Source organism: Colwellia maritima (assembly GCF_022669015.1).
In the GTDB taxonomy this organism is placed as follows: domain Bacteria; phylum Pseudomonadota; class Gammaproteobacteria; order Enterobacterales; family Alteromonadaceae; genus Colwellia; species Colwellia maritima.
On sequence record NZ_JAKKSL010000003.1, the window covers coordinates 115344 to 173014 of the forward strand.

General features: G+C 36.6%; 52 protein-coding genes, 3 tRNA genes and 8 pseudogenes (2 of these 63 cut by a window edge). 21 read left to right on the forward strand and 42 right to left on the reverse strand.

Translation table 11 applies throughout. The features are described 5' to 3' along the window. Positions 1-721 carry the 5' portion of a tRNA(Met) cytidine acetyltransferase TmcA domain-containing protein gene (locus L3081_RS27130; RefSeq protein ID WP_274620600.1) on the reverse strand. The gene continues 263 nt to the left of window position 1, outside the view, so only the first 721 of its 984 coding nucleotides appear in the window; its start codon is at positions 719-721; its stop codon lies off the left edge, out of view. Between the two features lie 163 nt (positions 722-884). Here L3081_RS27130 and L3081_RS16380 point away from each other — a divergent pair, with 163 nt between their 5' ends. Together L3081_RS16380 and pdxH are read left to right on the forward strand one after the other, a co-directional pair. Further along, positions 885-1088 (forward strand): PA3496 family putative envelope integrity protein, encoded by a 204-nt coding sequence (locus tag L3081_RS16380; protein ID WP_242287152.1) that lies wholly within the window; start codon positions 885-887, stop codon positions 1086-1088. Between the two features lie 168 nt (positions 1089-1256). Then, on the forward strand, positions 1257-1910 hold the full coding sequence (gene pdxH, locus L3081_RS16385) for a pyridoxamine 5'-phosphate oxidase (RefSeq protein WP_242287153.1): 654 nt from the start codon (positions 1257-1259) through the stop codon (positions 1908-1910). Positions 1911-1973: 63 nt separating this feature from the next. Here the strand turns inward: pdxH and L3081_RS16390 are convergent, their stop codons facing one another. Continuing rightward, positions 1974-2804 (reverse strand): M48 family metallopeptidase, encoded by an 831-nt coding sequence (locus L3081_RS16390; protein WP_242287154.1) that lies wholly within the window; start codon positions 2802-2804, stop codon positions 1974-1976. A 275-nt stretch (positions 2805-3079) separates the two neighbouring features. Between L3081_RS16390 and L3081_RS28445 the strand changes: the two genes are divergently transcribed. Genes L3081_RS28445 through L3081_RS16410 form a run of 5 tightly spaced genes read left to right on the forward strand, consistent with a single transcriptional unit; the run spans position 3080 to position 8032 of the window. Further along, on the forward strand, positions 3080-3343 hold the full coding sequence (locus tag L3081_RS28445) for a hypothetical protein (protein ID WP_338027371.1): 264 nt from the start codon (positions 3080-3082) through the stop codon (positions 3341-3343). Between the two features lie 2 nt (positions 3344-3345). After that, complete coding sequence (locus L3081_RS16395) at positions 3346-5922, forward strand: FAD-binding and (Fe-S)-binding domain-containing protein (protein WP_338027372.1); 2577 nt, start codon at positions 3346-3348, stop codon at positions 5920-5922. Between the two features lie 58 nt (positions 5923-5980). Then, complete coding sequence (locus L3081_RS16400) at positions 5981-7153, forward strand: cache domain-containing protein (RefSeq protein WP_242287155.1); 1173 nt, start codon at positions 5981-5983, stop codon at positions 7151-7153. A gap of 8 nt (positions 7154-7161) precedes the next feature. Next, positions 7162-7419, forward strand: a complete 258-nt coding sequence (locus tag L3081_RS16405; RefSeq protein WP_242287567.1) for an ATP-binding protein — start codon at positions 7162-7164, stop codon at positions 7417-7419. Further along, the gene (locus tag L3081_RS16410) at positions 7412-8032 is read left to right on the forward strand and encodes a response regulator (protein WP_242287156.1); all 621 of its coding nucleotides are present in this window, start codon (positions 7412-7414) and stop codon (positions 8030-8032) included. The genes L3081_RS16405 and L3081_RS16410 overlap by 8 nt, the downstream gene beginning before the upstream one ends. A gap of 81 nt (positions 8033-8113) precedes the next feature. Here L3081_RS16410 and L3081_RS16415 read toward each other — a convergent pair. The 7 genes and pseudogenes from L3081_RS16415 to L3081_RS16435 all read right to left on the reverse strand — a co-directional run bounded on the left by L3081_RS16415 (position 8114) and on the right by L3081_RS16435 (position 14515). Beyond that, positions 8114-9786 (reverse strand): annotated as a pseudogene (locus L3081_RS16415) (methyl-accepting chemotaxis protein). Positions 9787-10089: 303 nt separating this feature from the next. Continuing rightward, positions 10090-10476: a hypothetical protein gene (locus L3081_RS28450; protein ID WP_338027373.1), complete on the reverse strand. Its 387-nt coding sequence runs from the start codon at positions 10474-10476 to the stop codon at positions 10090-10092. Further along, a complete protein-coding gene (locus L3081_RS28455) occupies positions 10446-10934 on the reverse strand; it encodes a DcaP family trimeric outer membrane transporter (RefSeq protein WP_338027374.1) in 489 nt (162 codons plus the stop codon). The genes L3081_RS28450 and L3081_RS28455 overlap by 31 nt, the downstream gene beginning before the upstream one ends. Then, positions 10906-11073: a hypothetical protein gene (locus L3081_RS28460; RefSeq protein ID WP_338027375.1), complete on the reverse strand. Its 168-nt coding sequence runs from the start codon at positions 11071-11073 to the stop codon at positions 10906-10908. The genes L3081_RS28455 and L3081_RS28460 overlap by 29 nt, the downstream gene beginning before the upstream one ends. Before the next feature lie 235 nt (positions 11074-11308). After that, positions 11309-12442: a sodium ion-translocating decarboxylase subunit beta gene (locus tag L3081_RS16425; protein ID WP_242287157.1), complete on the reverse strand. Its 1134-nt coding sequence runs from the start codon at positions 12440-12442 to the stop codon at positions 11309-11311. Between the two features lie 8 nt (positions 12443-12450). After that, positions 12451-14232 (reverse strand): sodium-extruding oxaloacetate decarboxylase subunit alpha, encoded by a 1782-nt coding sequence (gene oadA, locus L3081_RS16430; protein ID WP_242287158.1) that lies wholly within the window; start codon positions 14230-14232, stop codon positions 12451-12453. A gap of 10 nt (positions 14233-14242) precedes the next feature. Beyond that, entirely contained in the window at positions 14243-14515 is a 273-nt protein-coding gene (locus L3081_RS16435; RefSeq protein ID WP_242287159.1) for an OadG family protein, read from the reverse strand. Positions 14516-15012: 497 nt separating this feature from the next. Here L3081_RS16435 and L3081_RS16440 point away from each other — a divergent pair, with 497 nt between their 5' ends. Next, positions 15013-15360, forward strand: coding sequence for a hypothetical protein (locus L3081_RS16440; RefSeq protein WP_242287160.1), 348 nt, complete (start codon positions 15013-15015; stop codon positions 15358-15360). Next, complete coding sequence (locus L3081_RS16445; protein ID WP_242287161.1) at positions 15336-15821, forward strand: hypothetical protein; 486 nt, start codon at positions 15336-15338, stop codon at positions 15819-15821. The genes L3081_RS16440 and L3081_RS16445 overlap by 25 nt, the downstream gene beginning before the upstream one ends. Before the next feature lie 82 nt (positions 15822-15903). Here the strand turns inward: L3081_RS16445 and L3081_RS16450 are convergent, their stop codons facing one another. The 15 genes and pseudogenes from L3081_RS16450 to L3081_RS16520 all read right to left on the reverse strand — a co-directional run bounded on the left by L3081_RS16450 (position 15904) and on the right by L3081_RS16520 (position 30435). Next, positions 15904-16614 carry an ABC transporter ATP-binding protein gene (locus L3081_RS16450; protein WP_242287162.1) on the reverse strand — a complete coding sequence of 237 codons (711 nt, stop codon included), beginning with the start codon at positions 16612-16614 and terminating at the stop codon, positions 15904-15906. A 4-nt stretch (positions 16615-16618) separates the two neighbouring features. Next, positions 16619-16897, reverse strand: coding sequence for an FtsX-like permease family protein (locus L3081_RS16455; RefSeq protein WP_338027405.1), 279 nt, complete (start codon positions 16895-16897; stop codon positions 16619-16621). Positions 16898-17688: 791 nt separating this feature from the next. Beyond that, a tRNA-Arg gene (locus L3081_RS16460) sits at positions 17689-17765 on the reverse strand. Positions 17766-17832: 67 nt separating this feature from the next. Continuing rightward, positions 17833-17909 (reverse strand) — tRNA-Arg (locus L3081_RS16465). A gap of 391 nt (positions 17910-18300) precedes the next feature. Continuing rightward, a tRNA-Ser gene (locus L3081_RS16470) sits at positions 18301-18391 on the reverse strand. A gap of 209 nt (positions 18392-18600) precedes the next feature. Continuing rightward, on the reverse strand, positions 18601-18795 hold the full coding sequence (gene csrA, locus L3081_RS16475; RefSeq protein ID WP_242287164.1) for a carbon storage regulator CsrA: 195 nt from the start codon (positions 18793-18795) through the stop codon (positions 18601-18603). Between the two features lie 422 nt (positions 18796-19217). Next, positions 19218-21844, reverse strand: a pseudogene (gene alaS, locus L3081_RS16480) (alanine--tRNA ligase). Between the two features lie 24 nt (positions 21845-21868). Further along, a complete protein-coding gene (locus tag L3081_RS16485) occupies positions 21869-22360 on the reverse strand; it encodes a regulatory protein RecX (protein WP_242287165.1) in 492 nt (163 codons plus the stop codon). A 45-nt stretch (positions 22361-22405) separates the two neighbouring features. Continuing rightward, positions 22406-23464, reverse strand: coding sequence for a DNA polymerase IV (gene dinB, locus L3081_RS16490; protein ID WP_242287166.1), 1059 nt, complete (start codon positions 23462-23464; stop codon positions 22406-22408). A gap of 126 nt (positions 23465-23590) precedes the next feature. Next, positions 23591-24878 (reverse strand): annotated as a pseudogene (locus L3081_RS16495) (dipeptidase). 18 nt (positions 24879-24896) lie between these two features. Next, positions 24897-26000, reverse strand: coding sequence for a ferrochelatase (gene hemH / locus L3081_RS16500; protein WP_242287167.1), 1104 nt, complete (start codon positions 25998-26000; stop codon positions 24897-24899). A 57-nt stretch (positions 26001-26057) separates the two neighbouring features. Further along, positions 26058-27335 carry a c-type cytochrome biogenesis protein CcmI gene (gene ccmI, locus L3081_RS16505; protein ID WP_242287168.1) on the reverse strand — a complete coding sequence of 426 codons (1278 nt, stop codon included), beginning with the start codon at positions 27333-27335 and terminating at the stop codon, positions 26058-26060. 76 nt (positions 27336-27411) lie between these two features. After that, positions 27412-27861, reverse strand: coding sequence for a cytochrome c-type biogenesis protein (locus L3081_RS16510; protein ID WP_242287169.1), 450 nt, complete (start codon positions 27859-27861; stop codon positions 27412-27414). Positions 27862-27863: 2 nt separating this feature from the next. Then, a complete protein-coding gene (locus tag L3081_RS16515) occupies positions 27864-28412 on the reverse strand; it encodes a DsbE family thiol:disulfide interchange protein (protein WP_242287170.1) in 549 nt (182 codons plus the stop codon). Then, positions 28413-30435, reverse strand: a pseudogene (locus L3081_RS16520) (heme lyase CcmF/NrfE family subunit). Between the two features lie 338 nt (positions 30436-30773). On the opposite strand from L3081_RS16520, the pseudogene ccmA reads away from it, so the two are divergent. The 5 genes and pseudogenes from ccmA to ccmE form a co-directional block, all read left to right on the forward strand. Next, positions 30774-31403 (forward strand): annotated as a pseudogene (gene ccmA, locus L3081_RS16525) (cytochrome c biogenesis heme-transporting ATPase CcmA); the annotation flags it as partial. 110 nt (positions 31404-31513) lie between these two features. Continuing rightward, a complete protein-coding gene (gene ccmB, locus L3081_RS16530) occupies positions 31514-32203 on the forward strand; it encodes a heme exporter protein CcmB (RefSeq protein WP_242287172.1) in 690 nt (229 codons plus the stop codon). A gap of 63 nt (positions 32204-32266) precedes the next feature. After that, on the forward strand, positions 32267-33034 hold the full coding sequence (locus L3081_RS16535) for a heme ABC transporter permease (RefSeq protein WP_242287173.1): 768 nt from the start codon (positions 32267-32269) through the stop codon (positions 33032-33034). Then, positions 33034-33279: a heme exporter protein CcmD gene (gene ccmD / locus L3081_RS16540; RefSeq protein ID WP_242287174.1), complete on the forward strand. Its 246-nt coding sequence runs from the start codon at positions 33034-33036 to the stop codon at positions 33277-33279. The genes L3081_RS16535 and ccmD overlap by 1 nt, the downstream gene beginning before the upstream one ends. Next, positions 33276-33798 (forward strand): annotated as a pseudogene (ccmE, locus tag L3081_RS16545) (cytochrome c maturation protein CcmE). Before ccmD ends, ccmE begins: the two are co-directional and overlap by 4 nt. A 341-nt stretch (positions 33799-34139) precedes the next feature. On the opposite strand, the gene L3081_RS16550 reads toward ccmE, so the two are convergent. The 16 genes and pseudogenes from L3081_RS16550 to L3081_RS16625 all read right to left on the reverse strand — a co-directional run bounded on the left by L3081_RS16550 (position 34140) and on the right by L3081_RS16625 (position 50975). Beyond that, entirely contained in the window at positions 34140-34394 is a 255-nt protein-coding gene (locus tag L3081_RS16550) for a TIGR02922 family protein (protein ID WP_242287175.1), read from the reverse strand. A 300-nt stretch (positions 34395-34694) separates the two neighbouring features. Next, positions 34695-35591 carry an N-acetylglucosamine kinase gene (nagK, locus tag L3081_RS16555; protein WP_242287176.1) on the reverse strand — a complete coding sequence of 299 codons (897 nt, stop codon included), beginning with the start codon at positions 35589-35591 and terminating at the stop codon, positions 34695-34697. 534 nt (positions 35592-36125) lie between these two features. Beyond that, a complete protein-coding gene (locus tag L3081_RS16560) occupies positions 36126-37421 on the reverse strand; it encodes an amidohydrolase family protein (RefSeq protein ID WP_338027376.1) in 1296 nt (431 codons plus the stop codon). Positions 37422-37431: 10 nt separating this feature from the next. After that, positions 37432-38831, reverse strand: a pseudogene (locus L3081_RS16565) (amidohydrolase). A 229-nt stretch (positions 38832-39060) separates the two neighbouring features. Further along, positions 39061-41280, reverse strand: a complete 2220-nt coding sequence (locus tag L3081_RS16570) for a bacteriohemerythrin (RefSeq protein WP_242287177.1) — start codon at positions 41278-41280, stop codon at positions 39061-39063. Positions 41281-41435: 155 nt separating this feature from the next. Beyond that, positions 41436-42044 carry a protein-methionine-sulfoxide reductase heme-binding subunit MsrQ gene (msrQ, locus tag L3081_RS16575; RefSeq protein WP_242287178.1) on the reverse strand — a complete coding sequence of 203 codons (609 nt, stop codon included), beginning with the start codon at positions 42042-42044 and terminating at the stop codon, positions 41436-41438. Between the two features lie 38 nt (positions 42045-42082). Next, positions 42083-43092, reverse strand: a pseudogene (gene msrP / locus L3081_RS16580) (protein-methionine-sulfoxide reductase catalytic subunit MsrP). Positions 43093-43179: 87 nt separating this feature from the next. Continuing rightward, positions 43180-43527 carry a glutaredoxin family protein gene (locus L3081_RS16585; protein WP_242287571.1) on the reverse strand — a complete coding sequence of 116 codons (348 nt, stop codon included), beginning with the start codon at positions 43525-43527 and terminating at the stop codon, positions 43180-43182. Positions 43528-43701: 174 nt separating this feature from the next. Continuing rightward, positions 43702-44472 carry a glucosaminidase domain-containing protein gene (locus L3081_RS16590; RefSeq protein ID WP_242287179.1) on the reverse strand — a complete coding sequence of 257 codons (771 nt, stop codon included), beginning with the start codon at positions 44470-44472 and terminating at the stop codon, positions 43702-43704. Positions 44473-44544: 72 nt separating this feature from the next. Then, positions 44545-45786 (reverse strand): DEAD/DEAH box helicase, encoded by a 1242-nt coding sequence (locus L3081_RS16595; RefSeq protein WP_242287180.1) that lies wholly within the window; start codon positions 45784-45786, stop codon positions 44545-44547. Between the two features lie 88 nt (positions 45787-45874). Continuing rightward, entirely contained in the window at positions 45875-46333 is a 459-nt protein-coding gene (locus tag L3081_RS16600; RefSeq protein ID WP_242287181.1) for a YehS family protein, read from the reverse strand. A 140-nt stretch (positions 46334-46473) separates the two neighbouring features. Next, positions 46474-47745, reverse strand: a complete 1272-nt coding sequence (locus L3081_RS16605; RefSeq protein ID WP_242287182.1) for an O-acetylhomoserine aminocarboxypropyltransferase/cysteine synthase family protein — start codon at positions 47743-47745, stop codon at positions 46474-46476. Positions 47746-47888: 143 nt separating this feature from the next. Then, on the reverse strand, positions 47889-48581 hold the full coding sequence (locus L3081_RS16610) for a glutathione S-transferase (RefSeq protein ID WP_242287183.1): 693 nt from the start codon (positions 48579-48581) through the stop codon (positions 47889-47891). Positions 48582-48729: 148 nt separating this feature from the next. Further along, the gene (locus L3081_RS16615) at positions 48730-49116 is read right to left on the reverse strand and encodes a PEP-CTERM sorting domain-containing protein (RefSeq protein ID WP_242287184.1); all 387 of its coding nucleotides are present in this window, start codon (positions 49114-49116) and stop codon (positions 48730-48732) included. Then, positions 49089-49328, reverse strand: coding sequence for a hypothetical protein (locus L3081_RS16620; protein ID WP_242287185.1), 240 nt, complete (start codon positions 49326-49328; stop codon positions 49089-49091). The genes L3081_RS16615 and L3081_RS16620 overlap by 28 nt, the downstream gene beginning before the upstream one ends. A 180-nt stretch (positions 49329-49508) precedes the next feature. Beyond that, positions 49509-50975 (reverse strand): sulfatase-like hydrolase/transferase, encoded by a 1467-nt coding sequence (locus L3081_RS16625; protein ID WP_242287186.1) that lies wholly within the window; start codon positions 50973-50975, stop codon positions 49509-49511. Positions 50976-51342: 367 nt separating this feature from the next. On the opposite strand from L3081_RS16625, the gene L3081_RS16630 reads away from it, so the two are divergent. Then, positions 51343-51885 (forward strand): TrmH family RNA methyltransferase, encoded by a 543-nt coding sequence (locus L3081_RS16630; protein ID WP_242287187.1) that lies wholly within the window; start codon positions 51343-51345, stop codon positions 51883-51885. 2 nt (positions 51886-51887) lie between these two features. On the opposite strand, the gene L3081_RS16635 is transcribed toward L3081_RS16630, so the two are convergent. Continuing rightward, positions 51888-52499 carry a 3'-5' exonuclease gene (locus tag L3081_RS16635; protein ID WP_242287188.1) on the reverse strand — a complete coding sequence of 204 codons (612 nt, stop codon included), beginning with the start codon at positions 52497-52499 and terminating at the stop codon, positions 51888-51890. 385 nt (positions 52500-52884) lie between these two features. On the opposite strand from L3081_RS16635, the gene L3081_RS16640 reads away from it, so the two are divergent. Next, positions 52885-53649 carry a hypothetical protein gene (locus L3081_RS16640; RefSeq protein WP_242287189.1) on the forward strand — a complete coding sequence of 255 codons (765 nt, stop codon included), beginning with the start codon at positions 52885-52887 and terminating at the stop codon, positions 53647-53649. Between the two features lie 3 nt (positions 53650-53652). Next, entirely contained in the window at positions 53653-54084 is a 432-nt protein-coding gene (locus tag L3081_RS16645; RefSeq protein WP_242287190.1) for a GNAT family N-acetyltransferase, read from the forward strand. 204 nt (positions 54085-54288) lie between these two features. Here L3081_RS16645 and L3081_RS16650 read toward each other — a convergent pair whose 3' ends face one another. Then, on the reverse strand, positions 54289-54813 hold the full coding sequence (locus tag L3081_RS16650; RefSeq protein ID WP_242287191.1) for a Crp/Fnr family transcriptional regulator: 525 nt from the start codon (positions 54811-54813) through the stop codon (positions 54289-54291). Between the two features lie 86 nt (positions 54814-54899). Here L3081_RS16650 and L3081_RS16655 point away from each other — a divergent pair, with 86 nt between their 5' ends. The 4 genes from L3081_RS16655 to L3081_RS16670 form a co-directional block, all read left to right on the forward strand. Continuing rightward, positions 54900-55646 carry an SDR family NAD(P)-dependent oxidoreductase gene (locus L3081_RS16655; protein WP_242287192.1) on the forward strand — a complete coding sequence of 249 codons (747 nt, stop codon included), beginning with the start codon at positions 54900-54902 and terminating at the stop codon, positions 55644-55646. A gap of 76 nt (positions 55647-55722) precedes the next feature. Beyond that, positions 55723-56115: a DUF2141 domain-containing protein gene (locus tag L3081_RS16660; protein WP_242287193.1), complete on the forward strand. Its 393-nt coding sequence runs from the start codon at positions 55723-55725 to the stop codon at positions 56113-56115. Positions 56116-56126: 11 nt separating this feature from the next. Continuing rightward, positions 56127-56804, forward strand: coding sequence for a TVP38/TMEM64 family protein (locus tag L3081_RS16665; RefSeq protein WP_242287194.1), 678 nt, complete (start codon positions 56127-56129; stop codon positions 56802-56804). A 253-nt stretch (positions 56805-57057) separates the two neighbouring features. Then, positions 57058-57671: the 5' portion of a 2OG-Fe(II) oxygenase family protein gene (locus L3081_RS16670; protein WP_242287195.1), read on the forward strand. The gene runs 226 nt beyond the window's last position; the window shows 614 of its 840 coding nt (coding positions 1-614); the start codon lies at positions 57058-57060; its stop codon lies off the right edge, out of view.

Here is a 57671-nt window from a genome sequence, read left to right on the forward strand (position 1 = left end):
CTAACGAGGAGCGATCTACCGCAGTAACCGCTATCCTTAACTTATTATCCTTTGTTGCTGTATTTAATAATTGCCCACAGGCTATTGCTAATGCAGATGATTTCCCTCTCCCTCTATCTGCAGTCAACACCAATGGCTGATTTCTTTTACCCTTAACCACTTTTATAACTGCATCCACGGCGGTCACTTGCTCTTGGGTCAAACAGTTGTACGGTAATTGGGTTCGAGTTTTTTTCTGTGCTATTTTAGCGTTAGTAACAGGTATGCTAGGTAAATTGGGCTGATTTTGTTCAATAACAATATGCTGCTTAAAAGTTTTCAACTGTTTGATAAATCGTTGATAAAATAGGCTTTCTGTCATTTGATCTATATTATCGACTAAAAGAAAGAATATTCCTCCTGCCACTAACGTACCTGATAAAACAGCCAAAGCATCGATAGATAAACTTCTATCTTGAAAAACAACAAAATGGCTTTCACTGCCTAATTTATCACGAAAACGTTGCTTTGAAACCGTTGATGCAATCGTATGATTATCACCATAAACTAACCAATTTTTTGGTTTTTGTTGCTCACCTTTGCAGCCATTCAAATCAATGGATTCAATTAAATTACTTGCCCAGACATTGTCACCTACAAGCACAATTAAACGTCGCTCGTTTAATATTTGCGCTTGTTGCTGATATTCAGTAAACCAAAAATAAAACTCTTTATTTTGCATCTTAAGGTGATTCTGGGAATTAATTCTTTATAGAGCAATAGTTTATCAAGCTATCACCTTTACACCAATAAAATAAAATAAAAACAATGTTGAAAATTGTTTGAAAATGTATTATTTCTTGCATATCTTGATATCGATTAGATAAATTTTTAAGAGTAAGCCGATGGTAAATGATGATGACTTTTTAGATGACATTGATGCAGAAGATGATACGGAAGATCAAGAGGACGATTTAGAGTCGCTAGAAGTAGCAGGAAAAAATAGTAAGGAGCAAGCACAAAAAAATATACTTGCTCGTAAACGAATAGATGAACTGATGGAGATGAGAAGACTAAAAGAGCTTTTTGACGATGAAGATGATTGGTAACACTCACTAAATTATCTCTATTAGAACGCTCAGTTGCCTGAGCGTTCAAAAACAAACAAAATAAAGTGATAGCTGATAACGTTAATATCATATATCCAATAACTATCACTTTTCTTTAATTAAGATACTGCTAAAATACCCTATCCTTTTTGTCCTAGTATTAATCTTATGACTTTATTTGAAAAACTACGATGCCTACTAACTTTTGGTCAAGGTGTTGCCTTACCCCTACCAGAAATTCCTAGCCACTCAAGCCCATTCCCTTTATTTAAACAATGGTTTGAAGAGGCAAACAAGTCAGGTATATTACTTCCAGAAGCAATGTCAGTAAGCAGTTGTAGTTCGCAAGGGCACCCCAGTTCTCGCATGGTATTATTAAAAAAATTCGATGAGCAAGGCTTTGTTTTTTTCACCAATTATGGCAGTCGTAAAAGCCATGAGTTATCAGAGAACAATAATGTGGCTTTACTGTTTCATTGGAATGTACTGCAAAGACAAATACGAATAGAAGGTACAGTTGAAAAGGTTAGCCAACAAGAGTCTGCTGATTACTTTCATAGTCGCGACCGAGGCAGCCAGGTGGGTGCTTGGGCCTCAAAACAAAGTCAAAAGCTCTCACACGATAGTGAATTAAAGGATCGCATGGCTAAATTGAGTCAGCAATATGCAGAAGGCGAAGTACCTCACCCTGACTTTTGGGGCGGTTGGCGAGTAAAACCAACCTACATCGAATTTTGGCAAGGTAGAGCAAGTCGATTACACGATAGAGTGTGTTTTGAAAAACAAGCAGATGATTGGACTCATTTCAAATTACACCCCTAAACAACAAGGCACGCTATGTTGATTTAGGCGTGCCTCAACTCTTTAGTTGTTAGCTTATTGCTGTTACTTCTTAACTTTGGGTGTTGGAATCACCTTGGGTTTTACACAGTTTGGCAGATGATTCTGCTTCTTTTCTGCTAAATAATATGGCTGAGATACCGCTAAGTGACCGTTTAATTGTTCAATACGTGTTTCATTTGAAGGATGCGTAGACATAAACTCTGGCGGTGCTGTTTTACTTAACTTAGACATATTCTGCCAAAGTTGAACACTGGCTTGCGGTTCAAATCCAGATCGAGCCATTAAGTCTTGTCCTACAATATCAGCTTCGCTTTCGTGGGAGCGACTATAAGGCATAATAAGTCCATATTGTACACCAATGCCTAAACCGGCAACCCAAAGGCCTTTATTTTCTACTTCACTGGCACCAATGGCAATTGCCGCAACAGCCAAACCCACATTGGATAACTTATCGGCGGATAATCGCTCATTAGAATGATGCTCAAGAACATGCCCGACTTCGTGCCCAATAATGGCAGCCAATTGGTCTTGATTCTCTGTAACATTCAAAATACCGGTGTAAACACCTATTTTTCCGCCCGGTAAAGCAAAAGCATTCACTTGCTCCGAATCAAAAACAACCACCTCCCAGTCACCTTGATTAGCTGACTTCGGTACATTAGCCGTAATAGCATCTGCCACACAAAGCACAAAATCATTGGTTGCTTTATCGGTACTGATGGGAATTTCTTTTTTCATTTGCTCGAATGAAGTAATTCCCATTTGATTTAACTCGTCTTCTGGGTAAAGTGACACTTGCTTACGTCCCGTAGAAGAAGTAGAACAAGCCGTTAAAAACAACAGCACAAAACAGATAGCAGAAATATTTTTCATAATAAGGTGAAGCAATCAAAAGGTAATGAACTTTCTATTATACTTAAGCCATAACAAGACGCAAAAAAATAAGGCAAGACTAAAAACACAAAACAAAAACTAAGGGTAAACACGTAGACTAAATACGTATATTCACCGATGTTAAATAGATAGATAATGTAATAATGTAGAACTTTTACTAAACTGAAACGTTTTGTTTAGTGATTTATTAAAAGACGACAGGCTTACAAAGAGCCGATCATAAAATTTTAAAATAGTTAATAAGAGAATTTGTAATGTTATTACCGCAGTATCAGGATTTAGCTACTAAGTTAGCCCATACTTTGCCTAAAGAACGTATTATTACAAGCTATGCAAAACGATTAGCCTTTGGCGTTGATGCTAGTTTTTACCGATTAGTACCGCAACTTGTCTTAATTTTAGATACAGAAGAAGAGGTAATAACTGTTTTAAAAGCGTCTGCTCTAGCAAACCTTGCTGTCACGTTTAGAGCGGTGGCACCAGTTTATCAGGGCAAGCACAATCAGAATCTATTTTAATTATGTTAACTACCCGTTGGCGTGAACATGAAATCATAGACTTAGGACTTAAAATCAAGTTAGGACCAGGGGTAATTGGCGCCGATGCCAATAACTATTTACTGCCCTACGGACGTAAAATAGGACCCGATCCGGCCTCAATAAACACATGTAAAGTGGCAGGTATTGCAGCCAATAATGCCGGCGGTATGTGTTGTGGTGTTGCACAAAATAGTTACCATACGTTAGACACGATTAAAGTTATTTTACATGATGGTTCTGTCTTAGATACCGCAGATCAAATCAGTATTAATAATTTTAGACAAACACACGCAAGCCTGCTAAATGAATTAAATTCGTTGGCGATAAAAACTCGAGTTAATGAAACGTTACACCAATTAATTAATCACAAATATCGACTTAAAAACACCACTGGTTACGCCATCAATTCATTAATAGATTTTGAAGATCCTATTGATATTCTAGCCCACTTGATGATTGGTTCCGAAGGTACTCTAGGTTTTATAGCATCAATCACTTATAACACCGTTATAGAACATAAACACCGCGCTTCTACACTGGTATTCTTCCCAGATATACAAACCACCTGCCTCGCAGTATCGGCACTGGCTAATGCAAATGTTTCTGCTGTGGAACTCATGGATAGACGCGCTTTGGCTTCAGTTAGTGATATGGATGGTTTACCTGATTTTATCAAAACACTAGATGAAAACGTCGGCGCTTTATTAATTGAAACACGTGCAGCTAATGCAGTTCAACTAACACAGCAAGTAACGGAACTTGAGTCATTACTTGCAACCTTTACACAAACTAATGCTATACAATTTACCGATAATGCTAGTGAGTATTCTCAATTATGGGCGATAAGAAAAGGCACTTTTCCGGCGGTTGGAGCAGTTCGTGAAACCGGCACAACAGTTATCATTGAAGATGTTGCTTTTCCTGTCGAAAGACTTGCCGATGGTGTTGCCGATCTACAGACATTATTTACCAAATATGCCTACCATGAAGCCATTATTTTTGGTCATGCCTTAGAAGGCAATCTGCATTTTGTTTTCACTCAAGATTTTTCCACGCCCGCAGAAGTTAACCGCTATCAAGCCTTTATGGACGATGTTTGCCAACTTGTCGCAGTTGACTATCAAGGTTCATTAAAAGCTGAACATGGTACAGGGCGTAATATGGCACCTTTTGTTGAGTTAGAATGGGGCAAGCAAGGAATGGAATTAATGCGACAAATCAAGCATTTATTCGATCCCAAGCAATTACTAAACCCTGGCGTTATCATTAATGATGATGCCCATGCACACATTAAACATCTAAAGGCACTGCCTGCCGCAGATGAAATTGTTGATAAATGTATTGAATGTGGTTTCTGTGAACCAGTTTGCCCTTCCCATGGTTTAAGCTTTACCCCGCGACAACGTATTACCAGTTTCAGAGAAATTAGCCGTCTTAAAGCGAGCAATGAACACCCTAAATTATTAGCAGAGCTTGAAAAGGAATTTACTTATTCAGGCATAGATACCTGTGCAGCAACTGGATTATGTGCAGAGCGCTGCCCTGTTGGCATAAATACAGGCGATCTTATTCGATCGTTACGTCATCGTAATAATACAAGTTATCAGGGCATGGCGAACGTGTTAACAAACAACTTTGCAACCATTGAAAAAATAACACGCACTTCTCTTGCTATTGCAGGCTTTAGCCATCGTTTACTAGGCAGCACAGTAATGGGCGGGCTAACAGGAACCATCAGAAAACTATCGTTTAATAACATTCCTTTGTGGAGTAAATATTTACCACAAAAAGCTAAATACCAACCTAAGCCTTCGACGAATAACAACCCACCTTCTACACGTCCTAAAGTGGTTTATATGCCGAGCTGTGCAAGCCGAAGTATGGGACAGTCTATTACAGCGACAGATCAACGTTCATTAACAGAAGTCACTTTCTCATTACTTGAAAAAGCAGGTTTTGATGTTATCAGTCCTGATTTTACCGGTGAATGTTGCGGTATGCCATTTAATAGTAAAGGGATGTTTACCCAAGCGAACCAAAAAAGTAACGCCTTGTTAAGCAAACTACAGCGTTTAAGTAATGATGGTGAGTACCCTATTCTGATAGATACTAGCCCTTGTAAAGCAATGCTTTTAGAAAACAAAAATAAAGTACAAGGATTAGCATTATTCGAACCCGTTGGTTTTGTAGAAGAGATACTTAAAAATCATTTAAATTTTAGCCCGTTAGATGACACCGTTATGTTACATGTTACCTGCACAAGTCAAAAAATGGGCTTAGCTGATAAAATGCTACAACTTGCTGAGCGATGTAGTACAAGGGTAATAAAACCTGAGCATATACAATGTTGTGGTTTTGTTGGCGATAAAGGCTTTACCACCCCTGAATTAAATAAGAACGCCCTTGCTCCCTTAAAAAAGCAAGTGCCTAAAAATTGTAAAACTGGCTATAGTAATAGTAGAACATGCGAAATAGGTTTATCTCATCACGCGGGTATTGATTATCAATCTATTCTTTATTTAGTTGATAAAGCAACAACCAAAAAAGTACCCATCTAAGAGGTATTATCGTTAAACAATAATATGAGTTAGCATTGATATAAAACAAGGGGCATAAGTGAACATAAACTTAAAATTACAACTAGTTACTATAATCCCATTATTATTGGCACTCTCAGCAGTATTATTTGTTACACAATTACAATATCAATCGCTTTCTCGACAAACTGTAGATGAATACCGTCACAGCGTTATCAAACACCGTAAAGAGGAATTACGTAATTATGTCTCACTTGCTGAAGGGGCAACTGAATATATTTATCAAAATAAAAACTTAAACGAACAACAAGCACAAACATTAGTTAAAGAAATCTTATCAAATATGCGCTTTGGTAAGGATGGCTATTTTTATGCCTATGACTTTGACGGTACCGCCTTAGTTTTACCTGAACAACAATCGCGCATTGGCAAAAATTGGCTCGATCTGGAAGACAGAAACGGTGTAAAACTCATTCGAGATTTAATTACTGCAGCAAAAGTCGGTGGCGGATATCTTAACTATGTTTTCTACCAACCTTCTAAAGGGGATGGGGTTGGTAAAAAAATCGGTTTTTCACGGGCATTAGATGATTGGCAATGGATGATAGGCACGGGTGTCTATATAGATGATATTGATCATGAAATAGCACAGCTAAATGCTTCAATTAGAAAGCATATTCGTAATACTTCAATACTGACACTTTTTATAGGATTAGTTGCAGTTACTGCGATTTTCTTTTCGGGACAATTTATTCGTTTTAGTGAGAAAAAAATGGCAAACCGAAAATTACGCGAATTAAATGAGCGTATTTTTCAAACCCAAGAAGAAGAATGTAAACGCGTATCAAGAGAATTACACGATGGTATAAGCCAAACTATTGCCGCCACAAAGTTTGCATTAGAAACGGCACAATTAAAACAACAAAACAATATTGATGCTAGCCAAGATATGAACCGAAGTATGGAACTTATTTGTAAAATAATGGGGGATATCCGCGCTATTTCACATCAACTTCATCCAGGATTACTTGAAGATTATGGTTTAGGTGCGGCAATTGAAGAACTCGGCAGGGATTTTTCGCTACGTACCAACATTGAGGTAAATGTAGAACGATTATCTATTCGCAATGTATTATCAACAGAAGTCAAGGCAGCATTATATCGCATTGCCCAAGAATCATTAACTAATATTGAACGTCATGCCAATGCATCAAAAGTAACGATCAAATTAAAATTAATACCTGGTGGTTAGAATTAGAAATTACAGATAATGGTAAAGGTTTTAATTATCAAGATTACGACCTAATACCTAATAAAACGAATGATAAGCAAACCAAAGCCCATCAAGGCATTGGTTTACGTAATATGAAAGAAAGACTAAATTTTTATCAAGGTGATCTAATTGTTCATTCTGAAGAAAACGGCACTACAGTAATCGCTAGAATACCGCAAACACAGCTACGTTATATTGCTAATAATGCCAGTGAAAATCCAATAAAAGGTGAAGAACATGATTAAGGTATTACTCGTTGACGATCATCCTCTTTTTCGTGAAGGGCTAAAGCATAGATTAAGTCTTGATAAAGACATTACCGTTACTGGCGAAGCAGAAAATGGCAAAAAAGCGCTAGAGATCATTAAAAACAACACCTTTGATATTATTTTAATGGACATCAACATGCCTGAAATGGATGGTATGTATGTGCTTGAACTAATTAAAGAACAAGATCTTGATTGTAAAGTACTTATGTTAAGTATGCATGACAACAAAGAGTATATATTGGGCGCTATGCGCTATGGTGCAGATGGTTATATTTTAAAGGATGTACCGGGTAATGAATTAATAGATGCGATTAAAATAGTTATTTCAGGAAAGCATTACTTTAGTACCGAGGTCACAGAAATTTTAACAAAAGAACTTGCGGGTGAACAACGTGGTATTGTCACTAGACGAGAACAATTGGTGTTACGACTTATTTCTCGTGGTCTTAATAATAAACGTATTGCTCAAGAGCTCAATGTTAGCGTACGTACTGTCGAAACGCATAAACGTAATATAAAGCAAAAACTAGGGATAGATTCAACTTTAGGTTTAATGCGCTATGCTATTGACTATGGGTTAGATAGATAACAAAAATGGGAGAGACGTCACATCTCTCCCTGCAAATCTCCATTGTAAGAAAATTGAAGGACATTCATACTTTTCTTAGTCTTAAACAATAAACTTATCAGACACCTTATTTAACTCATGAGATAAGCATTCGAGCTCTTCAAATTTTTCACGAGAAAGAGAAGATCCAACACCAATATTTTCTGCAAGATCAGCAATACCACTGATGCTCTGTGCTATTTGACTAGCAACCGTGGATTGTTCCGTAGCTGCAGTAGAAACTTGTATATTCATCTCTGTTAATTGCTTTATTGAATCAGAGGTTGAATCAATAAGCTCACGAATGGTTGACATAGCCTCAGAAACGGCAGATCTTTTACTGGCTGATTCCCCCATATCAGCAATAGTACGCTGAGAGCTAGCCTTTAAATTATCTAAAATATCGGAAATTTCAACGGTACTTTGTTGAGATCTTTGCGCTAACGTACGCACTTCATCAGCAACGACGGCAAAACCTCGACCTTGTTCACCGGACGAGCTGCTTCTATTGCCGCATTTAATGCTAACAAATTTGTTTGCTCAGAAATACTTTGAATAACACCAAGCACAGAACTAATTGATTCAACGTTACCACCTAATTCTTGTACAGATTGCTCCACATGTTCGAGTAATTCATTAAGCTCATCCATACGTTGGTTTGAAGAATTCACTTGCAATAACACATCCTGCATTTCTTTTTCAGCATTTTCAGCAGATGAACGAGTCACTTCAGCAATGTTAGCTATTTCTGCCGATGTTGATGCCATTTCTTCAACAGCGGTTGCCACTTGTGTTGTTTCGTGCTTTTGTTGATCAGATGAATCTTCAAGTTTGCGTTGTCGCTCCGTTGACTGCACAGCCATTTCAGATAAGTTTTCACTCGTTTGTTTAATATTGCGAACATCATTACCTAAGGAGTTTAAAAAATGATTAAAATCATTAGCGATATCGTTAAGTATATCAATAGGGCTATTAATAATCGTTTGTGTTAAATCACCTTCTCCTCTTGCTAACGCTTCTACTGATGCTGACAAATTCTTCAAACCATTATAAATACGCCTAATGGCAAAAGTTACAATAAAAGCCACAATAATTGCAACAATGATCGTGGTTAACAAACTATGAGTTAGATTAGTATTTTGTGAACTGGCGATCGATTCGTCAATACTCGCCATGGCTTTGTCCATGGAATCGATATAAAACCCCGTACCTAACATTAAATTCCATTTACTGATATAAATAGCATAACTATATTTAGGCGAAGCTTTGCTTTCTTTGGGCTTAGGAAACCAATAAGTATAAAAACCACCCCCTTGTTTACCTATATCCACTAAATCACGAATGATAAACTGACCTTGTTTATCTTGAAGATCCCAATAATTATCACCAATCCCTGAAGAAGTATTCCCCATAAGGACTCTTTCTCCATCTTCTTTATAACCAAATATATAGCCAGTTCCTTCGCCAAACTTTATGTTAGACAATAAGGCTAATGCTTCATCATATCCCTCTGTCCCAGGTTTATCGACTAGTGGTTGAATAAGTGACTCAACTGAATCAATAATAGATTTCAAACGAGACTTTTCAACCATTAAAATTGTATCTTCCGTTAATTTACTTACATCGCTACCAAAGCCATCCAGTGAATTTAATTGTAAAAAAACGCCTAATAGGGCGACAATAACAAAAGGAATAAATGCTAGGGAATATATTTGAACTCTGAGTGATTTAAACATAATTAACACCCTAAAAAATTACATGTGATAATTAATAACATAGTACATTCTAGTAACTAAGTAAAAGCAGAGCATTAACATAAAATTGATTTACATTAAGGCTCTGTTTAATAGTGCTCTTGCGCATGAAAATAGATAGTTATTTACTATAAACCGTGACTGTAGCCAAAGTGTCGCCCTCATCTAACGTACAGGGTATTAATAAGGCTAATTTTTCATTGCTTTATTTTCAATAATTGATAATCAGTTATAAAATATATTTTGCTGATAACTGTAGATAATTTGAGCTTTTATCCACTTCATTCATTTCAAATTTTCCACTTCAATACCAAAAGAAAGTTGTTTGGTTATATCTTTAAAAAGATTTACCGCTACATGATTATGCTTAGCATCTGCAAGGTCAGCATCAGTACTACCGTAATATACTGTTGAACGCATATCGTCAGTCCAAAAATGACGGTAGGCCACCATAAATGAGGTTGCTTCCTCTACCTCTTCACCAACTAAATCCCTAGCAACAAGCACACTAACGTAACGCCCCGTATTGCCACCATGCACTTGGAAACGAAAATCATCCTTGGCAAAGGTTTTAATACGACCGGCAACGCCATAACCAATGGCCGACTCAGTATCACCACCGAGGGTGTTTATTTGTCGTGCTACACCAAAGCAACTGAAACATTGCCCCAATCACCTTTAAAAGTATATTTTGCAATAAAGTCGGGGATTGAATCTTGACTGCTTTCACCTAAATCAGAATACGGATTTTCTAAAGATATTTGCAAACCACCATTGGTATAACGAATTTGACCTTGTCTAATAAATGAAGAGGCAACTAGGGGCCCACCAAAGTCAGCAGCTTCAGCTAAGGCAGTGGTATTCATAAAAGTGGTCCATGTTTGACCTACCATGATATTCTTATACTTGATAAAAGCATGACGTAATCTTGGATTAGATGAGTTAGAGATAATTTGATTTCCCCCGCCACCGTAAAAATCTAATTCAATAAACCCTGTAACATCACCATGAACATACTTAGCATTGAAACGAGTTTCATTCACTGTCAATTTAGTTGTTGAAATATCATCGGTTACCGAAGCAACACCAATCCAATAATCATTATTTGTTTGGCGAGCTAACGTCCCCACTTATGCTTCGCACGTCAGCTTTGATATAACCACCAAAAGTGATTTTATCTTCCCCCGTCAAATCAAAAGTATACCCTGCAAAAGAAGGAGCTGAGACCAATGCTGTCAACATCAAACCGGACTTAATTATATTTTTCATTATTGTTACCTTTTTGTTGAAACATAGATGGATTTATTTATTTTTAGAAACCATCATACTTAGTGCAAGGCATACAATATTGAATTAAAGACGTATTTAAAATCGGCGAACACCCGTATTTTTTCTACGTGTTAACCCTTAGTTTTTAATTTGAATTAAGAAATAAAAGCGAAAAAAAACGCTGAGACAGGCTCAGCGTATTTAAAAAGGAATAGCTAAAAAGTAATCGTATTAACTATCCGCCGACTAGCGCGAGTAATATCCCCGCGGCAACCGCAGAACCGAGTACACCACCTACATTAGGCCCCATCGCATGCATAAGTAAAAAGTTATGCGGATTAGCCTCTAAACCAACTTTGTTAGCAACACGGGCTGCCATGGGGACCGCAGAAACACCTGCAGCTCCAATCAATGGGTTTATTTGTTCTTTTGATAATTTATTCATTAATTTAGCGACTAAAACACCTGATGCGGTACCAATTGAAAAAGCGACGGCACCCAATGCTAAAATACCTAACGTTTCAACATTTAAAAAGGCTTCAGCACTTAGCTTTGATCCCACACCCAAACCTAAAAAGATAGTTGTAATATTGATCAATTCATTTTGAGACGTTGAACTCAAACGATCAACTACACCTGATTCACGCATCAAATTACCTAAACAGAACATACCAACAAGTGGAGTCGCTGACGGTAAAAAGAAAATAGTCATCATTAACACGCCCAGTGGAAAAATTACTTTTTCAATTTTTGTAACAGGACGTAGCTGTGCCATTTCTATTTTTCGTTCTTTCTCAGTTGTTAAAGCGCGCATTATAGGTGGTTGAATAATCGGCACCAATGCCATATATGAATAAGCGGCTACCGCGATAGCACCCAGTAGTTCAGGCGCTAATTTAGACGCTAAAAATATCGCTGTTGGACCATCTGCACCACCAATAATAGCAATGGCCGAAGCATCCTTTAAGGTAAATTCAATACCCGGTACAGCATTGAGTGCAATAGCACCAAACAAGGTAGCAAAAATACCAAATTGCGCAGCCGCACCTAATAATAACGTTTTAGGGTTTGCAATAAGGGCGCCAAAATCGGTCATTGCCCCAACCCCCATAAATATTATTAATGGAAAAACACCTGAGTGAATTCCCACTTCATAAATATAATGAAGTAAACCACCTGCTTCGGTGAATCCTGCTAGCGGGATATTTGTTAAAATCGCGCCAAACCCCATAGGTAATAACAATAGCGGTTCAAAATTTCTAGCAATCGCTAAGTAAAGTAGTGTGATGCCAACTAACATCATAATCACTTGACCTAACTCAAAGTTAGCTAAACCTGTTGATTCCCATAGTTTAATTAATGAATCCATAAGATCCTCTACGAAAAGCTAAGTAATGCATCACCAACAGCAACAGAGTCACCTTCTTTGGTATGCACACTAGTAATAACACCGGCATTGACTGCACGGATCTCAGTCTCCATTTTCATCGCTTCCATAATAATAACAACTTCGCCGGCTTCAACAGCATCACCTTCTGTAACAAGCACTTTAAAAATATTGCCTGAGAGTGGTGCATTCAATGTTTCTTCTGCAGAAATAGAAGCCGATTGTTTTATAGCATCATCGCCGGCAGGGTGCGTAATTTCATCAATAGAACCACCTGGAGCAACCACTACGTCATAAATTTTGCCATCAACACTTACCGCGTAATTTTCAGGACCAGTTGTTGCACCCGACTCCACGGAAGTAGTGGTTTTTTGTGTACTTGCTTTAGTTGGAATAGGTTCAAAAGCAGAAGGATTATTACGATTTTCTAAAAACTTTAAACCAATCTGCGGGAATAATGCATACGTTAATACGTCATCAATAACCTCTGTGGATAAGGTAATATTTTTCTCTTTTGCTAACTCTTGCAGTTCAGTAGACAGTTTTTCAATTTCTGGTGTAAGTAAATCGGTTGGGCGGCAAGTAATAACGTCTTTACCGTCTAACACTCGCGCTTGTAATTGCGCATCAACTGGTGCTGCAGTTGAGCCATACTCACCTTTTAACACACCCGAAGTTTCTTTTGTAATTGACTTGTAACGCTCACCAGTAAGCACATTTAATACGGCTTGTGTTCCTACGATTTGCGAGGTAGGTGTTACTAGTGGTATATAACCCAAATCTTTACGTACTTTGGGAATTTCAGTTAATACTTCATCAAATTTATCTGCTGCACCTTGTTCTTTTAATTGGTTTTCCATGTTTGTTAACATGCCACCAGGTACTTGCGCTGTTAATATACGTGCATCAACACCTTTTAAACTACCTTCAAATTCTGCGTACTTTTCTCTCACATCACGGAAATAAGCAGCAACTTCAGCCATTTTTTCAACATTTAATCCCGTATCACGTGGTGTTCCATCAACGATAGAAGCGATAGTTTCTGTTGGTGAATGTCCATAAGTCATACTCATTGACGAAATTGACGTATCAATAACATCGATGCCACTATCAATGGCTTTCATTTGAGTAGCAACACTTAATCCTGTGGTTGCATGACAATGTAAAGCAATAGGCAAAGAAACTGTTTCTTTTAATCTGCTAATTAATTCAGCTGCATTATAAGGTTTTAATAACCCAGACATATCTTTGATACATAAGGAGTGCGCGCCCATATCTTCAAGTTTTTTCGCCATCGTTAGCCAACCTTCAAGGGTATGCACAGGGCTTTCTGTGTAACTTAATGTGCCTTGCGCATGTGCACCAACTTTAACAGCTGCTCTAATTGAAGTTTGTAAATTACGCACATCATTCATGGCATCGAATATACGGAAAACATCAACGCCGTTAACATGCGCGCGTTCAACAAACTTTTCCACTACATCATCAGCATAATGACGATAGCCTAAAATATTTTGACCACGAAACAACATTTGCTGCTTGGTTTTTGGCATTGCCTTTTTCAACGCTCGAATACGCTCCCAAGGATCTTCTCCTAAGTAACGAATACAAGAATCAAAAGTTGCACCACCCCATGATTCTATTGACCAATAACCAACATCATCCAAGGTTGATGCTATTGGCAACATATCTTCTAAACGAAGCCGTGTTGCTAAAATCGATTGATGGCCATCTCTTAAGACAACTTCAGTAATACCTAATGGTTTGCTCATGGTTGTACCCTTATTTTTTTGAATTTGTTTGAGAGTGCTCTTGGCGATAACGAGTTACAGCTCCGCTAATTGCCGCAACAATGGCAGGTGATATATCACCATTCGCGGCTTTACTCTTTTTGTTATTTGAATGAGTTCGACTTGGCGCGATGGGGTCTGGAAACTTAACCGCTAACTTTGCCAATACAGTATTAATAAAAATAATTAATAAGCTTAAAAAAGCAAATACGAATACCATGCCAGTTAGCATAAGCGTACCCGCTTCTATGAATTGCTGCTCCATAATGTTCATTTTTTGTTCTCATTCGATAATTTATAAAATTAGAATAATCACTCCAATTATTAAAAACAAACATTATTTTGCAGTTTCATAAAAATAATACTTCGTCAATAGCTAAAATCATTAATATTCATCTTTTTTTACTAAATATTCAATAATATTTGTATAACAAGATATTGTATACAATATCATTTCAGTGAATACCTAACATACAGAAGAATTTTCGACGATTTTATACAATATACTTTGTTGCTTATGTTATTCACTAAGATTGCATATTATTCATTAAGAAAATAGAAGAAATAAGTTAACAACTCAGTTTTCAAATAACTATTAAGCTATTTTTCATACAATTGAGTTAAACAATAGCAGTAATATAGTGAGTAATCTATTTGGCCTAAAGAAAAATGATTGAGCTATGTATTACAAGCCACCATTATTATATTATCTTGATGGCGATATAACCTTAAAGCCACGAATGCGAATGCTGATATAATCTGATGATAACATTTAACAAACAAAAAATAGTCCGCTTACTTTGGTGGTGGCTGATAGTTATACCCGGTATTCCATTTGTGCTGACCTCGCTAGGATTATTTTTTTATGCCTTTTGGCCACGTGATTTCTCATCGGTTAGCCAATTTCCCATAGCAAATAACACTGAATACATTACGCTTTCAGCCCATGGCGTTAACGACTCCCCCTCAAGTTGGAGTGACGAATTACAAAAACTAATGAAGCAGGCTCCCTACCCTCAACTCAACAATATCAATGTACAAAACCATAGTATCGATTGGCAAAATTATGCAAACAATGTGTTTCTGTGCTCGGTTGCAGGAAAAAAATAGGGATTGAAATTGGCAAGCATTTAGCGGCTCAATCAAATCTTAAAGCTATTCATGCTATAGGCCATAGTTGCGGATCATTTGTCGCATTAGGCATCTGTGAAGGTGCAAAATCAATTAATCCGCAACTTATTATACAAACAACCTTTTTAGATCCTGTTTCCGTTTATTCAGGCATTTTTTGGGATTATGGTATTAAAAATTTCGGCACCTGTGGTGATTTTAGCGATAACTATATTGATACCCGCGATACTGTGCCCGGCAGCAACCAAGCACTGCCCAATGCTTATACATTTGATGTAACCCATCAGCAAACAGGGAAAGATGCTCAATACCCACCTCATGCATGGCCAACACGTTATTACATTAATGCTTATAACGCTCAAAGTGTGCCATTGCTATATAAAGCTAAAATTGGCGAGATTAAACAATTTAAAAAGGGAGAGTTAAATAGTTTACAATAGAACAAGAAATGTAAAATACACAATACTAATAACTTACCCTACTTTAATACAGAAAGTTTGGCGTTTTGATAACGTTTATCGCTCAATCAAACGCCCTGCCTTCGCCTTCCTCTTCATACGTCACCCCATCACGGATATTATAAATTCGTTTAAAAGTGGGAATTATTTTTTCATCATGAGTTACAACAATAATGGCCGTCTCAAATTTATGTGCCATATTGTTCAAAATACGAATTACTGCCATCGCACGCTCGCTATCAAGCGGTGCCGTAGGTTCGTCCGCTAAGATTACAGGCGGTCGATTGACCAAGCCACGTGCAATAGCAACTCGCTGTTGTTCACCACCAGAAAGTTGCGATGGCATGGCACGTGCTCGGTGCTGTACGTCGAGGGCCTTTAGTAACTCTAGGGCCTTTTCGCGCGCCTGAGTGTTGGGCACGCCCGCTAACATAGGAAGTAATGCAACATTGTCGGTAACATCAAGAAACGGGATTAAGTAAGGCGCTTGAAAGACAAAGCCAATCTTATCGCGGCGCAATGCCCGCAGGTCTCGTACCTTCCATCCATCATCATAAATAACGTCATTTCCTAGCGTCATGCGACCAGTCGTAGGTTCAATGATTGCTCCTAAACATTTAAGTAAGGTGCTTTTTCCTGAGCCAGAAGGACCGATCAGCCCTACTACTTCCCCTGGCGAAACTTTCATAGTTACATTTTTGAGTGCATGAACGGCATTATCACCCTTACCATAGCATTTACTCAAATTTTCAATATGAATTCCTTTTGTGCTCATCGTTTTATCCTATCGCTTCTGCAGGGTCTATTTTAAGTGCCGCGCGTATTGCGATAATACTCGACAATATACAAATAAATACAACGGCGAAGAATCCAAATATGGAATCGAGAGGTTCAAGCAATACGTACTTCGGAAAAATGGGTGCCATAAACAATGTGGCTGATATTTTCCCCACTACAAACCCAATAACACCCAAGGCTATTGCTTGTTGCATAATCATTGCCGCGATTGCTGCAAGAGTCGAACCTTTGGTTTGTACTAGCGCCTGGTTCGTAGACAGGTACTTATACCCATTCTATTAAGCTAATCTCATTTAATTTAGGAACACTCAAATTTCAAGCGAAAAAAAACCAATCATACGATTGGTTTTTTAGATTCTCATAAGAGAAAAGTGGCGATTGCTGCAAGAGTCGAACTTTTGGTTTGTACTAGCGCCTGGTTCGTAGCCAGGTACTTATACCCATTCTATTAAGCTAATCTCATTTGATTTAGGAACACTCAAATTTCAAGCGAAAAAAAACCAATCATACGATTGTTTTTTTAGATTCTCATAAGAGAAAAGTGGCGATTGCTGCAAGAGTCGAACCTTTGGTTTGTACTAGCGCCTGGTTTGTAGCCAGGTACTTATACCCATTCTATTAAGCTAATCTCATTTGATTTAGGAACACTCAAATTTCAAGCGAAAAAAAACCAATCATACGATTGGTTTTTTAGATTCTCATAAGAGAAAAGTGGCGATTGCTGCAAGAGTCGAATTTTTGGTTTGTACTAGCGCCTGGTTCGTAGCCAGGTACTTATACCCGTTCTATTAAGCTAATCTCATTTGATTTAGGAACACTCAAATTTCAAGCGAAAAAAAACCAATCATACGATTGGTTTTTTAGATTCTCATAAGAGAAAAGTGGCGATTGCTGCAAGAGTCGAACTTTTGGTTTGTACTAGCGCCTGGTTCGTAGCCAGGTACTTATACCCATTCTATTAAGCTAATCTCATTTGATTTAGGAACACTCAAATTTCAAGCGAAAAAAACCAATCATACGATTGGTTTTTTAGATTCTCATAAGAGAAAAGTGGCGGACGCGGCAGGAGTCGAACCTGCGACCGCCTGGTTCGTAGCCAGGTACTCTATCCGGCTGAGCTACGCGTCCGCGGTCATATTTATTTTTTCAGCTTTAATATTAGCTTATCTTTGATATTTATCCACTTAAAGAAAAGTGGCGGACGCGGCAGGAGTCGAACCTGCGACCGCCTGGTTCGTAGCCAGGTACTCTATCCGGCTGAGCTACGCGTCCGCAATTAAGTTATTTTTTATATCGTTACTTATCCGATATCACGAACCTTGTTCGTAGCCATTAGCATAAAATTATCTATCCGGCTGAGCTACGCGTCCGCAATCTAAGATATTTTTTATATCGTTACTTATCCGATAACACGAACCTTGTTCGTAGCCATTAGCATAAAATTATCTATCCGGCTGAGCTACGCGTCCGCAATCTAAGATGTTTTTTATATCGTTACTTATCCGATAACACGAACCTTGTTCGTAGCCATCAACATGAGATAATCTATCCGGCTGAGCTACGCATCCGCAATTAAGTTATTTTTTATATCGTTACTTAACCGATAAACCTTCTTTTAAATCTAAGTTTAAAGATCTTCCCATTAATTACCCTAAGTAAATAATGGCGGAGAGGAGGGATTCGAACCCTCGATCCGGGATAAACCAGATACTCCCTTAGCAGGGGAGCGCCTTCGGCCACTCGGCCACCTCTCCAATGGGTGCGAATATTAATGGATCTTAAAAATAAGTCAAACATTTTCACCAATTAATTTGTCTTTTCGTACTGTTTGCTGACAATTTACCCAATAATGATGATTTTCAATCATTATTGAAAAAAAAGAAAGTTATAAACATAAAAAAGCACCATCGGTTGTGGTGCTTTTTTAGACGCTAATTCTGTAGTTCATACTAAGTTACAGTAGTTAAACGTTTCCAGATGATTCACTATCATCCTTTTCAGCTTGTATACGCATGTAAATTTCTTCACGATGTACAGAGACTTCTTTAGGAGCATTTACACCGATACGTACTTGATTTCCTTTAACACCTAACACTGTCACAGTGACTTCGTCACCAATCATCAATGTCTCACCTACGCGCCTTGTTAATATTAACATTACACATTCCTTTTTTAAAATTGAGAATCACTAAATAAATATATATAAGCTAGTAATATATGAAGTTAGTCTGTTTTTCCTTAATACACTATAAGTTATAGTTAATATTATGAAAAAATCCACTTTTTAATAAGCTTTAAACTCCTATGTTTAAAACTTATTAAAATATCAATTCATTCTATCAAGCTTATGTTCGCTTTGAATAGAGCTAATGATTGATTTTTGATACAGATTATTATTTTTTTGTAAGAATTTACAACTTAATAACATTTCAGGGTGAAATTTACATAAACACAACAGTAAAACAGTCATGGTTTTATAGTTGTTTAGCTTGATGAATTTTATTTAGTACAAAAAAAAACCAATTAGTAATCTAATCGGTTTTTCATTTTATAAAGCATGTTCAATCAATAAAACGTAAGTTAACTCAGTTTTTCAGCCAACCAAGGTTGAACCGACGCAAGCGCATCTGTGATGTTCTCTGGTTGACTCCCACCTGCTTGTGCCATGTCTGGGCGTCCACCACCTTTTCCACCCACTTGCTGAGCGACCATATTCACTAATTCACCCGCTTTAACTTTACCGATAAGATCTTTAGTAACGCCGGCAATTAAACCGACTTTGCCTTCGTTAGCAGTGGCAAGCATAATAATACCGGACTGCATTTTATTTTTAAGTTCATCAACCATACCACGCAGAGCTTTAGTTTCAACGCCATTTAAATCAGCAATTAATACCTTCACCCCATTAATGTCAATAGCACTACCCATTAGGTCTGAACCGGCCTGGGCAGCTAACTCTTGTTTTAACTGATTAATTTCTTTTTCTAAAACTTTAGAGCGCGCAATCAACTGCTCAACTTTAATATCGACGCCCGCAATATCCGTTTTCACTAATCCCGCGACTTTTGCTAAACAAGCGCCTTGCTCATTAATATAGGCTAATGCGCCTGTTGCGGTTACCGCTTCAATACGACGAACACCTGCAGCAATGCCAGATTCAGAGATTATTTTTAATAAACCTATATCCCCTGTTCGTTCAACATGCACACCACCACAAAGTTCTGTAGAGAAGTCCCCTAAAGTAACAACCCGTACTTCATCATCATATTTTTCGCCAAAGAGTGCCATCGCGCCTTTTTCTTTTGCGTCTTCAATATCCATTAATTCAGTGTCTCTCGCATGGTTACGTCGTATCTCGTCGTTAACCATTTGCTCAACATCATGTACTTCTTGTGCTGTCATCGCTTCAAAATGAGAGAAGTCGAAGCGAAGTTTATCACTGTCGCATAAAGACCCTTTTTGGGTGACATGATCACCTAGCACTTTACGTAAAGCTGCATGTAATAGATGAGTTGCGGTATGATTTTTTACAATAGCTGCACGGCGTTCACTGTTGATTTCTGCTTTGACACGACGATTTAAACCTATATCAGTATGAGCAATACCTTTATGCGCAAAAGCATTACCCAGTTTGATCGTATCTTCAACTTCAAAAACGCCGTTATCAAGGTGTAATAAACCACTATCACCCACCTGACCACCTGATTCAGCATAAAACGGTGTGTGATCCAAAATCACAATACCCTGTTCACCTGCATTTAATTGCTTAACAGCTTCATGATCATGAGCGTTAAATAATTCTACAACCGTGGCTGATGATGTATGGTTTGTATAGCCTTTAAAATCAGTTTTATGATCAGATTTAAGCTGTTGATTATAATCCGTTCCAAATTGACTTGCTTGCTGTGCACGTTCACGTTGCAAGCCCATAGCAATATCAAAACCGTTATGATCTATATTTAATTGTCGTTCTCGGGCAATATCAGCGGTTAAATCTCCGGGAAGCCATAAGTATCATAAAGTTTAAATACATCATCACCACAGATGGTATCTCCTTCCAGGTTATTTAATATTTCTTCAAGTAATACCATGCCACGATCTAAGGTACGACCAAATTGTTCTTCTTCAATACGCAATAATTTTTCAATAATGGCTTGTTGCTGAACTAGCTCAGGATAAGCATCCCCCATTTGTTCAATTAATGATTTTACTAATTTATGGAAAAAATTATCTTTTGCTTCAAGCTTATGACCATGGCGGATTGCACGGCGTATAATTCTACGTAATACATAACCACGCCCTTCGTTTGAAGGCACAACGCCATCAACAATTAAAAAACAACATGAACGAATATGATCGCTAATCACGCGTAGTGATTTATTATTTAAATCATTACAGTCTAATAAATTAGCGGTGTCTTTAATCAACGCTTGGAAAAGATCTATTTCGTAATTACTGTGCACATTTTGCATAATAGCTGAAATACGTTCTAATCCCATTCCAGTATCAATAGAAGGGTTAGGCAAAGGTTCCATATCACCATTCGCTTGGCGATTAAACTGCATGAATACGATATTCCAGATTTCAATAAAACGATCACCATCTTCTTCTGGTGAGCCTGGAGGACCACCCCAAATATGTTCACCATGATCATAAAATATTTCTGAACAGGGTCCACATGGTCCGGTATCTCCCATAGACCAGAAATTATCAGATTCAAACTTTTTATCAGCCGATTTATCTCCAATACGAATGATTTTTTCTACAGGTATACCAATCTCATCTTTCCAATATAAAAAGGCTTCTTCATCACTTTCATAGATAGTGACTAATAGCTTCTCTTTTGGTAAACCTAAAACACTCGTTAAAAATTCCCAAGCATAACTGATAGCATTTTCTTTAAAGTAATCACCAAAGCTAAAGTTACCTAACATTTCAAAAAATGTATGATGACGTGCTGTATAACCTACATTTTCTAGATCGTTATGTTTTCCGCCGCGAACGCAGCGTTGAGCTGATGTTGCACGGGTATAACTGCGTGTTTCAGCGCCTAAAAAAACATCTTTAAAAGGCACCATGCCGGCATTAGTAAAAAGTAATGTTGCATCGTTACCCGGAACGAGGGAACTACTTTTAACTATTTGATGTTGTTTAGTGGCAAAAAAATCTAAAAATGCCTGACGTACTTCGGCGGTGGTTTTAATCATGGGAACCTTAATCAGTCTGTTTGTTCAATTATCATTAACTACCGCGAAAATTTCATCAGTTGAAAATCCACGATATTGTAAAAATCGTATTTTTTTGGCTTGCTCTTTTTTGCTTATAGGAAGGTTTTCTCTCCTACTTTCACCAAAGCGCTTATTATACGCAAGCTCGGCTTGAAGATACCAATCAATTTCGCAATTTTTCTGCAAATGTTGAATAATTGTTGAACAAACCCCTTTTTGTTTTAATTCATTAGCAATATACCGCCAACCATACCCTCGATTAACTCGGTACCTACACATACTTTGCGCAAAGCGGTCGTCAGATAGATAGCCCTTTTCAAGTAAGCGCTCAATTGCACTCTCAATTTCTTGAGCGGGAAATTCACGACTGGCTAATTTTTGCCTTAATTCAAATTCCGAATGTTCTCGCCGTGCTAATAAGCCCACACCACAATGCAAGGCAGTTTGCTTTTGGTACTTTTTTTTGTTCGGTGATTGATTTTCTTTATCGGTCATAGTGTTAATAGTTTTTCGGTGCAATTAAAGACTTATTTTTCGTTTTTACAATAGAGACAATTGTTTATTATCAGTTTGTTCTGCCATACTTGCTTCCGCAAAGCCAAGAGTGAGGCCCACAAGACGAATACCTCGCCCTTTTGCTCGTTCATAGGCTTTCGGTAATAAATCATTAAACACTACCGCCTTGGCGTCCAAGCTTTGTTGTTCTACTGTTGTTTGGTTAAAGTCATTAAATTTAAGTTTAATGCCTTGACGAACAATTTTTCTGTCTGCAACTTTTTCTAACCGTTGCAGTAATTTTGGATAAAGTTGTTCAATAACACGTAAACATTCCATTTCACTAAACACGTCCATCGCCAAGGTAGTTTCTATTGCTAAGGATTTTCGCTGTCTACTCACCTCAAGCTCCCGATGATCTATACCATGCGCTTTTTGATATAAACTAGTGGCAAATTTTCCGACAATCATTGCTAGATTCGCTACAGAGGAAGCTCGTATATCAGCACAGGTAGAAAAACCAAAAGACTGTAGTTTTTGATATGTTTTGGGACCTATACCCGGTATTTTTTTCAGCGATAAGTGTTCAACAAAAGCAGCAACTTGATTTGGAGAAATCACACATTGACCATTAGGCTTATTTTCATCACTCGCTATTTTAGCAATAAATTTGTTCGGGGCAACACCTGCCGATGCAGTCAGATTAAGTTCATTGTATATATCTTGTCTAATTTGCTCAGCAATAAGTGTCGCGCTACCATGACACAGCGTTGAGTGCGTTACATCGAGAAAAGCTTCATCAAGAGACAAGGGTTCAATAAGGTGGGTATAACGAGAGAATATTTCTCTAATATGTTCCGACACTTCTTTGTACACCGCCATACGCCCATGTACTATGGTTAGGTCAGGACAAAGCTGCTTTGCTTTAATCGCCGGCATAGCAGAACGTACGCCAAATTTTCGTGCTTGATAGTTGCAGGTGCAAAGAACACTACGAGGACCATCACCACCAACCGCTAAGGGGATATTACGGTATTCGGGAAAGTCTCGCATTTCAACGGCTGCATAAAAACAGTCCATATCGATATGAATTATTTTTTTCATGATAATACCTAGAGCACGTCAAGATACTTTTACGTTGATATCTTGAGGTAATTTGGTATATATTTTACTGTTATTTTATACAGTGTCAATATATCATAATAAATTCATCTCACGCTCAAATCATTTTTAATGTTGTGCCGTGTTTTTTACCGCGTATTCTTCTACTTGCTGCCATACTCGTATTAAATTGCCAGATAGTAATTTTTTAATATCTTGCTCGCTATAACCACGTTTTAACAAAACCGATTAAATTAGGATAAGTAGCAACATCTTTTAATGTTTCAGGAAGAATACCGCTAACACCATCAAAGTCAGAACCTATACCAACATGATCTATACCCACTAAATTAATGACATGATCATAATGATCTAGCACTAAATCTAATGTACCAACATCATATGGGTTTTCTAGCTCGTATGCTTCTTCGAATGCATCTATTTTATTTTTATCAGTAACTTGTGTTTCATCAAGATTGTGCGCTTTAATAAACTCACTTTTTGCTATTTTATAAACAGCACTTTGCTCGCGGAATGTTTTCGAGGTAAAAATACCACTAAAAGTCATTTGGATAACACCACCTTTACTTGCCAGTACCTTGATCATCTCGTCTGACATATTCCGTTCAAAACCAGGGGTAAAAAAACGTGCAGAGGAATGAGAAGCGATAACAGGCACCTTACTGATTTCCATAACCTGATAAAACGCTTGATCCGATATATGAGAAACATCAACCATCACGCCGATATTATTCATTGCAATAACTTGACTTTTACCAAAATCAGTTAATCCTTGTGCGGGACGGTTTTCATCATAAGAAGAGTCTGATATATGATTTGTTTTCGAATGAGCTAAAGTGATATATCGAATACCACGATTATAAAAGTGCGCTAAATTTGTTAGATCACCTTCTATTGGGCTACCATTTTCCATCCCCATAGGAAGCGAAATAAGCCCCTTAGCAAAATTTTCTTTCACTTGCTTGGTTGAATACGCTAATGAAAATTTATCTGGTGATTGCGCAACAATTTTCTCAACGTCATCTATTAATTTATCAGCAAGGGCTTTACTCCCCCCACTTTTTTGTAATTTAGCCGGAATATAAATCGACATGAAAGGGGCATCTAAGCCCCCTTTAACCGCTCTTGGGTAATCAAATTCGCCTTTTTTAGTCGCTTGACTGACATCTTCGTAGTCTTCTTCCAAACGATATGGGACATCAATATGCGTATCAATAATGATAGTTTCTTTAGCTATTTTGTTCGCTTGTTGTGTTATGGTCAACACGTTTTCTTGATTAATTTTTACAGTAGGTGCCGATTGATTAACGTTAACAGTTTGATCTTCACATGCCGTTAAAACAAGTGTTGAACAAAAGGTAATAAGTGCAATTTTTTTAATTATAAATAATTTCATGACTTGACCTTTTTAAGTTTATTTTACAATAACAGACTCCGCTATCTTGGGCTCTAAAATTGACACTACCGCATCAATATGATCATCTCTATCATTTAATGCGGCAATGTAATGATATTCTTGCCCACCGGCTTCCATAAATACTTCACGATTTTCATGCTCAAGTTCTTCAAGTGTTTCTAAGCAATCGGCACTAAAAGCAGGGCTAATAATTGCGATATGTTTATTACCTTCTTGAGCTAATTTTTCTAGTGTTTCATCCGTATAGGGTTGCAACCATTGTGCTTTTCCAAAACGTGATTGAAAGGTCATAACAAACTTATCATCTGATAAGTTTGTCGTTGTACTTAACGCAGTGTTTTCCTTGTTACTTTTGCATCGATTAAGTAACTCTTGTTTGAGTAAGTTAGTGGTAATCTGACAAAAATCATAATAAGGATCTCCCCACTGGTAAAACAATTCCGGCATACCATGATATGAAAGAATGAGCTTATCTGGAACACCATGTTCAGCAAAATGTTCCTCAATGCTATTAGCAAGTGCTTTAATATACTGATGATTATTATGATAACTATTAATAAAGTTAAGGCTAGGTACAAAGCGCCATTTTTTTAGCTCATTACTCACCGCATCAAAAGTCGACGCGGTTGTTGGTCCTGCATATTGTGGATATAAAGGTAGTACAATTAAATTATTCACGCCTTGCTGCTGAAATTTTTGCAATACGCTAGGAATCGAAGGTTCACCATAACGCATCGCAAGGTCAACAATTACCGATTGGCCATATTTTTCTCTGAGTTTTGAAGCAACCTTTTCTTGTTGGGCTCGACTGATAACCAGTAAAGGTGCTCCTTGCTCAGTCCAAATACTTTTATATAATTTTGCTGATTTTTTAGGTCGTATACGTAAAATTATACCATGCAAAATAATTAACCAAATAAGACGAGGAATTTCTACCACGCGAGGATCGGATAAAAATTCGCGCAAATATTTACGTACTGCACCCGTAGTAGGCGCAGCCGGAGAACCTAAGTTTGTTAATAAAATACCCGTTTTTATCCCGTTCTTCTCTTCTAGAACGTTATTGGTATTATTTTTTTTAGCGCTAAAACGTGATTTCATGGTTCTCTTATTTTTGCTTGTACATTAAGTTGGTTATTGTTTTTTTATTTTTGATAACTATTCAACGATACTGTCGATAACCAAATTGATAGTATCTGTATTCTCTACAGAAATATGTTGAGCCTCTGCTTTATAATCGCCTGACTTAATACCTACACCACCTAGTTTAGATACAATAGCAAAAATATTAACCTCACTAACACTACTTAAATTACTTTGTGGTGACATAGCATTAGCGTCACTTAAAGTAACTGTTTTAGGTAAATCACTCGCCATTATTTTTAAAGCGGCAAGCGGCATTCGCTGCCCATTAGTTGGAATAGCATAAACAAAAACAACTTTGTCTTCACTCTGTGCAAGTTTAGCTGCAATTTCATCAGATAATGTCACATTCACAGTTAGCTGTGGCCCTTCGATAGCGGAAGAAGAAGGTTTTTCAGTCGAAGGCATACCAAGACGTCTTTGTGCTTCTGTCACAGCTTCTTTTAATGCGGCAATATTAACACCTGGCTTATTAGCATCAATCACTCGTTGCCAATAACCAATTGCTTCAACATATTTCTGCCCAATAAAATTATGCATACCTAATAAAATATTAGTAGAAGGATCGTTTATATCTAAGGCAAGTGCCTTATCAATTAAGTTTTGAACTTGTTCATCTATTTCTTGGTTATTTCGGTAATAAGTGGCTTGCGCAATTGCACCGAGTATATCTGCATGCTCTCCTTCAACACGCATCACTTGCTTAAATGCGGTTATTGCAAAATCAAACTCCCCGGCACCAACAAAGGTTTGACCTAAGTTATACCATGCCTCACTATCATCAGGATTTTCTTCTAAATGCTGTTGCAAATTTTTAATATAAGCCAACATTTGTGCTTGCTGCTGTTCACGCTCTTGTTCTACAGACTGAGGTGTTTGTTGGTTGGTATCAGAAGCTATAGGTGTCGCCATTAACGTTTCTAATGTACCTTGTTTGATATAGATAACCACTGAAAATGCCACAATAAAAAGTGACATGCCGATAGGCCACAGAACACTAAACCCTTTTGAGCTCTGTACCGCATCTGTATTTTTCTCTGCTGCGGCAATATCTTGTAATAAACTATTATCTAATTCTGCTAACAAATATTGATAATTCTCTTCATCAATAGCGCCATCACTATAGTCTTTTTCAATCTCTACTTTGTGTTCTTTATATAATTCTACATTAGTTTCATCACGCACATTTTGATTATTGCTATCTATTCCTTTCTGTGTGTTTTTAAAGAAAGGTAACCAAACAACAAACAAAAGTAAGGCAATAAAACCAAGGATTATTAATACTATTTCCATAACAATTACGACTCTTTCTTTTGTTTGGTGACATTAGGATTATTGGGTTGTACTTGCTCTGGATATAAGAGCTGCTTTAGTTTTTCTTGTTGCTGACTGTCAAGCACCAGGTTTTCTTGCGTTCGGGTTTTTTTCTTAATATAACTATTACGACGATTATACCAATTAAGATCAATAATACGGGTCCAAACCAAAGAATATAAGTAACACTCGATACTCGCGGACGATACAAAACAAACTCACCGTAGCGACCTACCATCAAATCAATAATTTCTGAATCGGCTCTACCTTGAATTAATAAATTATACAGCTCTAATCGCAACGCCGAAGCAACGGTAGAATTTGAGTCTGCCAAATTTTGATTTTGACATTTAGGACAACGTAACTCTTTACTCAACGCCTGAAAACGTACTTTCGTTACCTCATCTTGAAATTCAAAGGTTTCTACTGGGCTTGCATCAGCAATATCTATAACAACAAAACTTGTCGCTATTAGAAGAAAAAAGCCTAAAATTCTTGTTAACATTACTATTTACCTTGCTGTTTTTCAGTGAGTAATTGCTTGATAAGTGGTTCAAATTCTTTCCGCCATACTCTTACATCAATGGCACCAAGAAAGCGTTTACGAATTATGCCATGGTGATCTATCACAAATGTTTCTGGTGCTCCAAAAACACCTAATTTCACACCAAGTAAGCCCTCTTCATCAAAAATAGAAAATAAATAGGGATCTTTATAATCCGTTAACCATTTTTGTGCAGGTAATCGTTCGTCTTTATAATTTACGCCATAAAGTTTCACTAGAGGATTTTTAGAGAGTTCAAGTAAATAAGGATGCTCATATTTACAAGTAGGACACCATGTGGCCCAAACATTTAATAGCACAATATCGCCTGTCACATTCGCTTTAGATACCATTTTATTGGGATCATTGACAATAGAAAGTGAAAAGTCAGGCATAGGTTTCCCCACCAAGGCAGACGGCATTTCGTTAGGGTTTAACGATAAGCCCCTATAAAGCACAACACCTAGCGCTATAACTAGTATAAGAGGTAGAAATCTAATTATTTTATTCATTTAAGATAGCTCCGATACAGGTTTATTGCTAAGGTTCTTGTTATTAGCTACATTTTCAGCGCGGCTCTTTATGCTATTTTTCACACGGTAACGTTTATCCATTATTGCAAGAAAACCACCAAACGCCATAAATATCGCACCTAACCATATCCGGCGAACAAATGGCTTATAATGAACGCGAATAGCCCATGCACCGCCCTCCAATGGGTCGCCTAATGCCACATAAATATCCCTAAATAAACCACCATCAATTCCGGCTTCAGTCATTCCCATAGATTGCACACGATAAGCTCGTCTTTCTGGTTTTAATAGAGCAACAAACGAGTCACCTTTATACACATTGATTTGCCCCTGCTCTGCACTATAATTTGGCCCTTCTACTTGTTTAATACCATTAAATTCAACTTGATAGCCTGATATTTCAACTTTTTCATGCAATGCCATTCTTACATTGGTTTCAGTTTCATAACTTGAAACTAAAGTGACACCAACAATAGTGACCGCTATTCCAAAGATGTGCAAATGTCATCCCCCATTGGCTTAAACTCAATGTTGATCTTAGTTTGTATTGATTCAATAATTCTTTAACTACAACTAAGAAAACCCATGATGCTAGGGTCATACCCATCGCAACCAAAGCATTAAACTCCCCGCCATAAATAAAAGGAAATAACATCCCAAACACAATGCTAATAACAGAAGGTTGAATCAGTTGCTTACGTAATTCTCCTTTTTTCGCTTTTTTCCAACGAATCAGAGGACCAATACCCATAATAATAAACAAACAGCTCATAATCGGGACAAAGACAGCATTAAAATAAGGAGGCCCAACTGAAATTTTTCCATACCCTAGGGCATCAACTAACAGTGGATATAAAGTGCCTAACAACACGGTTGTTGCCGCTACAACTAAAATGATATTACATAACAATAATGCGGTTTCACGTGAATAAAGCGCGAAACGACTAAAACTAGCTACATTACTCGCTCTAAAGGCATATAAAGTAAGTGATCCACCTACCGTTATGGCTAATAAAACCAGAATAAAAATACCACGCGATGGGTCTGAAGCAAAAGAGTGTACAGAAGTAATAACACCAGAGCGTACTAAAAATGTTCCTAACAAGCTTAAACTAAAAGCAAAAATAGCCAGTAATACGGTCCAATTTCTAAAAGTACCACGTTTTTCAGTGACAGCTAATGAATGAATTAGCGCAGTACCCACTAGCCACGGCATAAAGGATGCGTTTTCAACAGGATCCCAAAACCACCAACCGCCCCGACCAAGTTCATAGTATGCCCACCAACTACCAAGAGCTATTCCTAAGGTTAAACATATCCAAGCGCCTACAGTCCAAGGACGAGACCAACGTGCCCAAGCTGCATCCATTTTACCAGACATTAATGCAGCAACAGCAAACGCAAAAGCAACAGCAAAACCAACGTAACCTAAATACAGTAATGGTGGATGAATAATTAAACCAACATCTTGCAAGAGCGGATTTAAATCACGGCCTTCCATTGGAATATTTGGCCAAAGTCGCTCAAAAGGATTAGACGTTAATAAAGTAAACGCGATGAAACCTAACGCCACCATTCCCATAACGGCCAGTACGCGAGCAATAAACTCTTCTTCTACATTTTTAGAAAAAGTAGCAACCGCCATTGTCCAAGCAGTTAACGAAAATACCCACAGTAGTAATGACCCTTCATGCCCTCCCCACACTGCACTTATTTTAAAATAATAAGGTAAATGTGTATTCGAATGGCTAGCCACATATTTTATGGAAAAATCGTCTACAACAAAGCTATACGCTAAAATAACGAGACTAATTGCGGTAAAAATAAATAAACCAAAAGTCAGCGGCTTCGCATAACTCATCAGTTTATCTTGGGCACTATGTACACCAACCATAGGAATAACACTCAAACATAAAGCAAAGGCAAAGGCGATAACCAAAGCAATATGGCCTAATTCAGGTATTAAACTAGGAATCAACTCAGGCAAAAGTTGGGGATTCATTCATTTCTCCGTATACGCTTTTATAATAAATAGTCAATTCAATATACTGCTAGCTCTGAACAGTTGCGCAATTCTAGCACACTTTTTTCGTTATTCAGGCTAAATGGATTAATCATCAAGGTATGATAATTGTTTCTTAATGTTACAAATTCTAAAGTAACAAATTTGCTAAAGTTTATACTTGCTATGGTATGATATTGCACTAAGAGATAATACGATCCAAATCAAAAATTTACTGACAAACATCAGTTAGACTTTACCTATAAAGTATAAGTCGACAAATAATAGAGAACTATCTACTTTGCTAGCAAATCAAATCACCAACTTGACCCTACGCCTTACTTAGCGCTTCAAACTTGACGTGCATACGCGAAGATCGCCTGCTGTTTGATCAACTCAGCATAGAGATAAATGCCGGTGATATAGTACAAATAGAAGGGCCAAATGGCTCAGGTAAAACGAGTTTACTACGGATTCTCGCCGGATTATCTCAGCCTTTTGAAGGCGATGTTTTATTTAATAATCAATTGATTCGACAATCCAGAGAAGAATTTCATCAACATCTACTTTACCTTGGACATTTACCCGGTGTAAAAGGTGAAATGAATGCTCAAGAAAACTTAAGTTTCAACCTTGCTCTTCAAGGACTAACAATCCATAGCGGTGATATAAAGCAAACACTAGCGGCGGTGAATTTAAGTGGTTTTGAAGACAGTTTGGCCTCACACCTTAGTCTTGGACAGCATAGACGAATATCATTAGCACGTTTATATAAATCAACAGCACGTATTTGGATTTTAGATGAGCCTTTTACTGCTATAGATAAACAAGGTGTTTATGACTTGGAACAATTATTTAAAAAACATATCAACCAAGGGGGTTGTATTATTTTAACAACCCACCAAGATTTACTCACGTTTAAACCGTCGCAAATAAAAAAAATTACGTTAGATTACTTAACAGACTAACGATAACTGAATAATGATAACAAAATAATGATAATTCATCATGAGAGTTAAGTGCCTAACAATGAATATCGATAATCGAACATTATATAAAGCAATATGTCGAGTACAGCATGACAACGACTAACTTGTCCTACCGTGCAGTATTCTCGTTAGTGCTCAAGCGAGATTTAACTATTGCGATGCGTCACAAAGACGACATAATTAATCCACTGCTATTTTTTGTGATTGTCATAACATTGTTTCCCTTAGGTATAGGTCCAGAAGCACAAACATTAAGCCGTATTGCACCGGGTATTATATGGGTGGCAGCCTTACTATCAACATTACTATCTCTGGACCGGTTATTTAAATCTGATCATGATGATGGCTCACTTGAGCAAATGCTACTAAGCCCACAACCTATTTTTATTTTAGTGCTCGCAAAAATAATAGCTCATTGGTTGATTACGGGGCTTCCTCTTATTTTGATTGCACCATTACTGGCCGTACTTTTACATTTTAATGAACAAAGTTATGGTGCCCTAATGTTAACGCTTTTATTAGGTACGCCTGTACTCAGCTTACTAGGTGCAATTGGTGTTGCCTTAACCGTGGGCATAAAAAAAGGTGGGGTATTATTAAGTTTGTTAGTACTGCCTTTGTATATACCTGTATTAATATTTGCGACCAGTGCTATCGATACCGCAGCACTTGGTTTACCATACAGCGGACAACTTGCTATAATTGCAGCACTATTTTTTGGCTCGTTAACGCTAGCGCCCTTTGCTGTTGGCGCAGCATTAAAAGTCAGTACCAATTAATTACGCGCAACCAATGACGGTTTGAGTTTTAGCTTTTAATTTAAAGAAAGAAGAGCATAGTTTATGTGGAAATGGTTACACCCTTACGCTAATCCTGAAGTGAGCTATCACTTTACAGGAAAAATGATCCCTTGGCTGAGCGCATTAACAATAGTCTTTTTAACTACAGGTATTGTTTGGGCATTAGCATTTGCACCTGCCGATTATCAACAAGGTGATAGTTTTCGTATTTTTTATGTTCATGTGCCGGCGGCTTCTCTTTCTATGGGTATTTATTTTGGCATGGCCATCGCCGCTTTTACCTCCTTGGTATGGCAGTTTAAATTAGCCGATGCTTCTGCGGCTGCAATGGCTCCTGTTGGTGCTGTATTTACTGCAATAGCATTGATTACTGGCGCTGCATGGGGAAAACCTATGTGGGGTACATGGTGGATTTGGGATGCTCGATTGACCTCTGAACTCATTTTATTATTTTTATACCTAGGCGTTATTGCTCTACACAACGCCTTTGAAGATAAAGCCTTAGGCGGCAAAGCTGCAGGTATTTTAACCCTTGTGGGCGTGATTAATTTACCTATCATTAAATATTCTGTTGAATGGTGGAATACCCTGCATCAAGGCTCTACAGTCAGTAAACTAGGTAAACCGTCTATGTCAGTGGAGATGCTATGGCCTTTTATCTTTAGTTTTCTCGGTTTTGCCTTATTAGTTACCACTGTAGTTTGCATCCGCTTTCGTAGTGAAATTTTAACGCGTAATAGTATTCGCCCTTGGGTTAAAGCAATCGCTACAGGACAAACTCAAACCAATAAAACTATGGAGATCCAATAATGCAATTTGATAGTTTTAATGATTTTTTAGCTATGGGTGGCTATGGCTTTTATGTATGGCTGTCTTTTGGTATATCCGCTGTACTCATTATTGCCTTGATTTTTAGCTCTATCATGGGCCATAAACAAGTACTTAAAAATATAGCTATTCGTCAAGAAAGAGATAATAAATTACGTCAATTACGTAAACAGCGTAGCAAGCGTAGTGATAACAAACACAATGAAATAGAAGAGGTTAACCTATGAATCCCCGCCGTAAAAAACGTTTAACGATAGTTGCCTCAATATTAATAGGTATTGCCGTTGTAGCAGGGCTTGTGCTTTATGCGCTAAGCCAAAATATCGACTTATTTTATACTCCTTCTGAAATCACTCAAGGCAAAAAGGATACAGGTATTAAACCCAAAGATTGGTCAACGTATCCGCATTGGAGGTTTAGTTGTACCCAACTCTGTTAAACGAGATCCTGATAATTTAAAAGTATCCTTCAGACTCTCTGATATGAAAATGCCAATTGTTTTTGCTGAAAGCGATCCGATGATTTGGGTATACTATGAAGGAATTTTGCCTGACTTATTCCGCGAAGGGCAAGGCATTGTAGCTAATGGTTCACTCGTAAGAGCACCAGACGGAGAACTGCATATTGAAGCCAGTGAAGTACTAGCCAAACATGATGAAAACTATATGCCCGCTGAACTTGCTGATGCTGCGGGTAAAGACTATAAAAAGTTAGAATATAGTGAAAAACAGTTAGAGAATAAATAACCAGATAGTATGTTCTTCTCCTCACATTCTATTCATGTGCCATGATTGACGTTGTTAAACATCATTTAAATAGACGAAAAAAACCGCTATGTTTACACTATAGCGGTTTTTTAATAATTAACCTCAGCTCGGCTTAATAAATCTTTCTATAATGGCTATTTTTACTAACTTCTTCGTTAAATTCACTTGCAATAGACCGCCTATTGACGCGTAAATTTGCCTTGAATTAAGCAAAACTATCTCATTATAGTGATAAGAGGAAAATTAAATACTAATTTTCAATGAGTTAAAAACTTCTTAACCCGAGTTGAGGTTAATTAACTATTTTTGTTCTGCCGCCATTAAATTTTCTGAGACATTACGTAGTTTACAGATAAAATTCGATCACCCACTTTATTAAGAATTTGTACTTCGCCATCACAAACTGCAATAATGGATTTTCCATCTTTAAACGCTTGAGGAATAATAACTCGGCCATCAGCGTTTTGATCAAAACTTTTCACTTTATGGTGTAGCTCCAAACCATCATCCTGATAGTAAATAATTGTTACTTTGCGTTTTACCAATGTCATATTATCTACAACTATAATTATCATTATGAATGTATAAATATACACTAACAGGGCCTAGAGTACACGTTAACGTATTTTATTTTAGTTGTCTTCAAGGATATAATATATACAAAATCAGCTTAACTACTTGACGCAAAAACCATTATTTTACGCCAAAAACATTATTTTTTTATAACAAAACTTACGTATAGCATTAAAATAGGCTTATATTCAAATTTTTCACCACTTATCCAAGTAGACTTATTATTATCGTTAACTAACATTGCTACCTTGATCATTAATTCAATATAGATTTGAGGAATGTATCTTTTTCTAGCTAAATACTTACTGTTTTATTAATGCTTGGCGCGCAAACAAAACGGCTCCAACAGCCGGTTCGCTTAATGGCTCTGATAAAAGTGATTGTATTTCCTTATCTAATTTTGGCTTTAAACGTGGCGATAAACCGCCTAACATAGATATTCGTTTTGGTTTTTTAGTAAGTAAAATACGAGTCATATTATTAATGTACTCAGCGCCTTCATTAACAATACACTGAGCACGCTGATCCCCCTGTTCAGCAGCATCAAAAACAAAATTAGCAAGTTGAGCATAAAAAGTTGCGTCTTTACAGGCAACTTTTTCAGCCAATGAGGTTGCATCAGTACAATCTAACTGGGTTAAAATTAGCCGACTCAATAATGATGGTTGTACTAAGCCATCAAGGGATAACAAAACATCTTTAGTTGCTTGTAAACCAAACCAAGCCCCACTACCTTTGTCCCCTTGGGGAAATCCGTGACCACCAATCACAAATTCTTCATCATCAATACAAGAAAAACCGCAAGATCCTGTGCCTAAAATAATTACTGCGCCGTTATTACAATGATGTGCACCTAAACAAGCAATAAATATATCATGCGCTAAAAACACTTGTTTAAATGGATGTTGCCATGCCTGCATCTGTTGAAGTAATACAGGTAAATTAATACCGGCAAGTCCAATACCTGCATTCAAATCACTTAATTGAATAGCTTCAAGTTTTGCATCTTTTAAGGCAAGTTTGGCTGACTCTGTGATGGAATATATTGCCTGCTCAAAGCCATGTATAGGGTTACCGGGTCCAGAAATACCAACACCTAAAATGTCATTGTTTTCATTCATCACAATGGCTTTACATTTGCTTCCGCCACCGTCTATGCCTAAAAAATATTCGCAACATTTAACACTGTTTGTGAACATACCAAACCTCAAAATTATTCTTGTTATTCAATATCTTGCCTACGTAACCTTCGTTTGGTTTAGTCAATATGTCTCTAGCAACTATTTTTCCTGACTTCATTAATAAATTCACTTGCAATAGGCTAGCTATTAATACGAACTTTTCTGTACTTCTTGACTAATAAAAGTAGAAGAATTCTAAAGTTAGAGCATAAGTAGAAATAATACAGTTATGTATTTCAGATGATTAAAAATATATTAAACCGCGTGCTAATTACATAGTAATCAAATTACTTTTTTAGATTAAATTCACGGTACATATGAAATACAATCGAATATATTGCGGTTTATCTTATCTTTAAATGACAGCGTTATCCTGTGTTTTTTTCTATTTTTGGAAATAAACAAAGATAAACACTTTAATAGCAAAAGAAACTAACCAAGCTACTGTGCAGTTTTTGCGGTAAAGAAATATGGAAAACACCAACTTTAGTGTTAATGCAGTAGTCTGAATAACTCCAAACTACTGTTTTTATTATTAATTAGTGTTAATTACTATTTTGAATAAGCTTTTGGCATATCCGAGACTTTCAAATAGCGATCGCGTAAAGCATCTTGTCTAGATCGTGTAGAAACAGAGTTGCCATTGATCCACATTTTCTCAACTTTAGTACTTATTTCAAAAGGATCTGCACTCCATAACACTAAATCGGCATTTTTACCTATGGCAATACGACCGGCGTTAAGTTTAAATACATCCGCAACATTTGAGGTAAGAGCTGACATGGCATCATTTCTAGATAACCCATTGCTGACGGCTATCCCTGCGTCGAAACGTAATTGATTAAGGTTATGGCTATCACCTTTGGGTGCTAAAATAACCTTAACTCCTGCTTTTGCTAATGTGGCAATATTACTTAATGATGCGTGCAATGAATCAAAACTGTCAGGTAAGTTATCAATAGCGCTTAAAATAACAGGCACTTTTGCCTTGGCTATTTCGTCAGCAATAAGCACTGCATCACTAGCGCCAACTAACACTAAATCAATTCCATACTTTTTCTTCAAAGCAATTAAAGCCAGTAAATCCGTAGCTCTATTTGCATAGGCTAATAATGGTTTTTCCCCCGCTAACAAGGCCTTCATAGTTTGCTCATCACGTTTAGGCTCTTTAGCTTCTTTTTCATCTTTAGTCTTTTTTGTCTTTTTCAAAGTTAACGCTTTTTTAGCATCTTCAAATTTTAAATCTAATGCTTGCAGTTTTTGTGCTCTAGAGCCCTCAGTTTCGGCTCCTAAGTAAACTAACACTGCATTTTGCTTTGCAATAACACTATTAAACTCACCAGAGAGATCAACAGCAAAGGTTTGACCCGCAAACAAGTCTTCACCACCAAGAGGGGCAACTATGTTACTCGTAATGCCCCCTTTGCGAGTATAAGCAATCAAAGTTGATTTAGGATTAAACGCCAAGCTCGCATCAAAGGTAATATCGGCTTTTTTATCTTTACTATCACGACTTCGGGCAACAGCACCCACTTCAACTAAGCCTAAAGCATTCATACTACCGATAAACCCAGGGGTGAGTATTCTTCCTTTTGCATCAATAGTTTCATCAGTATCAAAATTTTCAGGTGTATTTTCACTCGCATAAACTTGCGTAATTTTGCCCTTATCAATAATAACCGTTGCCTGCTCTAAAATGCCTTGACTGGCAAGGGTGTAAACAGTGGCATTAGTAATTGCTGTGCTTTTAGCTTGTACAGTACAAACCAAAAAACTTAATATTACAGTCGATGCTTTCAAAAACGAATGTAGAGTAGTGTTTACTTTGTTAAATTGCATATATTTCATTTGTGTTCTCCTACTCTTGGCCTAAAAGAAAGTCACTTTTCGCCTGATATTTATCATCAAAACGATCATAAACTTTCGCACCATCAACAAAAACTTGTTCGGCTTGCGCGTACACACTAAATGGATTGCTATTCCATAACACTACATCCGCATTTTTACCAACTTGCAAACTTCCGGTTTTATCATCTATACCCAATGATTTAGCAGCATTAGCGGTAATCCATTTAATGGCATCTTCTTCTTTTAGTTCAAAACCATTATCATTAGCTCGATATAGCACCTTACCCGCTTCTTGGTTTAAACGTTGAATAGTAGTACTCGAGTCAGAATGAACGATAGCGCACGAGTTTTTGACAGCATCCACTATGGCCACATTTTCTTCTATCATATCGTAAGCTTCCATTTTAAAGCCCCACCAATCTGGCCACATTGCAACACAGTTACCATTTACTGCAAGCTCATCCGCAATTTTATAAGCTTCAATTGCGTGATGAAATGTGCCTGAGTGATAGTTAAATTCTTTGCCTATGTCAATCATCACCGCCATTTCTTCAGCTTTGTAACAATGATTATGAATTAATATTTCACCATCAAGCACCCCCATCAACGTATCTAGCTCTAAATCTCTTACGGGTGCTTGTGGGTTCTTTCAACAGCATAATCATTATCATATTTGTTCCAGGCGCGTTTATATTCAGTCGCTTCAGCCCATGCAGCTCTATAACCTGCGACATTGCCCATACGGGTTGAAGGCGCTTGTTTTTTACCACCGTATACACGTTTAGGGTTTTCACCACAGGCCATTTTCAAACCGTAAGGTGCATCTATAAATTTCATGGCTTGCATTGTGTGGCTCGGCACATTTTTTAGCGTAACACCACGGCCTCCAAATAAATTAGCTGAGCCGGGTAAAATCTGTAATGTTGTTATACCACCGGCCCTGGCGGCTTGGAAACCTGGATCTTGTGGCCAAATACTATGTTCAGCCCAAACTTCCGAAGTATTGGGAGACGTCATTTCATTACCGTCAGCATGTGATTCAACATTCGGACTCGGATAAACTCCAAGATGTGAATGCACATCAATAATCCCCGGCGTTATCCATTTCCCTTGGGCATCGATAATATTAACATTTGCTTCTGAATCACTTACTTTTAGACCAACCCCTACGCGTTCTATTTTACCATTTATTAACAATACATCCGCATTATCAATACGATCTCCTGTCCCTGTTAATACCGTAGCATGAGTAAATAAAGTATTTTGTTGCGGCAATACCTTGTAAGTACTTGGAAATGGATTTTTATTTATTATAACCTTCGGATCTTGCTTTTCATCAGATAAACAAGCGGTTAATGTTAATGACGTTACAGCCAATATAAAACTTAGCTTAAGGGGGATTTTATTCATGACAGCTCCTTGGAATCATAATAAACGGTTCTTTTTATTTCATTTTGTTACGTAAACCGAATTCTGGTTACTTAAAAATGAATATATTAAATAGATTTAACGTAGATCTGAAAAGAATATTATGTTTATCACATAACAACAAGACCCTAGTCTATAGGAGGATTAACTTTAGGTAAAAATTACGACCAGTGGTATAAAAAATGGGGTCATTAACATCCTCCTTTTTATGTTACGCGCTTATAACCCTGTTTTTCCCTTTATTTTTGGCTTTATAAAGTAACTTGTCTGCATCAGCAACAAAATCTACTGCGTTAGAAAACACATCATCATTCCATTGGCTTACTCCGATACTAACGGTGAATTTTAGGGTATTATCATCAACAAAAATATCAATATCTTGAATTTGCTCTCTTAAACGATCAGCAAATTGATAAGCACTTTGCGAATTAGTTTTTGGTAAAACGATAACAAACTCTTCGCCGCCAATTCTTGCTACAACATCATCATTTCTCGCAAATTTTTTGCAGGTATTATAAAACATCACTAATACCTCATCGCCAATGCCATGACCAAAAGTGTCATTTATCTTTTTAAAATTATCAATATCAAGCATTAAAATGGACAAATCCTGATGCTCTCTATTAGCTCGTAATATTTCTTCGTCCAATACGCTGTTAAACTGATGACGATTGACAGCCCCTGTTAGCGCATCAGTATAGGCTAGCATTTTAAAATGTTCTTGTTGAGATTTTGTATGAGCCAGTTCTTTTTTCTGGCTATCTACCACCGATTTAAATATGCCAACTTGTAATAATTTTCGACGCAACTCTTCACAGGCGGTTTTTATAGAACCTATTTCATCGTCAATTGTTGGTGGCTCTAAATGGACCGTTAAATTACCTTTAGACATATTATTCAGGGCGTAAGTAATACGTCGTATTGGATTAATAATGCTAAAATTCAAAATTGATGAAAAGAGTATCATGACCAATAGAAAAACAGATAAGGCAACAAAGATAGCGAAATATTTTAGCCGTAAGCTTTGACTTTCAGCGGTCACTGTATTATTTAAATTTAACGTTAACGTACCTGTAATTACTTTTAAGTCATCTATTTTTTTTGACATAGAATCAAACCAATACTGACTTTTTTCATCCATAGCGTGATCATTCATCGTATGAAAAAATAGTTGCTTAAGCATGGCGATATATTTTGTTTCATGACAAAAATCTGCACAGGCTTTTATTTGCTGATTATTTGCCGAAGACTTAAAAACACGTAACGCATGAAGTTGCTGCCCTACCAATAAACTAACATCTAAATTACTGTATATGTCATCATTATTACCTTGTACCATATTCATTCCAATAGCTCTTATTTGTCCCATGTACTCCTTGAATAGCAACATGGAATTAATAGCTGAAATATTATTGGCTAACGATGAAGTCATATCAACATCCGTTAAATTTTCAGATATGGATAAAAGGTGTTGAATCAATAGCGTATACGAGTTGTAAACCTCAGGAAAACGTTCAGATTGAGAGTCTAAGTTGTGTCGGTAATCATTTAACTTTTCGATATTAAGACGAACCAATTCAAAATAAGAATGGATGTTTTCTTGAACTGAGGGATCTATTTCATTTTCTAATAAGCTAAACAACTGTTTCATCGCTTGGTCCGTAACCAGGCGTTGTTTTAATAAAGCATTTACTAAACTTTGATTATTAGTACTGACGACGCCTGAAGAAAGCCCTCGTTCAGATTGTAGCGAATGGCTCACATTATCTACCTGCATAATAATATTATTTAAACTAAGTAATAATGTTTTATTTTTATATTCCTGATAATTATCTTTTATCACGAGTATACTCAGTAACAATACACCAAAAATAGGAATAAATGCGATAAAAAACACCCGTATATTTAATTTGATTTTTTTTGAAATAATTCGAGAAAATCGGGCAAGTAAAGAGTTGTTTTCTATTCTATTTAATAAACCATTTGCTATGCTATTTCCGGCCTTATTTAATTGTTGAACATCAAGATCAGTGCTATTTTGTAACGCTCCAATATAATCAAAATCCTCCTTGAGTATATGGTTCACAAGCCAGTGATTTAAGAATGATGTGATTTTTTCGCAGCACATGTTATTGTCTTCTGACAGCCACTGCTCTTTAAGTTTGGGTAACTCATCAATAAATTTTTGATGACTAGCTTTATGCTTAATAAGATCTTTATAATTGGCTTTTTCTAATAATCGTTCTTCTCGATTAAAATGCAATTCCACATAAATTTCAAGCTCACGAAAAATATCTTCGATAACCTTGTTTGATATGTCATGGCAGCGTTTAGAAGATAGTTTGGCTAGTATTGCGATAATCTGTTTATGATCCTCGTCAATGGCATCAATGCCGACACTCATCCCTTCATCCCATACTAATTCGCTCATTCGTTTACCTAGTTACTCTAAACACCTTCCTAGTATAGAGTAGCTAAGTACTTTCTAACATGATTAGAAACAATATTTCCTCATTATTCGATCAAACATCAAAATAAAGTCGCGACTTTGCTTGATATGCTCCTTTGTTGTTGATAGAGCAAAAATCAGCCAAATCTTTTTATAATTAAACCCTTTATTTTTTTATATCGATATAGCAACAGTGCAATAGCCATTAAGAAATAAAAACCTGGTGATATTAATTCAGATTTTACTGACCAATAAAAATGAACGGTGACAAGTAAAATAATCACATAACTTGTATTATGGAGGCGTTGCCAAGATTTCCCCATTTTCCGCTTAAGTTTATTAATTGAGGTAATAGCCAAGGCAGTTAACAGTAAAAAGCCAAACATACCAATAGTAATATAAGGACGTTTAATGACTTCACTAAGAAACAACGTACCATCAAATTGTACTTCAAAAGCTAAAAAATTGAGTAAATGAAATACCGCATAAGTGTATGCATAAAGCCCTAATACACGCCTTGTTTGCAATAAATATCCCTGCTTAGCAATGTTAGCCAAGGGCGATACGCATAAAGTAATTAACAACAAATTAAGCGCACCAATACCAGTAAAGTGAACCACTGTTTCAACTGGATCTGCGCCTAATTGATCATTAAATGCTAAAAAGTATAAATTCACTAAAGGCAATAATGCGCCTAAATGAATTAGCACTTTTAGCAAGATAATTTTAGTATTATTTTTAATCATATAAATTCAAATAAATTTTCAGGCATGCTAAAAAATCATTAGTAATATTTAGACAAATCCATCCCTTTGTATAACCCGGCTACTTCTTCGCCATAGCCATTAAAAGGTAGCGTAGCGATTCGATTTCTTGTAAATAATCCGCCAGTTGTAATTTGTCTTTCGCCGGCTTGACTCCACCTTGGATGATCATGCTCAGGGTTAACGTTGGCGTAAAAGCCATATTCCTTTGCGGCTAACTGATTCCACGTTGTAGGAGGTTGGTGTTCTACTAATTTAATGCCAACAATAGATTTTATGCTTTTGAAGCCATATTTCCATGGCACAACTAATCGAATAGGCGCACCGTTTTGTGGCGGTAAGGTTTTTCCATATAGCCCTACGCTCATTAGAGTTAATGGATTCATCGCCTCATCAATTCTTAAACCTTCAACGTAAGGATAATGAATACCGCCTCCTAAACGTCTATTACCTTGACCTGGCATTTGCTCTGGGTCATACAAGGTTTCAAAAGCTACATATTTTGCTTTTGAATTAGGCGCAACTTTTTTTAATAAGTCTGCTAATGAAAAACCAATCCAAGGGATAACCATTGACCAAGCTTCCACGCAACGTAGGCGATATATACGCTCTTCCAACGGAAACATTTTAGTTAAGTCATCGTAATCTAATGTGATTGGGCGATCACATTCGCCTGATATCGTTAATTTCCATGGTTCAACCTTAAAAGCTTGAGACAATTCTATTGGCTCATTTTTTTTCGCGCCAAACTCATAAAAATTATTATGCGAAATTACTTTTTGCTCAGGTGTTTTAGTTAATGTTTGGTTTTGTTTGTCTTGAGCATAAGTTAGAGGAGTAGTTTTAAAGGTCGGCTTTTCATCGTTACTAAAAAACTCGCGCTAGCATTTTGTGATATAGCAGAACTTAATAAAGTACCCGCCCCTAAAAAACCCATTTGTTTTAATAAATGGCGGCGTTGGTAATAAATTTTTTCTTCGGTAACGCTAGCGTCTTTTAGATGATATTCTTTTGGATTTTTAATTAACATAACTGCGCCTAATAATTCAATTTAATTTAATTTATGTATATGAACTATTAGACACGAATAGAGAAAAGAAATAATTTCAATGCATTTTTATGCGACTTTTACCAATTGCTGCAAATGAGCAACAACATCTTTTGACTCATAAAGCCATTGCACTTGGCCATCTGGATTTTCAATACGTAAACAAGGCACTGTACGCTTGCCCCCTTCCCTGATCAATTCTTCTCGGTAACCATTATTTTGGTTAATATTACGTAATTCTATATTTAATCCTTCACGTTTCATTGCACGACGAACTTTGACACAAAAAGGACAACTAGGTAGCCGGTACAAACTTAAATTTTGCGTTTTTGCATCTATTTCTCTTTGTGCTTCAACGGTTCTTTTCGGTGAGCTTGGCGAAAATATAAAGTTAAGTAATAAGATAAGACGGCCTATTGGCCATTGCGTATAAGTGACATAATCATAGCGTTAATTCTTTTTTATAAAGTGTGTTTAAAAGCGTTTTTTATCTGTGCCATTTGATTCAAAAATCAAAGAAAATCAAATTTGGTGGCGAAGTTTACCACAAAATATAACGTTAAGCTTATAGCAATACAAATACCAAACTGACTAATTGTTATTAATATTTTGATCGTATTTATTCAATGCATTAAATTTGATCATCGCTCGTATTTCTTCTATGTATTCTTCTCCCCGTTGGGAGTATTTAATTAGCCCTGAGGCTAAAACCGTACCGGTAATAGGCTGATTGTTTTTCCTACGTTGTGCGCGAATGTCACGTAAATGTTGATAAGCAGGGTGGCTATTTAAATTATTCATGTAGCTTTCAAGCGAGGCAATTGGTGTCTCAAAAGCAGCCACTTCATGTACTTCGCCTGCGCTTCGTTGCTTAGGTACAAAGCCACACCCCGTTTTATAACACCATTGGCCAAAGTAATTATTAGCGACTTTCGCAAACCTTGAGGTTCCCCAAGCACTTTCGTTAGCCGCTTGCGCTAAAACCAATGAAGGAGGAAGCACATCAACCTTTTTAAGTAATTTTTGCCACGATTTTTGATCATCAATAGCAAAGTTTTTTACTCGGTATGTGATAACTAAATCCGCAAGTTTACGTTCATCCCACCAACCAATATTCTCTTTATTTTCATGCCAAGATAGAAGCTGTTTTCGTGTATTTGCTATTGATTGATTATTTTCATCAATCAGGGGAGAAAAATAACTAAAAAAAGCCATTTTCCTTTCTTTGCCTGCTTCAAAATCTGAAAAGTTTGGCGTACTTGGTTGAGTAGGAAAACGTAAAATAATGCCGACAATAATACCGATAATTATGATGACAACGAACAGAATGCGTAAAGGCTTGCTTTGAAATTGTTTTTTCATCGTGTTCCTCTCGCAACCTACTCGTTAGCCTAATATTGACTTAGTTATTATAGCTAATAGTTGAGTTTTTCATTAACGTCGTGTTTTTTCGGTAGATTTATTTTCGGATCTTTTATTTTTAGGCACATAATTCAAAATTGAAATAGGTACCACTTTTTTAACATCGAAACCATCAAACTCTTTTCGCAAAATAACGTGCCCTAAGCGACTTTCAATGGCACATAAATTTCTAAAATTGTCTTTAGAAACAAAAGACACAGCTTCTCCCGAAGCGCCTGCACGCCCTGTTCTACCAATTCTATGTATATAATCATCAACCTGATCGGGCAAATCATAATTGACGACACGCTCAAGCGCACCAATATCAAGTCCTCGCGCAGCAATGCCAGTAGCGACTAAGAAATTGATCTTTCCTGATTTGAAATCATTCAATATTTGTTCACGATTTACTTGTGTTCTGCCACTATGAATAGCTTCTGCTTTTATGTTACGTTTTTCAAGCTGACTCACCAGTTTGGCCGCGCCATGTTTGGTTTCGATAAAAATCAATGCGCGTTGCCAGTGTAACGTTTTGATTAAATGGCTCAACAATGCCGACTTATTGCCCTTGTCTACTGTCACTAGCCATTGTTCTATTTTAGGTGCTGAATCAAGATGTTGTGCAAGTGATATTTCTACTGGGTTGTTAATTGTTCTTTTTGCTAATGCACGTACATCATCTGAAATAGTAGCCGAGAATAATAAATTTTGACGAACCTGCGGCAAACGCTCAATAATTTTATTAATATCATCAATAAACCCCATATCAAGCATTCTGTCAGCTTCATCTAGTACTAATATCTCAAGTTCATCAAAATGTAAGGCACGCTGATGAGCCATGTCTAAAAGCCTACCAGGAGTGGCAACAAGTATATCAATTCCCCATATTAAACGTTGTTTTTGTTGTGCAGCATCTACACCACCATACATTGCCATTGAGGAAAGAGATAAATGATTACCGTATTGAGTAATACTAGCCTCAACCTGAACAGCTAACTCACGCGTAGGTACTAGAATAAGCGCGCGTATACGCTTACCTCGCAGTTTTCTACCTACATGTGTTTCAGCGTTTTTTTCTTCTGTGCTTAGTTGCGCTAAAAGTGGTAAAACAAAGCTCGCCGTTTTACCTGTACCGGTTTGAGCTGCAGCAATTAAATCTTTACCTGATAACACCACAGGAATTGCTTTTTTTTGAATTTCTGTCGGTTTCTCGTAACCTAAATCTGTTACGGCGTTTAGAATGGATTGAGGTAACCCAAGGGTTGAAAATGACATGTAAATCTCAGATAAATAAGTGCTTAATAAAAAGCGACCGTCAATATCCGGCCGCATATACAGTCCAGTCGCATACAAAAATTACAGACTATTGTTGAGATTGTAATTTTAAACCTTTTAAAAAAGTAGAAAGCACGTCATCACTACAATCACGATAGTGTTTATGATTCACATTTCTAAAAAAAGCACTGAGTTCATATTTTCCTAGGCTTAAACCGCCCAACTCAAGAATAGCGGTTACATCATCGGCTTTTAACGCAAAGGCTATTTTTAATTTATTGAAAATAGCATTATTGCTTAGCTGTTGTTCTGCTTGACGTTGAGGGCCGTCATTTTGCCCTCTTTTTTCTATAATCAAACCGTTTAAAAAACTGGCTAACTGAACATCAGCTAATACTTGATATTCTGCATCATCTTTTTCTTTAAAAAAGTCAGTTAACTGCTCTGCAGTAATTTCGCATTGCCCTAACGCAAACACGTTCAGTATATTGTCGTTATTAAAGTTTAAAATCGTACTGATACGACGAAGAAGGTCATTATTTATCATTAAATTGCCTAATTTTATATAACATGAGTTATAAAGTATGAGAGTGTAATAGCGCTGAAATTGCCCATAGTATAACGGCTATCCACCTATAAGCGCTATCACATTCACCATACAAGCAATTTTAATGTTAATAAACGCTGTTATGCTTTCTCTAATGCTTGTTCAATATCAGCAATAATATCGTCTATATGTTCAATGCCTACTGAAATTCTAACTAAGTCTTCAGAAACACCCGCCGATTTCAGTTCCTCTGGGTTTAATTGTCTGTGTGTTGTTGACGCCGGATGACAAGCAAGCGATTTAGCATCACCTATGTTTACTAAGCGTAGTATCATTTCTAGGGCATCAATAAACCGTCCACCCGCTTCACTACCACCTTTAATACCAAAACTTAAAATACCAGAAGCTTGACCATTGGTCATTTTTTGACAAAGTGCATTATAAGGGCTGTCAGGCAACGCTGCATAATTAACTTGACTGACTTTTTCATGGGCTTTAAGGTATTTAGCAACTTTTAATGCGTTTTCGCAATGACGCTCCATGCGTAAACATAAGGTTTCTAACCCTTGCATGATCAAAAATGAACTGTGTGGCGATAATGCGGCACCAGTATTTCGAAGTGGTACAACACGACAGCGACCAATGTAGGCGGCTGCCCCTAGTGCTTCGGTATACACAACATCGTGATATGACGGATCAGGTTCATTTAACATAGGAAATCTATTTTTGTTTGCTACCCAGTCAAATTTTCCTGAATCAACAATGATGCCGCCAATAGTTGTACCATGGCCGCCAATGTACTTAGTTAGTGAGTGAACAACAATATCTGCACCGTGTTCAAAAGGACGACATAAAGCAGGACTCGCCACAGTATTATCAACAATTAAAGGTACGCCATGTTTATGCGCGATTTTTGCTAATCCTGCTAAATCAATAATATTACCCGTCGGGTTACCAATAGATTCACAAAATACAGCCTTGGTATTTTCGTCAATTAACTGATCAAATGATGCTAAATCATCACCTGAAGCAAATTTTACTGTTACGCCTTGTCTTGGCAATGTGTGGGCAAATAAATTATAGGTACCACCATAAAGTTGACTTGTACTAACAATATTGTCGCCGGCAGCTGTAATAGCCTGAATTGCGTACGTAATAGCTGACATACCAGAAGCAACAGCTAAACCAAAGAATCCCCCTTCCATTTCAGAAACTCGTTGTTCTAACACATCCGTGGTTGGGTTCATTATCCGCGTATAAATATTACCAGGAACTTTTAAATCAAATAAATCCGCACCATGTTGAGTATTATCAAAAGTATAAGAAGTTGTTTGATAAATAGGCGTTGTAGCTGCCTTTGTAGTGGCTTCTGAGTCGTATCCGTGGTGCAGTGCTAAAGAGGCTAATTTCATAAAAGTTCCTAATTGATGTTAAGTTAAGTAGCTGCCATTAACTTAACCTAATGGCTCAGTATTTTAAATAAAAATATCATCACTATTTACTATTTACTATTTACTATAATTTATACCAATGATATTCATTCCATAACGTACCATCATCCCAGAATGATCCTGTCATTAGCTTCTAACCACAAAGGGTACTTAGTCATTACTTTTGAAAACATAGGGCTTTGTAAATAGTTATTTAACCATTGTCGAAGATTTGGGTAAGGTGCTTGTAAATACCATTGGCGTTCAACACGAGCAAATTGTCGAATAAAGGGGAGTAAGGCGATATCCACCAAACTTTCTTCATTAGACATAATATAAGTATGTTGTTGCAAGCGTTTTTCAATAGTTTGAATATGAGCTTCACAGGCTTGTCTATACTCAAGCAAATTATCTTCATGATAACGTTTAGCACATTTATATTTTTCTAAATCGGTTTTAAATTCAGTATCAAAGGTAGCAATACTACTTAACATATTTTGCAACGACTCACCGTTAGGCATTGAGCTTTGACCTAAAAGGTTATCGGGATCATTTGTCTGCAATGCCCAAAGCATGATATCTAAACTTTCATCAATAACCTTTAACGTTTCACTCCCCTTCTCGCTCTCAAACACTAAAATAGGTACAGTGCCTTTTGGTGAGGCAATGAGCATCGCTTGCGGTTTATTACTTAACACAACATCGCGTAATTCAACTTGCTGTTTCGATTTAAATATCGCTAACCGTGCCCGCATGGCATAAGGACAATTTCTAAGCGAATAAAGAATAGGATATATTGTGTTTTTTGGGATTAACATGATGAATATAATGAATTTAATGAATTTAAAGTAAAAACATCTTAAACATAGTTCAGGTTACATGCTAACGTTTTTTCCTTTCCACTAAAAATAAAAAAACACCAATCATTACAATTGGTGTTTTATAGAATGCCTACGTAAACTTCTATTAAGATCGTTTTTTAACACTTCTTATGATTAACCCAATAAAGCCTAGAGCAAATATCGCTAGTGAAGACGGTTCAGGTACGCTAGTAGTGAGCTTACTACCAAAGGCTTGAAACTCACCAATTGACAAACCAAAGTCACCTCCTGTTACTTTTATACGTAAGTATCTTGCCTGTACAGTAGAGAAATCAATGGCTGCTATATATTCATTATGCAGGGTATCAGTTGAAAATGTATCCATGCCCCAGGTAATTTCACCATCGCTACGGTTAATGGTGAATAAATTCGACCAAGATACTGAGTCAAGGGACCATGTCACTTCATAATCATCATTATTATCTACAGAGACTAAAACATCATTTATATTATATAACTCGCCAAAATCCAACGTAAATGTTGGCGCGAATGCACTATCCCACCAAACGTTTGTATTAGCACTCCATACGCTTGATTCAGTCGAATAATACCATCATTAATTAATGCTACATCATTGTTAAAGCCACCTGTTGAAGTTATGGCACTTGGAGTGATTAATGTTGCATTACTAGTACTCGGTAACATTGAGATTAAGGCAATAATAATAAATACTAATTTCTTCAATTCATTCTCCTCATTTTTATAAATAACCTGAGCTCGGCTTAATAAATTTTATTTCTTTTAAACGATAAGTTATCTGCAAGCTATTATTATGCCAAAAACAATTAACCATTGTATTTCATGAAGTTACAATAAAACTCAGATTAAATAAAAAATAACTGTAAAAAAATTAGACATAATTTGCTAAAGGCTTTTAGCCTGTATTTGAATATCATTCAGTATTCTATATGTATCCATCCTTTTCATAGCTTTTCCTTCGTATTCACGCAGTAATTGCCACTTTGGTCGTGCTAATGTTAGCTCCCAGTTAAATAAGGATTTATACATATTTCTAACCTTTTTGGGGTATTTAAGGGCTAAGTCAATCATTTCAGATGGATCGTCTTCAATATTATAAAGTTCAATTGGTCGGTCAGGAAAACGAAGTAGCTTCCAATCGCCATCACGTATTGCTCCTCTATTTTCTTTTTTCCAATAAAGTGTTTGATGTGGGCGTTCTTTACTGGTTTGATTGAGGTAAGGCATTAAATCTTTTCCATCAATATTTTTCAAGTGGCCAGTATTTCCTTGTGCTGCACTATAAAATGTTGGCAATAAATCTAACGTGCTTACAGGAAAGTTATACGTTGAATTCGATTTTATATGCCCAGGCCGGCGTATTAGCATAGGAACACGTATCCCTCCTTCAAGGTGGTTAGCTTTTGTACCACTTAACGGTGAATTAACTGAACCGTTAGTATCTGAAGGCCCACCATTATCATTCGTAAAAACAACCAAGGTATTTTCTGCAATACCTGATTCCTCAAGCTTTTTCAATACTCTACCAATAGCACGATCCATTGAAATGGTTAGCGCTGCCGCAGCTTTACGTTTACCTGTTAATTCTGGAAATAAGGCTAAATCTTCTGGTTTTGCTTCCATTGGAGTATGTACAGCGTTAAAAGATAAGAAAATAAAAAAAGGGGAGTGATTCGCTTTATCAATCGTTGCTATTGCCTCATCAGCAAATGCATCGGTTAGGTAAACTGGTGATTCTTCAAATTGTTCAAAATCGCGTTCTAATCCATTCTCTGGACGGTCTAATGGATTATTTTCATCATATTCAAAATAGCTTCTAGCCCCTCCTCTAAAACCATAAAACGAATCAAAGCCGCGCTTTAATGGATGAAATTCATCTGCATTACCTTGATGCCATTTTCCAATAATAGTGGTTGTATAACCTAGTTCTTTTAAATAATCCGCTATAGTTACCTCTTCAATTGCAAGCCCCATTTTATCGCCCGTTGTTCCATTCTTACTCATATAGCCCGGCACATTATTTTCTTCAAAACCAAAACGCTGTTGATAACGTCCTGTTAATATACCTGCACGTGAAGGCCCACAAACCGCTGCTGAAACATAGGCTTGTTTAAACATCATACTCTGTTCAGCTAGGTCATCTAAATGAGGAGTTTTCATAATTTTACTACCATGAAAACCAAAATCAGCATAGCCGGCATCATCTGATAAAATAAATAATATATTGGGTTTTTCACTACCTTTGCTTTGATTTGCTGAAACAGTTTGGCTACCACCCAACAACTGAATTAATATAATAGAAACAGTCAATAAGCTCTTGCGACTGAAATGCTTTTTAATAGGTAATACCATTGCAACGGTCCAAATGAAAATTGTTAACAATAGACTATACTAGAAATATACAGATGAAAAGTGTAATTTGTCGATAGATAAAATTACTTGTTATAATTATAAACAAAGAATCGTTGAAATATGAAAGCAAAACCCGCCATTTCACACCTATTCTACTTATAAACTTGTTATGATAATAAGCGATAGTGCAACATTCTTGATGTAATTGTTGTGACCAATAAAAACAGCTAAGTTAGCAAAAAAACAAGTGTAAAAACACTTTATTAGCATTGATATTCACTTGATAAAGCTGCACAATCCACCGCTTATTTGTAACGTCGATTTTTACAGAAACTCGTTGCTAGCATAAGTTATAAGAGTAAAAATAATGCATTCAAAAATACAACTCAGTAAAGAAGCGCTTAGAGAAACTAAACCAAGCCGCGATGAATACTTAGCACAGCCTAAAATCCCGTTGGTTATTGTTTTAGACAATGTCACCAATAGTTACAACATTGGTTCATTTATTCGTTTAGCCGATGCTTTTGCTATTGAGAAGATTATTGCTTGTGGTCAGCTAACGATATCAGATAAAAAACTGAAAAAAGCTTCTAGAAATGAAGCTAAATGGGTATGTGTTGAATACAGTGATAGCACTACAGCAAGCTTACAAAGCTTACTAAAACAAGATTATACCATTTACAGCGTTGAATTATGCCAAACGTCTGTTGATTACAATGAGGTAACTTACCCGCCTAAGTGTGTGCTTGTGTTAGGTAACGAGCGTAAAGGTGTTAGCGAAGCTGCATTACAACTAAGCCATCAACAAATACACATACCAATGTTTGGCATGGGTAACTCATTGAATGTTTCAACCGCAGGTGCCATTGTGTTAGCTGAATGTGCTAACCAAATGAGAAAAAACGCTTAAATTTATGCACAATTAGCTAAAAATTTAGGGATATTCGCTTTAGTCGTTTTAGCTAATTTTTGTACTAAGGAAAAAGGCACATCATCGATATCAGCCCGTTCAACAATATCATTAAGCATAGCTAGCCAAAGTTTTGCCGTCATTTCAGAATCGTACAATGCCCTATGAAAGCTACCGTTTGAAGCAATGCCTTTATAATTGATCAATGTCCCTAATTTATGATTAGGTGCCGCTTGATATAATCGCCGAGATAATAATAAAGAACAGGCAAACTGACCATCGTAATCCATTGATATGCGACTCAGTTCACTGTCTAAAAAACGTTTATCAAATGACGCATTATGTGCCACAAGATTTTGCCCTTGAATAAAATCAGCAAAGCGCGCCATCACTTCGCCACATGGCGCCGCTTTACTTAGCATGCTATTCGTAATACCAGTATAATCTTCGATAAAATAACTAACACGACAACCTGGATTCATCAACTCTTGAAAACGGTCAGTTATCACACCATCAACCAGTTTTACCGCCCCAATTTCAATGGCTCTATCACCATTATCAGGTGAAAGCCCTGTTGTTTCAAAATCAAGTATTATCAGTGAATTAGCGTTCATATTAAGCCATTATTAAAGCAAGTAATAGATAAGTAGAAATCAATACAATTTCATTAACGCAGAGTTTACCTTAATTAATTCTCTCTGTAGCGAATTTTTATTAATTATTCCCATTCAGTTAATGATAAATTCAAGTCATGTATTTCTCCTCTCAAATAGCAAAGGTGGCTAAGGTGTAATAACTGAACTATATTAAATATTGTTGTGTTATTTTTATAATATTTAATGCATTTTTTATTGGCTAAAGAGATAAACAATAAGTAAAAAATCTAACTAAACATATGAGGGAACGTAAATGTTTTTACAAGCACGGACATTATGTAGATTTTCATCTATATCACCCCGCACTGGGCCTATTCTAAACTTCACTCCACGTAGAAGTATAATGACATATGCTGAATCAAGGTTTGATTCGATTGCAATGACACCTATAGAGTTTGATTCACGAAATCCTGTACTACGAACAACTTATTGCTCGAGCCTAGAATTTCAAAAACTAAATCCGAGTATAAATATAGATATAGTTCAAGAATGCCCAATAACAGGGGTTTTACTTGGTGAAATGCCCGACAACTCACTTATGGCTTTTAGTGTCGATGTTTCGAGCGCTGATAAAATTATGAGTGCGGCAAAAATGGGAGCATCAAAACTAAATTGTAGATTGGAGGATATCGTCGATTATGTGGCAGTAAAAAATTTAAATAAAGACAGTAATCACATCAAAGACAATTCTGAGTTGTATTTTGAATTATTTGATTCCCTAGTTGAAATTCAAAATTTGGTACCTAATTCAATACAGAAAGTAAAAATATATTCCCATGAACGTAATCCAAAATTGCCTTGGGAAGCATTCCTTCCTCAACTCGACGATAGAGGGATCACATACTCGACGAGTGTCTATAAAAACAGAATAAAAAGTTATGATAATGAATCAAGACAATATACAAATGATGAGGAAAGATTGAAGAAAGAAAGCATAACTCTACCACATACTGGTGTAATAACACTGGATTTTGGTCAACAATCCTTTTTACAACAAACAAATCCCAAATGGATTCCTAACAGACCAACTCAGCTCATAAAGCCGAATATTGATAATAATTTTCATGATTTAATATTGCCAGAAAACTCGAAATCCCCAGAGGAATAGTAAATGAATATTCCTCTTTTCCCCTTTAGAACAGAGCTATATCTTAGACCGTTTTGTAAATTTGATGTAGATATACTTAAAGAAAGTGGCCTAGATGAAGGGGAACCACATAAAAACTCTCGAACAGATTCCAAGTTTCTTTACTACGTTGTTCTAGCGACTAACGACTTGCCTATCGGATTTGTATCATTTGACGACAAAGAGTTTACAATCAGCTATAGAATTACTGAAAAGTTCCAAAATCTCGGATGGGGAACTAAAGCAGTATATATGTTGGTAGTATTGATCTTTGCTACTTACGGAGAAACAATATTGTTTGCTGATATCTACCGAGACAATCTAGCGTCAAGGCGAGTTGTAGAGAAAATTGGATTTAACTTTTGGGAATTAAGACAATGCGGTGCCATGTGCCTGCGTTATCGCCTACAAATATAAATTGGATTGTATGTACCATTCCATAGGTTCAATTTTGGTAGGGCTTGCAATACCTTTTACTGGTATTTGGACTCTAACGTTGTTGTGTACAATTGCATTAATAATACTTAAAAGAAAAGAAGTGTTAAATTAATTATTTATCAATATAATCATTTGTAAAAATTAACATAAATAATTGTTTAAAAAGATAAATAGTTACATCCCTTACTTTAGTTGGTTATTTTTTATACGGCTGAGAGCTACTGGAGTGATACCTAAATAACGAGCTATATCATTCTGTGTAACAAATTCAGTAATATTAGGTGTCTGAGAAAGTAGCGCGTTATAACGCTGTTCAGCATTCAAACATAACAATTCATATTCTCGTTGTTCTTTTTTCATAGAAAATAGCAATAAAAAATTAATCACCGCCTGCGCGGTATTTATATCTTCAGCAGCAGTTGATATTATTTTTGCATAAGGAATCTTTATTGTTTGGGTTTCTTGTAAGCATAACAAGCTAAAACTACAAGTCCCTCCCTGTAAGGCTCTAATACTGGCAATACTATCACCAGGAAATAAAAAAGATTTTATATATTCTTTACCGTCTACAGAGTTGTAATATGCTTTTAAAAGTCCTGACGTAATTATATAAAGGTATTGGTTTTCATCTCCTTGACTAAAAATACATGACTTTTTTTTATAACATTGACTAATGCCATATTCTTTGGCTAATTTCGAAATGTCCATCTATATTCACTTTTTTAACCTAGGTTAACGATCTATGTAATTGACTCATTTAGTATTCAACACAATATACATTTATGAGGTATCACATGAAATTAATAAACAAAAAAATAGTCCTTACAGGAGGGACTTCAGGAATAGGTTTAAAGTTAGTGGAGATGCTCTACCCAGAAAATACACTTTATATCATTGCTCGAAATGAAGATAAAATCAACAAACTACAAAACAAATATCCTAACATCATCGCTTTAAAAGCTGACTTAACTAAGCTTTATGAAGTAGAAGCGGTAGCAAAAAATTTGTGCTCACAAACCAGTAACATCGATGTACTCATTAACAATGCTGCTATTCAATATACACCAAGTTTTAGTGACAATAATTTCACCTTAGATTCCATTAATGATGAAATTTCCGTTAACTTAACGTCCTTATGTAGCCTTTGTTATTTATTACTGCCTTTATTGAATAACTCGAACTCAACGGTTAGTAAAAAAACCGCGATCCTCAATGTTAATTCAGGTCTTGCCTTAGCACCGAAGAAAAGTTCGGCTATTTATTGTGCAACAAAAAGTGCGGTTGATAGTTTTTCAAAAAGTTTAAGGCTTCAATTAGAAAATACTGGAATAGAGGTTTTACAAGCTTTCTTACCTGTCGTTGATACACCCATGACCTACGGTAGGGGTAAAAAAAAGATGAGTATTGAAGATGCCTGTAACGCTATTTTGAAAGGTTTAGAAAAAGGCATTGCCAATCACGATATTGGCAAGGTGAAATTACTACGCATATTACAACGCTTATTCCCTGCTGTAGCAAGTAATATAATGAGGGGATATTAATATGCCCCTTTATTTAATGAAAGAACCCGCTATATTCAATCGATTATTTTTTATCATATTTCTAGGCTTAATTCTAATGAACACATCAAAAGTAATGGCTCAAGAAGTCATTATACAAGTCGATAATATCGACACGTCAAAACCAGGTAATGTTTTAGTAATGCTGTATAGCGATAAAGGTTTTCCTAAAGACCATCAACAAGCCTTAGAGATTAAATCGTTTCCTGCAACTCAACATAGCTATTTAGTTAACTTTCTGTCTGTACCTGACACATTCGCGATTAAAATTTTACATGACGAAGATGAAAACGGTGAAGTGACTAAGAATTGGACAGGTATACTTCCTGCTGAAGGTTTAGGTTTTTCTAATGGCGCAAAGCTATTCCTTGGTCCTCCAAGCTTTAAAAGTGCCAAACTTGACCTTTCAAACGTTATTCAGCCAATTAAAATTAACATAATTTACCCTTAAGGAGTTATATCATGCCTGCTTTACTCAAAGTCATGTTAGTTTTGGCGAGCTTTTTTGCTAGTACCTTTTTAGTCGTAAAATTGACAGGAGTACTCTCTATTGAACAAGTTACGTCATGGTTAGAATTAGCCAAAAATATTGATAGTTCAGTGCTTTTTTGGTCGGTTGTTACGCTTTTATTTGCCGATTTATTTATTGCGATACCTACGCTAACCATAATGCTATTAAGTGGTTATTTTTTAGGAGCAACGTATGGCGCAATTTCCGCTATTACGGGTGTAATGTTAGCAGGCATTTCTGGTTACATTATTAGTTATCATTATGGTGAAAAATTAGAAGCTCTTTTGATTAAAGACGAGTTAAAGAGAGAAGAATTAAGATCTCAATTTAATCAATATGGTAGTTTAATGGTGCTATTTTCACGAGCACTCCCTATGTTACCGGAAGTTACGGCATGCATGTCTGGACTGACCAAAATGCCCTTTTTAAAATTTATAACTTTTTGGTCTGTAAGCGCTATTCCTTATGCCATCATTGCGACTTATGCCGGTTCAATCAGTAGCATAAACAACCCTAAACCTGCCATCATCACAGCTATTATATTATCGACTATTTTTTGGAGTGCTTGGTTTATATTAAATCGACTAAGTAAGCGTAAAATAATGCTGCAAGCAATTGAAAAAAAATGAAAGTAGAGAACTTAGCACGGTCAAGTTTTTCAAGCCGTAATTGTCGCTTTGTTTTTAATTACGATGAGAGCGAGTTTAAAACTTATTTACCCAGTGTCTGTAAACAGGGTATTTTTTCGCTTAAAATACCGCTCTTTCACGGCTAGATAATTTGATTGATACCCAGTAAAACAATATATACAAATGGCATTAAATTTAGATATACATTATTCTATTTCTCAAATACAAAGATTTTATATCGTAAGGAATGTTAATGAACGTTCAAGTTGTTGACTATTTAGCAGCAGATGCACCACAAAAGTTCGTAGAAAGTTTACACAAAACAGGATTCGGGGTTTTAATAAATCATCCTATTAAGCAATCGTTAGTTGAATCAATTTATAAAAACTGGCTCGCGTTCTTTAACTCGCAAGAAAAAGAACACTATGCTTTTGATCCTGAAAAACAAGATGGTTTTTTTTCAACTGAAATATCAGAAACAGCCAAAGGACATAGCCAAAAAGACATTAAAGAATATTTTCATATTTATCCATGGGGTCGAATACCACCGTCATTAAAAGAAGAAATACTGCATTATTACGAGTTAACATCTTCTTTAGCAGAAGAGTTACTTGATTGGGTAGAAAAGCATAGCCCTATAGATGTTGCTACGCGTTATTCAGAGCCTCTTTCAAATATGATTAAAAACACACCAAACACACTATTACGTGTTTTACATTACCCTCCTTTTGAAGGTAAAGAAGAAGTCGGCGCAATACGTGCTGCAGCACATGAAGATATTAATTTACTCACCATATTGCCTGCGGCAAATGAACCCGGCCTTCAAGTACAAGGTACAGATGATAAATGGGTTAATGTACCTTCAGA

What these genes read in the sequence shown, in the direction of transcription:
- L3081_RS16390 (WP_242287154.1), bottom strand. Translation starts at nt 2,804, where the DNA reads ATGAAAAATATTTCTGCTATCTGTTTTGTGCTGTTGTTTTTAACGGCT.
- L3081_RS16605 (WP_242287182.1), bottom strand. Translation starts at nt 47,745, where the DNA reads ATGAAATTAGCCTCTTTAGCACTGCACCACGGATACGACTCAGAAGCC.
- L3081_RS16435 (WP_242287159.1), bottom strand. Translation starts at nt 14,515, where the DNA reads ATGGAGCAGCAATTCATAGAAGCGGGTACGCTTATGCTAACTGGCATG.
- L3081_RS16635 (WP_242287188.1), bottom strand. Translation starts at nt 52,499, where the DNA reads ATGAACGCTAATTCACTGATAATACTTGATTTTGAAACAACAGGGCTT.
- L3081_RS16650 (WP_242287191.1), bottom strand. Translation starts at nt 54,813, where the DNA reads ATGGACATTTCGAAATTAGCCAAAGAATATGGCATTAGTCAATGTTAT.
- csrA (WP_242287164.1), bottom strand. Translation starts at nt 18,795, where the DNA reads ATGTTAATATTAACAAGGCGCGTAGGTGAGACATTGATGATTGGTGAC.
- L3081_RS16625 (WP_242287186.1), bottom strand. Translation starts at nt 50,975, where the DNA reads ATGGTATTACCTATTAAAAAGCATTTCAGTCGCAAGAGCTTATTGACT.
- L3081_RS16595 (WP_242287180.1), bottom strand. Translation starts at nt 45,786, where the DNA reads ATGTCATTTTCAACCCTTGGGTTACCTCAATCCATTCTAAACGCCGTA.
- L3081_RS28460 (WP_338027375.1), bottom strand. Translation starts at nt 11,073, where the DNA reads ATGAAAAATATAATTAAGTCCGGTTTGATGTTGACAGCATTGGTCTCA.
- L3081_RS16550 (WP_242287175.1), bottom strand. Translation starts at nt 34,394, where the DNA reads ATGATAATTATAGTTGTAGATAATATGACATTGGTAAAACGCAAAGTA.
- ccmI (WP_242287168.1), bottom strand. Translation starts at nt 27,335, where the DNA reads ATGGAAATAGTATTAATAATCCTTGGTTTTATTGCCTTACTTTTGTTT.
- L3081_RS16570 (WP_242287177.1), bottom strand. Translation starts at nt 41,280, where the DNA reads ATGAGCGAATTAGTATGGGATGAAGGGATGAGTGTCGGCATTGATGCC.
- ccmD (WP_242287174.1), top strand. Translation starts at nt 33,034, where the DNA reads ATGCAATTTGATAGTTTTAATGATTTTTTAGCTATGGGTGGCTATGGC.
- L3081_RS16450 (WP_242287162.1), bottom strand. Translation starts at nt 16,614, where the DNA reads ATGAGCACAAAAGGAATTCATATTGAAAATTTGAGTAAATGCTATGGT.
- dinB (WP_242287166.1), bottom strand. Translation starts at nt 23,464, where the DNA reads ATGAAAAAAATAATTCATATCGATATGGACTGTTTTTATGCAGCCGTT.
- L3081_RS16560 (WP_338027376.1), bottom strand. Translation starts at nt 37,421, where the DNA reads ATGAAATATATGCAATTTAACAAAGTAAACACTACTCTACATTCGTTT.
- L3081_RS16640 (WP_242287189.1), top strand. Translation starts at nt 52,885, where the DNA reads ATGACATATGCTGAATCAAGGTTTGATTCGATTGCAATGACACCTATA.
- L3081_RS16510 (WP_242287169.1), bottom strand. Translation starts at nt 27,861, where the DNA reads ATGTTAACAAGAATTTTAGGCTTTTTTCTTCTAATAGCGACAAGTTTT.
- L3081_RS16610 (WP_242287183.1), bottom strand. Translation starts at nt 48,581, where the DNA reads ATGTTAATCCCAAAAAACACAATATATCCTATTCTTTATTCGCTTAGA.
- hemH (WP_242287167.1), bottom strand. Translation starts at nt 26,000, where the DNA reads ATGAAATCACGTTTTAGCGCTAAAAAAAATAATACCAATAACGTTCTA.
- L3081_RS16380 (WP_242287152.1), top strand. Translation starts at nt 885, where the DNA reads ATGGTAAATGATGATGACTTTTTAGATGACATTGATGCAGAAGATGAT.
- pdxH (WP_242287153.1), top strand. Translation starts at nt 1,257, where the DNA reads ATGACTTTATTTGAAAAACTACGATGCCTACTAACTTTTGGTCAAGGT.
- L3081_RS16410 (WP_242287156.1), top strand. Translation starts at nt 7,412, where the DNA reads ATGATTAAGGTATTACTCGTTGACGATCATCCTCTTTTTCGTGAAGGG.
- L3081_RS16630 (WP_242287187.1), top strand. Translation starts at nt 51,343, where the DNA reads ATGCATTCAAAAATACAACTCAGTAAAGAAGCGCTTAGAGAAACTAAA.
- oadA (WP_242287158.1), bottom strand. Translation starts at nt 14,232, where the DNA reads ATGAGCAAACCATTAGGTATTACTGAAGTTGTCTTAAGAGATGGCCAT.
- L3081_RS16535 (WP_242287173.1), top strand. Translation starts at nt 32,267, where the DNA reads ATGTGGAAATGGTTACACCCTTACGCTAATCCTGAAGTGAGCTATCAC.
- ccmB (WP_242287172.1), top strand. Translation starts at nt 31,514, where the DNA reads ATGACAACGACTAACTTGTCCTACCGTGCAGTATTCTCGTTAGTGCTC.
- L3081_RS16660 (WP_242287193.1), top strand. Translation starts at nt 55,723, where the DNA reads ATGAACACATCAAAAGTAATGGCTCAAGAAGTCATTATACAAGTCGAT.
- L3081_RS16395 (WP_338027372.1), top strand. Translation starts at nt 3,346, where the DNA reads ATGTTAACTACCCGTTGGCGTGAACATGAAATCATAGACTTAGGACTT.
- L3081_RS16590 (WP_242287179.1), bottom strand. Translation starts at nt 44,472, where the DNA reads ATGAAAAAACAATTTCAAAGCAAGCCTTTACGCATTCTGTTCGTTGTC.
- L3081_RS16600 (WP_242287181.1), bottom strand. Translation starts at nt 46,333, where the DNA reads ATGATAAATAATGACCTTCTTCGTCGTATCAGTACGATTTTAAACTTT.
- nagK (WP_242287176.1), bottom strand. Translation starts at nt 35,591, where the DNA reads ATGTTCACAAACAGTGTTAAATGTTGCGAATATTTTTTAGGCATAGAC.
- msrQ (WP_242287178.1), bottom strand. Translation starts at nt 42,044, where the DNA reads ATGATTAAAAATAATACTAAAATTATCTTGCTAAAAGTGCTAATTCAT.
- L3081_RS28445 (WP_338027371.1), top strand. Translation starts at nt 3,080, where the DNA reads ATGTTATTACCGCAGTATCAGGATTTAGCTACTAAGTTAGCCCATACT.
- L3081_RS16655 (WP_242287192.1), top strand. Translation starts at nt 54,900, where the DNA reads ATGAAATTAATAAACAAAAAAATAGTCCTTACAGGAGGGACTTCAGGA.
- L3081_RS16665 (WP_242287194.1), top strand. Translation starts at nt 56,127, where the DNA reads ATGCCTGCTTTACTCAAAGTCATGTTAGTTTTGGCGAGCTTTTTTGCT.
- L3081_RS16485 (WP_242287165.1), bottom strand. Translation starts at nt 22,360, where the DNA reads ATGACCGATAAAGAAAATCAATCACCGAACAAAAAAAAGTACCAAAAG.
- L3081_RS16645 (WP_242287190.1), top strand. Translation starts at nt 53,653, where the DNA reads ATGAATATTCCTCTTTTCCCCTTTAGAACAGAGCTATATCTTAGACCG.
- L3081_RS16440 (WP_242287160.1), top strand. Translation starts at nt 15,013, where the DNA reads ATGATAACATTTAACAAACAAAAAATAGTCCGCTTACTTTGGTGGTGG.
- L3081_RS16425 (WP_242287157.1), bottom strand. Translation starts at nt 12,442, where the DNA reads ATGGATTCATTAATTAAACTATGGGAATCAACAGGTTTAGCTAACTTT.
- L3081_RS16515 (WP_242287170.1), bottom strand. Translation starts at nt 28,412, where the DNA reads ATGAATAAAATAATTAGATTTCTACCTCTTATACTAGTTATAGCGCTA.